Origin of the sequence: Undibacterium sp. Ji50W, from assembly GCF_049340445.1 — a bacterium.
Classification (GTDB): Bacteria; Pseudomonadota; Gammaproteobacteria; order Burkholderiales; family Burkholderiaceae_D; genus Undibacterium.
Genome location: NZ_JBMPOX010000006.1, coordinates 57,672 through 114,784 on the forward strand (window position 1 = coordinate 57,672; position 57,113 = coordinate 114,784).

Annotated in this window: 56 protein-coding genes and 2 pseudogenes (2 of these 58 cut by a window edge); 19 read left to right on the forward strand and 39 right to left on the reverse strand. The window is 52.3% G+C overall.

All coding sequences use genetic code 11. The features are described 5' to 3' along the window. The 5 genes from ACO0K9_RS11410 to ACO0K9_RS11430 form a co-directional block, all read right to left on the reverse strand. Positions 1-351, reverse strand: partial view of a competence/damage-inducible protein A gene (locus tag ACO0K9_RS11410; protein ID WP_422984884.1) — the start only. Its footprint begins 456 nt before the window's first position; only the first 351 of its 807 coding nucleotides appear in the window; the start codon lies at positions 349-351; its stop codon lies beyond the left edge, outside the window. Positions 352-419: 68 nt separating this feature from the next. Continuing rightward, on the reverse strand, positions 420-1,238 hold the full coding sequence (locus tag ACO0K9_RS11415) for an EI24 domain-containing protein (RefSeq protein WP_422984886.1): 819 nt from the start codon (positions 1,236-1,238) through the stop codon (positions 420-422). After that, positions 1,235-2,215: a sterol desaturase family protein gene (locus ACO0K9_RS11420; protein ID WP_422984888.1), complete on the reverse strand. Its 981-nt coding sequence runs from the start codon at positions 2,213-2,215 to the stop codon at positions 1,235-1,237. The genes ACO0K9_RS11415 and ACO0K9_RS11420 overlap by 4 nt, the downstream gene beginning before the upstream one ends. After that, entirely contained in the window at positions 2,215-3,000 is a 786-nt protein-coding gene (locus tag ACO0K9_RS11425) for a polysaccharide deacetylase family protein (RefSeq protein ID WP_422985264.1), read from the reverse strand. Before ACO0K9_RS11425 ends, ACO0K9_RS11420 begins: the two co-directional genes overlap by 1 nt. Positions 3,001-3,034: 34 nt before the next feature. Beyond that, the gene (locus tag ACO0K9_RS11430; protein ID WP_422984890.1) at positions 3,035-4,009 is read right to left on the reverse strand and encodes a cytochrome D1 domain-containing protein; all 975 of its coding nucleotides are present in this window, start codon (positions 4,007-4,009) and stop codon (positions 3,035-3,037) included. A gap of 521 nt (positions 4,010-4,530) precedes the next feature. On the opposite strand from ACO0K9_RS11430, the gene ACO0K9_RS11435 reads away from it, so the two are divergent. Further along, positions 4,531-4,887 carry an FKBP-type peptidyl-prolyl cis-trans isomerase gene (locus ACO0K9_RS11435; protein ID WP_422984892.1) on the forward strand — a complete coding sequence of 119 codons (357 nt, stop codon included), beginning with the start codon at positions 4,531-4,533 and terminating at the stop codon, positions 4,885-4,887. 28 nt (positions 4,888-4,915) lie between these two features. Next, positions 4,916-5,356 (forward strand): fosfomycin resistance glutathione transferase, encoded by a 441-nt coding sequence (locus tag ACO0K9_RS11440; RefSeq protein WP_422984894.1) that lies wholly within the window; start codon positions 4,916-4,918, stop codon positions 5,354-5,356. A gap of 85 nt (positions 5,357-5,441) precedes the next feature. Here the strand turns inward: ACO0K9_RS11440 and orn are convergent, their stop codons facing one another. Next, complete coding sequence (gene orn, locus ACO0K9_RS11445; protein WP_422984896.1) at positions 5,442-6,029, reverse strand: oligoribonuclease; 588 nt, start codon at positions 6,027-6,029, stop codon at positions 5,442-5,444. A gap of 42 nt (positions 6,030-6,071) precedes the next feature. Between orn and ACO0K9_RS11450 the strand changes: the two genes are divergently transcribed. From ACO0K9_RS11450 to rsgA (ACO0K9_RS11470), 5 genes and pseudogenes are all read left to right on the forward strand, one after another. Beyond that, positions 6,072-7,331, forward strand: a complete 1,260-nt coding sequence (locus tag ACO0K9_RS11450; protein WP_422984898.1) for a M48 family metallopeptidase — start codon at positions 6,072-6,074, stop codon at positions 7,329-7,331. Positions 7,332-7,341: 10 nt separating this feature from the next. Further along, positions 7,342-7,692: a 4a-hydroxytetrahydrobiopterin dehydratase gene (locus ACO0K9_RS11455; RefSeq protein ID WP_422984900.1), complete on the forward strand. Its 351-nt coding sequence runs from the start codon at positions 7,342-7,344 to the stop codon at positions 7,690-7,692. Beyond that, entirely contained in the window at positions 7,692-8,597 is a 906-nt protein-coding gene (gene rsgA / locus ACO0K9_RS11460) for a ribosome small subunit-dependent GTPase A (RefSeq protein WP_422984902.1), read from the forward strand. The genes ACO0K9_RS11455 and rsgA (ACO0K9_RS11460) overlap by 1 nt, the downstream gene beginning before the upstream one ends. A gap of 191 nt (positions 8,598-8,788) precedes the next feature. After that, positions 8,789-9,553, forward strand: coding sequence for a substrate-binding periplasmic protein (locus tag ACO0K9_RS11465; protein ID WP_422984904.1), 765 nt, complete (start codon positions 8,789-8,791; stop codon positions 9,551-9,553). 28 nt (positions 9,554-9,581) lie between these two features. After that, a pseudogene (gene rsgA / locus ACO0K9_RS11470) lies at positions 9,582-9,887 on the forward strand (GTPase RsgA); the annotation flags it as partial. 146 nt (positions 9,888-10,033) lie between these two features. On the opposite strand, the gene ACO0K9_RS11475 reads toward rsgA (ACO0K9_RS11470), so the two are convergent. Together ACO0K9_RS11475 and ACO0K9_RS11480 are read right to left on the reverse strand one after the other, a co-directional pair. Then, positions 10,034-10,981: a hypothetical protein gene (locus ACO0K9_RS11475; RefSeq protein ID WP_422984906.1), complete on the reverse strand. Its 948-nt coding sequence runs from the start codon at positions 10,979-10,981 to the stop codon at positions 10,034-10,036. Positions 10,982-11,070: 89 nt separating this feature from the next. Further along, positions 11,071-11,226, reverse strand: a complete 156-nt coding sequence (locus tag ACO0K9_RS11480; protein WP_422984908.1) for a hypothetical protein — start codon at positions 11,224-11,226, stop codon at positions 11,071-11,073. 72 nt (positions 11,227-11,298) lie between these two features. Here ACO0K9_RS11480 and ACO0K9_RS11485 point away from each other — a divergent pair, with 72 nt between their 5' ends. Both ACO0K9_RS11485 and ACO0K9_RS11490 read left to right on the forward strand, forming a co-directional pair. Next, positions 11,299-13,014 (forward strand): S41 family peptidase, encoded by a 1,716-nt coding sequence (locus tag ACO0K9_RS11485; protein WP_422984910.1) that lies wholly within the window; start codon positions 11,299-11,301, stop codon positions 13,012-13,014. A 249-nt stretch (positions 13,015-13,263) separates the two neighbouring features. Next, on the forward strand, positions 13,264-13,608 hold the full coding sequence (locus ACO0K9_RS11490) for a hypothetical protein (protein ID WP_422984912.1): 345 nt from the start codon (positions 13,264-13,266) through the stop codon (positions 13,606-13,608). Between the two features lie 397 nt (positions 13,609-14,005). Here the strand turns inward: ACO0K9_RS11490 and ACO0K9_RS11495 are convergent, their stop codons facing one another. Genes ACO0K9_RS11495 through ACO0K9_RS11520 form a run of 6 tightly spaced genes read right to left on the reverse strand, consistent with a single transcriptional unit; the run spans position 14,006 to position 18,994 of the window. Further along, positions 14,006-14,707, reverse strand: coding sequence for an SIR2 family NAD-dependent protein deacylase (locus tag ACO0K9_RS11495; protein ID WP_422984914.1), 702 nt, complete (start codon positions 14,705-14,707; stop codon positions 14,006-14,008). Positions 14,708-14,729: 22 nt separating this feature from the next. Next, complete coding sequence (locus ACO0K9_RS11500; protein WP_422984916.1) at positions 14,730-15,053, reverse strand: hypothetical protein; 324 nt, start codon at positions 15,051-15,053, stop codon at positions 14,730-14,732. Between the two features lie 26 nt (positions 15,054-15,079). Then, positions 15,080-16,222, reverse strand: coding sequence for an alginate O-acetyltransferase AlgX-related protein (locus ACO0K9_RS11505; RefSeq protein WP_422984918.1), 1,143 nt, complete (start codon positions 16,220-16,222; stop codon positions 15,080-15,082). A gap of 9 nt (positions 16,223-16,231) precedes the next feature. Continuing rightward, positions 16,232-17,629: an MBOAT family O-acyltransferase gene (locus ACO0K9_RS11510; protein ID WP_422984920.1), complete on the reverse strand. Its 1,398-nt coding sequence runs from the start codon at positions 17,627-17,629 to the stop codon at positions 16,232-16,234. A gap of 25 nt (positions 17,630-17,654) precedes the next feature. Beyond that, positions 17,655-18,311 (reverse strand): cell division protein FtsQ, encoded by a 657-nt coding sequence (locus tag ACO0K9_RS11515; protein ID WP_422984922.1) that lies wholly within the window; start codon positions 18,309-18,311, stop codon positions 17,655-17,657. Positions 18,312-18,334: 23 nt separating this feature from the next. Then, positions 18,335-18,994: an SGNH/GDSL hydrolase family protein gene (locus ACO0K9_RS11520; protein WP_422984924.1), complete on the reverse strand. Its 660-nt coding sequence runs from the start codon at positions 18,992-18,994 to the stop codon at positions 18,335-18,337. Between the two features lie 554 nt (positions 18,995-19,548). On the opposite strand from ACO0K9_RS11520, the gene argF reads away from it, so the two are divergent. From argF to ACO0K9_RS11540, 4 genes are all read left to right on the forward strand, one after another. After that, on the forward strand, positions 19,549-20,463 hold the full coding sequence (argF, locus tag ACO0K9_RS11525; RefSeq protein ID WP_422984926.1) for an ornithine carbamoyltransferase: 915 nt from the start codon (positions 19,549-19,551) through the stop codon (positions 20,461-20,463). A gap of 444 nt (positions 20,464-20,907) precedes the next feature. Then, complete coding sequence (locus tag ACO0K9_RS11530; protein ID WP_422984928.1) at positions 20,908-22,140, forward strand: argininosuccinate synthase; 1,233 nt, start codon at positions 20,908-20,910, stop codon at positions 22,138-22,140. Positions 22,141-22,211: 71 nt separating this feature from the next. Then, positions 22,212-22,526: a pyrimidine/purine nucleoside phosphorylase gene (locus ACO0K9_RS11535; protein WP_422984930.1), complete on the forward strand. Its 315-nt coding sequence runs from the start codon at positions 22,212-22,214 to the stop codon at positions 22,524-22,526. Between the two features lie 231 nt (positions 22,527-22,757). After that, positions 22,758-23,237, forward strand: a complete 480-nt coding sequence (locus ACO0K9_RS11540; protein WP_422984932.1) for a hypothetical protein — start codon at positions 22,758-22,760, stop codon at positions 23,235-23,237. Positions 23,238-23,370: 133 nt separating this feature from the next. Here the strand turns inward: ACO0K9_RS11540 and ACO0K9_RS11545 are convergent, their stop codons facing one another. Both ACO0K9_RS11545 and ACO0K9_RS11550 read right to left on the reverse strand, forming a co-directional pair. Then, entirely contained in the window at positions 23,371-23,886 is a 516-nt protein-coding gene (locus tag ACO0K9_RS11545; RefSeq protein ID WP_422984934.1) for a GFA family protein, read from the reverse strand. 67 nt (positions 23,887-23,953) lie between these two features. Further along, entirely contained in the window at positions 23,954-24,109 is a 156-nt protein-coding gene (locus tag ACO0K9_RS11550; protein ID WP_422984936.1) for a DUF3096 domain-containing protein, read from the reverse strand. Here ACO0K9_RS11550 and ACO0K9_RS11555 point away from each other — a divergent pair. After that, on the forward strand, positions 24,108-24,353 hold the full coding sequence (locus tag ACO0K9_RS11555; protein ID WP_422984938.1) for a hypothetical protein: 246 nt from the start codon (positions 24,108-24,110) through the stop codon (positions 24,351-24,353). The two genes, ACO0K9_RS11550 and ACO0K9_RS11555, sit on opposite strands and share 2 nt — an antisense overlap. Here the strand turns inward: ACO0K9_RS11555 and ACO0K9_RS11560 are convergent. The 6 genes from ACO0K9_RS11560 to ACO0K9_RS11585 all read right to left on the reverse strand — a co-directional run bounded on the left by ACO0K9_RS11560 (position 24,347) and on the right by ACO0K9_RS11585 (position 32,311). Continuing rightward, the gene (locus ACO0K9_RS11560; RefSeq protein WP_422984940.1) at positions 24,347-25,615 is read right to left on the reverse strand and encodes an SGNH/GDSL hydrolase family protein; all 1,269 of its coding nucleotides are present in this window, start codon (positions 25,613-25,615) and stop codon (positions 24,347-24,349) included. The two genes, ACO0K9_RS11555 and ACO0K9_RS11560, sit on opposite strands and share 7 nt — an antisense overlap. Before the next feature lie 37 nt (positions 25,616-25,652). Beyond that, positions 25,653-26,948 (reverse strand): glucarate dehydratase family protein, encoded by a 1,296-nt coding sequence (locus ACO0K9_RS11565; protein ID WP_422984942.1) that lies wholly within the window; start codon positions 26,946-26,948, stop codon positions 25,653-25,655. 97 nt (positions 26,949-27,045) lie between these two features. Continuing rightward, positions 27,046-29,934 carry a glycosyl hydrolase 115 family protein gene (locus ACO0K9_RS11570; protein ID WP_422984944.1) on the reverse strand — a complete coding sequence of 963 codons (2,889 nt, stop codon included), beginning with the start codon at positions 29,932-29,934 and terminating at the stop codon, positions 27,046-27,048. A 658-nt stretch (positions 29,935-30,592) separates the two neighbouring features. Continuing rightward, positions 30,593-30,994: a hypothetical protein gene (locus ACO0K9_RS11575; RefSeq protein WP_422984946.1), complete on the reverse strand. Its 402-nt coding sequence runs from the start codon at positions 30,992-30,994 to the stop codon at positions 30,593-30,595. A 180-nt stretch (positions 30,995-31,174) separates the two neighbouring features. Next, entirely contained in the window at positions 31,175-31,900 is a 726-nt protein-coding gene (gene ubiG / locus ACO0K9_RS11580) for a bifunctional 2-polyprenyl-6-hydroxyphenol methylase/3-demethylubiquinol 3-O-methyltransferase UbiG (protein WP_422984948.1), read from the reverse strand. Positions 31,901-31,933: 33 nt separating this feature from the next. Then, positions 31,934-32,311, reverse strand: a complete 378-nt coding sequence (locus ACO0K9_RS11585) for a thiol-disulfide oxidoreductase DCC family protein (RefSeq protein WP_422984950.1) — start codon at positions 32,309-32,311, stop codon at positions 31,934-31,936. 131 nt (positions 32,312-32,442) lie between these two features. On the opposite strand from ACO0K9_RS11585, the gene ACO0K9_RS11590 reads away from it, so the two are divergent. Both ACO0K9_RS11590 and ACO0K9_RS11595 read left to right on the forward strand, forming a co-directional pair. Beyond that, the gene (locus tag ACO0K9_RS11590) at positions 32,443-32,763 is read left to right on the forward strand and encodes a metalloregulator ArsR/SmtB family transcription factor (protein WP_422984952.1); all 321 of its coding nucleotides are present in this window, start codon (positions 32,443-32,445) and stop codon (positions 32,761-32,763) included. A 187-nt stretch (positions 32,764-32,950) separates the two neighbouring features. After that, positions 32,951-33,664, forward strand: a complete 714-nt coding sequence (locus tag ACO0K9_RS11595; protein WP_422984954.1) for an FRG domain-containing protein — start codon at positions 32,951-32,953, stop codon at positions 33,662-33,664. Between the two features lie 51 nt (positions 33,665-33,715). On the opposite strand, the pseudogene ACO0K9_RS11600 reads toward ACO0K9_RS11595, so the two are convergent. The 14 genes and pseudogenes from ACO0K9_RS11600 to ACO0K9_RS11665 all read right to left on the reverse strand — a co-directional run. After that, positions 33,716-33,927: pseudogene (locus ACO0K9_RS11600) on the reverse strand (galactose-1-epimerase); the annotation flags it as partial. A gap of 15 nt (positions 33,928-33,942) precedes the next feature. Next, positions 33,943-34,383, reverse strand: a complete 441-nt coding sequence (locus tag ACO0K9_RS11605) for a hypothetical protein (protein WP_422984956.1) — start codon at positions 34,381-34,383, stop codon at positions 33,943-33,945. A gap of 216 nt (positions 34,384-34,599) precedes the next feature. Continuing rightward, entirely contained in the window at positions 34,600-35,136 is a 537-nt protein-coding gene (locus ACO0K9_RS11610; RefSeq protein WP_422984958.1) for a demethoxyubiquinone hydroxylase family protein, read from the reverse strand. A 244-nt stretch (positions 35,137-35,380) separates the two neighbouring features. Further along, positions 35,381-36,430 (reverse strand): aldose epimerase family protein, encoded by a 1,050-nt coding sequence (locus tag ACO0K9_RS11615; protein ID WP_422984960.1) that lies wholly within the window; start codon positions 36,428-36,430, stop codon positions 35,381-35,383. Then, on the reverse strand, positions 36,420-37,667 hold the full coding sequence (locus ACO0K9_RS11620) for a XylR family transcriptional regulator (RefSeq protein WP_422984962.1): 1,248 nt from the start codon (positions 37,665-37,667) through the stop codon (positions 36,420-36,422). Before ACO0K9_RS11620 ends, ACO0K9_RS11615 begins: the two co-directional genes overlap by 11 nt. Before the next feature lie 189 nt (positions 37,668-37,856). Continuing rightward, positions 37,857-40,274 (reverse strand): glycoside hydrolase family 3 N-terminal domain-containing protein, encoded by a 2,418-nt coding sequence (locus ACO0K9_RS11625; RefSeq protein ID WP_422984964.1) that lies wholly within the window; start codon positions 40,272-40,274, stop codon positions 37,857-37,859. A 279-nt stretch (positions 40,275-40,553) separates the two neighbouring features. Next, positions 40,554-41,696 carry a sugar ABC transporter permease gene (locus tag ACO0K9_RS11630; protein WP_422984966.1) on the reverse strand — a complete coding sequence of 381 codons (1,143 nt, stop codon included), beginning with the start codon at positions 41,694-41,696 and terminating at the stop codon, positions 40,554-40,556. A gap of 42 nt (positions 41,697-41,738) precedes the next feature. Further along, complete coding sequence (gene xylG / locus ACO0K9_RS11635) at positions 41,739-43,346, reverse strand: D-xylose ABC transporter ATP-binding protein (RefSeq protein WP_422984968.1); 1,608 nt, start codon at positions 43,344-43,346, stop codon at positions 41,739-41,741. Positions 43,347-43,480: 134 nt separating this feature from the next. Continuing rightward, a complete protein-coding gene (xylF, locus tag ACO0K9_RS11640; RefSeq protein WP_422984970.1) occupies positions 43,481-44,494 on the reverse strand; it encodes a D-xylose ABC transporter substrate-binding protein in 1,014 nt (337 codons plus the stop codon). A gap of 208 nt (positions 44,495-44,702) precedes the next feature. Further along, positions 44,703-46,484 (reverse strand): IlvD/Edd family dehydratase, encoded by a 1,782-nt coding sequence (locus ACO0K9_RS11645; protein WP_422984972.1) that lies wholly within the window; start codon positions 46,482-46,484, stop codon positions 44,703-44,705. Beyond that, positions 46,477-47,406, reverse strand: coding sequence for an SMP-30/gluconolactonase/LRE family protein (locus ACO0K9_RS11650; protein ID WP_422984974.1), 930 nt, complete (start codon positions 47,404-47,406; stop codon positions 46,477-46,479). Before ACO0K9_RS11650 ends, ACO0K9_RS11645 begins: the two co-directional genes overlap by 8 nt. After that, a complete protein-coding gene (locus ACO0K9_RS11655; RefSeq protein WP_422985266.1) occupies positions 47,403-48,170 on the reverse strand; it encodes an SDR family NAD(P)-dependent oxidoreductase in 768 nt (255 codons plus the stop codon). Before ACO0K9_RS11655 ends, ACO0K9_RS11650 begins: the two co-directional genes overlap by 4 nt. Before the next feature lie 80 nt (positions 48,171-48,250). Continuing rightward, positions 48,251-49,477 carry a fumarylacetoacetate hydrolase family protein gene (locus ACO0K9_RS11660; RefSeq protein WP_422984976.1) on the reverse strand — a complete coding sequence of 409 codons (1,227 nt, stop codon included), beginning with the start codon at positions 49,475-49,477 and terminating at the stop codon, positions 48,251-48,253. Positions 49,478-49,852: 375 nt separating this feature from the next. Continuing rightward, positions 49,853-50,515, reverse strand: coding sequence for a TetR/AcrR family transcriptional regulator (locus ACO0K9_RS11665; RefSeq protein ID WP_422984978.1), 663 nt, complete (start codon positions 50,513-50,515; stop codon positions 49,853-49,855). Between the two features lie 225 nt (positions 50,516-50,740). On the opposite strand from ACO0K9_RS11665, the gene ACO0K9_RS11670 reads away from it, so the two are divergent. Beyond that, positions 50,741-51,928: a TCR/Tet family MFS transporter gene (locus ACO0K9_RS11670; RefSeq protein WP_422984980.1), complete on the forward strand. Its 1,188-nt coding sequence runs from the start codon at positions 50,741-50,743 to the stop codon at positions 51,926-51,928. 122 nt (positions 51,929-52,050) lie between these two features. On the opposite strand, the gene ACO0K9_RS11675 is transcribed toward ACO0K9_RS11670, so the two are convergent. Beyond that, on the reverse strand, positions 52,051-53,145 hold the full coding sequence (locus ACO0K9_RS11675) for an endo-1,4-beta-xylanase (RefSeq protein WP_422984982.1): 1,095 nt from the start codon (positions 53,143-53,145) through the stop codon (positions 52,051-52,053). 541 nt (positions 53,146-53,686) lie between these two features. Between ACO0K9_RS11675 and ACO0K9_RS11680 the strand changes: the two genes are divergently transcribed. Further along, positions 53,687-54,469 carry a substrate-binding periplasmic protein gene (locus ACO0K9_RS11680; protein ID WP_422984984.1) on the forward strand — a complete coding sequence of 261 codons (783 nt, stop codon included), beginning with the start codon at positions 53,687-53,689 and terminating at the stop codon, positions 54,467-54,469. A gap of 263 nt (positions 54,470-54,732) precedes the next feature. Continuing rightward, positions 54,733-55,620: a hypothetical protein gene (locus ACO0K9_RS11685; RefSeq protein WP_422984986.1), complete on the forward strand. Its 888-nt coding sequence runs from the start codon at positions 54,733-54,735 to the stop codon at positions 55,618-55,620. Positions 55,621-55,847: 227 nt separating this feature from the next. Here the strand turns inward: ACO0K9_RS11685 and ACO0K9_RS11690 are convergent, their stop codons facing one another. Then, the gene (locus tag ACO0K9_RS11690; protein WP_422984988.1) at positions 55,848-56,063 is read right to left on the reverse strand and encodes a VF530 family DNA-binding protein; all 216 of its coding nucleotides are present in this window, start codon (positions 56,061-56,063) and stop codon (positions 55,848-55,850) included. Positions 56,064-56,195: 132 nt separating this feature from the next. Beyond that, positions 56,196-57,113, reverse strand: the 3' portion of a protein-coding gene (locus tag ACO0K9_RS11695) for a Gfo/Idh/MocA family oxidoreductase (protein ID WP_422984990.1). It continues 54 nt past the right edge of the window; 918 of the gene's 972 nt are visible here — the last part of the coding sequence; its start codon lies beyond the right edge, outside the window; its stop codon occupies positions 56,196-56,198.

A 57,113-nucleotide genomic window follows, 5' to 3' on the forward strand; every position in this document is an offset into this window, starting at 1 on the left:
ATTCAGGTCGGCGACTTCGCCTTTTTCTTTGGCGATGTCGATAATGCGTTCCTGTATCAGGAGCTTGGCTTCGGGGTGCAGGACTATCGGTAAATCCAGCGCAGCCGCTGCACACTGACGCGTATGGTCATCTGGTGTGGCACCGATGCCACCGGTGGAAAACACGATGTCACCGCTGGCAAAACTGCGTTTCAGGGTGGCAGTAATGCGCTCGCGGTTGTCGCCTATGTATTCTACCCAGTCCAGTTGCATGCCGCGTGCCTTGAGCAGGGCAATGACCTTGGACATATGCTTGTCTTCGCGTTTGCCGGATAAAATTTCATCCCCGACTATGATCAAACCTATCGCCACAATCCACTCCCCCTGTTATACATGAAGCCTCTATTGTGCGCCAATTTCGATTTGACCGTAACAGTCTGCTATGTCGCGGGCTGTTCCTGTTGTTGGCGTTGTACCTGCAGCGCATCCAGGCAATAATGCTGAAACCATAAACCGGTGAAGACAAACACCAGCACGTAAATCCAGATTGCCACTGCCGCGATGACCGGCAAAAACAACACTGACAAAACGCCACCCAGCCACAGCAAACCCGGCCCCGCACCAAACAGGCCAGCGACAATACCTATCGCCAGCAATGAAGGACGATGCTGTTTCAACAGTGCATCCCTTTCATCGATATCGGCATGCAGTGCCAGGGCATCGTACACCATGACGCGGTAGGTCAGCCAGCCCCACAAAAATGGTTGCAGGATAAGGCTGACTGGCGGTATCAGGGTCAGCGGCAAGGTTAGCAGCCAGATCAGGGCAAAAATGCCGAACGATGAAAATGAATGCAGTAAACTGCCCAACAGGCTGCCGCCGTTTTTTTGTTCCAGCGTCGGGTAATGCCGGCTGCCCACATGCTGGCTGATGGCGGGCATGGCAAACAGGGCGATGCAGACCAGGGAAGTGAAAACCATCAGCGGCAGTAAGACCCACATCGCCACCAGTGGCACCACCATGGTCTTGAAGGCGATCAGGCCCAGCATATTGAGTACACTGCCAGCAGCCTGGAAAGCATTATGCTCACCAAACCAGGCCTGCAGAAAATCCATCAGGCTTTGCATGCCCCACCACATGGCTGCGCCCCACAGCAGCAAGGCTGCAATAAACGGGATAAAGGTCAGCAAGAGCATGCGGTAATGCAATTGCCCTGCCACTGCCCTGCCCCAGGCACGCATGATGGATGCCATGTTCATTGTTTTTGCTCCTTGTCAAACCCTGTCATACGCTTTAAACCCAGCCACTGTTGTGACCAGAAACCTTCGCCGTAGTTGCGGCTATTGCCTTCTGGTGCTGGCAACTGGTCGCGGATGCCGGTCATGGAAAATTCCTTGCTGAACAGGGCCGTGCGAAACAAGACATCCCAGACCGGGAACAATACCGAAAAATTATGCCCGCCCAGCGTCCCCTTGCCACGGGTTTCATGGCCTATACCTATGGCATGGTGGGTACGGTGATAACGCGGCGATACCAGCAGGTATTCACCGATGCGGCCAAAATGGATGCGCACATTGGCATGCTGCAGGCTTTGCAGCATCTGCGATGCCATCACCAGCAGGACATATTGGCCAGGTTCAACGCCGATGACCAGGGCGATCACGCCCATATAGATATCGCGGATGAAATCGTCCAGCAGGTGGTTGCGGTTGTCGCTCCACAAATTCATGTCACGCTGGCTGTGGTGCAGGCTGTGCAAGGCCCACGACCAGTTGAACTGATGTTCGGCACGGTGATACCAGTAATCAAAGAAATCGAGTACGAACAGGTACACAAAAAACAGCAAGACCGGATATTGCAACATGCCCGGCCAGATGTTTTCCAGATTGAAGGGATTCACACCTTGCAGATGCAGCATCGCAGTAGCGCTGTCGAGTAAGGGGTCCAGCACGAAAAAAATCAGGATAGAAAACGCCCCCAGCCGGTGCAAGGCGGTATAGATGAAATCATTCCAGCGGGCATAGCGGTTCTTGATTTCATGCACGGGTATCCATGATTCCAGCGGGCGCAGCACGATAAACAATATAATCAGTTGCAAGACACCGAGGATGAACCATTCGACACCCTCGAAAGAATCTTCAACAAACTCGCCCAGGCCCAGATAAAACATCAGGGGCTGCACTATCGTTTCAAAAATCCAGGCTTGCAGATTTGTGAACAGATCGGAAATAGTCATTATTTTTTCGGTTGATTTAAATTACGGTAAGCAGGATGCTCACGTAGGGTAGCAAAACAAAAGGCTTTTTGCTCAAGCCCGTTAATCAGCGGTTCCAGGTTTTCTGGCGCCCAGGGCTGTTTGCGTGACCAAATGCCCATGTGTGCGACAAAAATATCGCCATCCCTGAGTTGGTCCAGCGCCCGCTTGAGCAGCATGGGGTTGCTATATTTCTCACTTGACAGTTCGTCCCCGGAAAAACCAGCCGGTGCCCAGCCCACATGCTGGTAGCCGCAAGCCTGGCCGGCTTTGAGCAGCACGGGGGTCAGCTTGCCACCGGGCGCACGCCATAAGGGATCAAGCTTTTTGCCGGTCAGTGCTAAAAAACGCTGATCGACACGGCGTAGTTCCTGGCAATAGTCTTGTGCCGTCCATTGCAGGGTCTGCCCGGCCTGTACACCAAATTGCGGTTTGACGGCGATGCGCCCATCGGGCAGATCACCGACCACGTAGACATGGTCGAAAGTATGGGTGCCAAAGGCATGGCCTTCTTCTGCCAGGCTTTTCCAGAACGGTGACCAGCTCATGTCGAGGGAGTAATCGCCCTGTACGGTTTTTTCATTCGCCAAAAAAAATGTCGCCTTGATGTGATGGCGACGCAGGGTAGCAGCAATCAGCTCCGCCTGCGACTGGCTGCCGGTATCAAAGGTCAGGTAGATCGTACCCTTGCAGTTGCCTGCATTGGAGGCAGTGGCAGCATTGGTGGCTGAAGCTGCATTAGTGACAACCGCGGGCAAGGCCAGCATGGCCACCAGGGCCAGGTTCGTGCGCAGCGACAATTTACATATTGCCGGAACGGTTGGCAAAGTACACACCATGTGGGGAACGCCCTACCGGTATCATCTTGATCACCTTGCGGGATGGAATATCAATCACGGCCACCTTTTTGATCCAGCGCAGTGTGGTCCACAGGGTTTTGCCGTCATCGCTGACTTCCATGCAATCCGGTCCGCCCGGTACTTGTATGTTGCCGACCATTTCCAGGGTCTGCTGGTCAAGGATATTGATTTCGTTGGATGTGCGGTTAGAGACAAAGGTATGACGCTTGTCACCCAGGGCGCGGAAATTATGCGTGCCCTCGCCTGCCTTGATTTTCTTGACGGTTTTTTGGGTGCGCCAGTCGATGACTTCGACATAATTGCTGCCCATGATACCGACCAACAGGTATTTATCATCCGGCGTCATGGATATACCCGCTGGCAATTTGCCTACCGGGATAGTCCATTTGACTTTCTGGGTTGCCAGATCAATGGCCGACACCTGGTCGCTGCCCTGCTGGGTAATAAAGACGGTGGTGCTGGCGGCATCAAATGCCATGTGGCTGGGCAACTTGCCCAGAGGCACGCGCTGCACCAGTTTCATGTCCTGGCCATCGTATTTATAAAAATCGACACGGTCCAGACGCAAGGAATTCGACACAAACCATTTCTGGTCAGGTGAAAAGCCGATCTGATAAGGGTCGGCAATGTCTTTCATGCGGCGTTGTATCTGCCCGGTTTTAGGGTCAAGAAATACCAGCTCATTCCCGACTGCATTCGCCACGATCAGGGACTTGTTGTCCGGCGTGGCCATCAGATGATGCGGTTCCTTGCCTACAGGAAAGGTGCTGATTTCTTTATAGCTTGTCTGGTCAAGCAGGCTCACCGTCGCGTCACGTGAATTCAATACCACGACGACATTGGCCTGGACTGAGGATGCTGCAACACTGGAAAGTAAAGAAAACGCCAGAGACGACCACAAAAAACGACTACGCATGAAAGAAGACACCGCAAAAATTAAATTGAACAGGCATTTTACAGCGCTTGACATTAAGGAAAGGGCTTTCCTTTCATTGTTTTTCAGATTTTTCGCTAATTTTGCGTAAAATCAAGCTGCGCCTAGTTGCCGCAAAGAAAAACTGACCAAAACCTAGTAAAAATCAATAGTAAGGGCAGGTATTGAGGACCAGTAGTAAAAAGCAGTAAGCAGTAGTAACAACACCCAACAATTGTATCGCCAGCCACCATGCAAGAAACTTTTGCTCTACAATTGCGCCAGCTTTTTTTGATGAAGGAATTACCTGGCTTGTGGCGCAGTTGTGCCCCATCTATCGCAGCAAACTATTTCTATGCGACAATAGTTTTCGCCTGAAATGACGGTAGCACGCTGCAGCCAGCCAGCACATTCCAGACCAAAAAAACAGGGTAGCAGAAAAAACCCATTCAGCCTGCACCTGAAAACCTAAAATAACAGGCGTTTTAATACGCATAACTACCACGTCTCACCGAGGAAAAACAATGAGCACAATCACAACAGTCAGCGGCCTGCAATATGAAGACAAAGTCGTCGGCGAAGGCGCAGAAGCGCAAGCCGGTCAACATGTCGATGTCCATTACACAGGCTGGTTGCAAAACCCTGATGGCAGCGCAGGTAAAAAATTCGATTCCAGCAAAGACCGCGGCCAACCGTTTTCTTTCCCGCTGGGCGCTGGCCATGTGATCAAAGGCTGGGATGAAGGCGTGCAAGGCATGAAAGTCGGCGGCACCCGCCTGCTGACCATCCCTTCCAGCCTCGGTTATGGCCCACGCGGTGCCGGCGGTGTCATCCCTGGCGGCGCGACGTTGATATTTGAAGTTGATTTGCTGGGCGTTTAATTACCCTGCATCTCCCTGCCCTGACAGCATGACCAATATTGACAAACCCGAACCCAGACCTGGTGTTTCGGGTTTGAACCACCTGACGCTGTCAATATCGAGCCTGGAACGTTCATTTACTTTTTATGTGGACGTTTTAGGCTTAAAACCTGTCGCCAGATGGCAAAACGGTGCCTATCTGCTGGCCGGTGACGACTGGATTTGCCTGTCTGTCGACAGCGACTGCCGCACGCACATCCCCGCTGAATATACCCATACTGCGTTTTCTGTCAGCCCTGAGGCCTATACCACTTTTGCGCAAAAGGCAGGCGCTGGCGAGTTGCAGCCTTGGAAAATCAATAAGAGCGAAGGCGATTCACTGTATTTGCTAGACCCGGACGGTCATAAGCTGGAACTGCATGTGGGCGATTTAGAATCCCGGTTGGCTAGCTTAAGAAACAAGCCTTATGCGGGTTTGATCCTGTATTAACCAGACCCTTATTATCGAATAAGCACCAAGCAAGCAAAAGCCAGGACATGCCTGGCTCTTTTGCAACAAGTTTGGTGAATACAGCTTATTCTTTAATGAAATGCTCGCGGTAGTATTTCAGCTCTTCGATGGATTCCAGGATATCGGCCAGGGCGGTATGCTTTTGGTGCTTTTTGAAGCCGGATGCCAGTTCTGGCTTCCAGCGGCGGCACAATTCTTTCAGGGTCGATACATCCAGGTTACGGTAGTGGAAGAAGGCTTCCAGCTTGGGCATGCCGCGTGCCATGAAGCGGCGGTCCTGGCAGATGGTATTGCCGCACATGGGTGACTTGCCTGCAGGTACAAAGGCTTTCAGGAAGGCGATCAGGGCGGCTTCGGCATCGGCTTCGGTGACGGTAGAGGCTTTTACACGGTCGATCAGGCCAGAGCGGCCATGGGTGCCCTTGTTCCAGTTATCCATCTTGTCCAGGGTTTCATCGGACTGGTGGATGGCAAATACCGGGCCTTCGGCCAAAACATTCAATTGCGAATCAGTTACCACTATGGCCACCTCGATGATACGATCAGTGTCCGGGTCGAGGCCGGTCATTTCCATGTCCAGCCAGATCAGGTTTAACTCGTTAGGGCGGGCCGGAATAGTGGTGTTTGTTTGAATGTCGGTCGCTTGTGACATAATTCTTCCTTAGCTATTACTTATCGAATGTCACATTTTCCCATGATTTCAGTCGTTTTTTCGGTTTTATTCGTTTCCTTCCTGCTATTGACGCTGGTTTTTCAGTTCTGGCTGGCTTCCCGCCATATCCGCCACATCCTGCGCAACCGTGCCGCCGTGCCTGCACAGTTCGCTGAAAAGATCAGTCTGGCGTCGCATCAAAAAGCAGCCGACTACACCATTGCCAAGACCAAGATGGGCATCGTGATGCAGATGGTGAATGCATCGGTGCTGATCGGTTTTACCCTGTTTGGCGGGCTGCAATGGCTGTCGGTGACCCTGGTCAAGCTGACGGGACCGGGCATGCTGTACCAGATCAGCCTGCTGATTGCGTTTACCCTCATCAGCGGCATCATCGAATTCCCTTTCAGTTATTACTCACAATTTGTGCTGGAAGAACGCTTTGGTTTCAATAAAATGACCCTGGGCCTGTTTTTTAAAGACATGCTGACCAATACCCTGGTGAGTGCAGCCTTGGGCTTGCCGTTGATCTGGGTGATTTTGAGCCTGATGGAAAAAGCCGGCAGCATGTGGTGGCTGTATGCCTGGGTGTTCTTTATCGGCTTCCAGTTGCTGGTGATGCTGATCTTCCCTATTGTGATTGCGCCGCTGTATAACAAGTTCTGGCCGCTGGACAATGAAGAAGTGCGTGAACGCATAGAAAACCTCAGCAAGCGCGTCAGCTTTGCCCTGAAAGGCATCTTTGTCATGGATGGCTCGAAACGCTCTGGCCACGGCAATGCGTATTTTTCCGGCTTTGGTGGCGCCAAGCGCATCGTGTTTTATGACACCCTGCTGGAACGCCTGGCTCCGAATGAAATTGAAGCCGTCCTCGCGCATGAGCTGGGCCATTTCAAGCTCAAACACATCGTCAAGCGCATGGTCGTCATATTTGCGCTGTCGCTGGTGTTTCTGGCGATACTGGGCTTTTTGAAAGACCAGGTCTGGTTTTACACTGGCCTGGGTGTCGACCCCATGCTGCTGGCCCGCAATGATGCGATGGCGCTGATCCTGTTTATGCTCAGCCTGCCGGTATTTACCTTTGTATTTTCACCGCTGAGTTCCATCACCTCACGCAAGCACGAATTCGAAGCTGATGCCTTTGCCGCCAAACATACCAATGCCAGTGACCTGGTCACCGCCCTGGTCAAGATGTATGACGACAATTCATCGACACTGACGCCTGATCCTTTGCATTCGGCGTTTTATGACTCACATCCTTCTGCCTCGGTGCGCATCAAGCACCTGCTGGCGGCACAATAACGGAGACACCATGATCAAGAACACAGATTTGCTGGCGAAAAAATCCCAGCATACCGAAACCGCGCTGGCTGCAGTCAGCCTGCCTGCCTATCTGGCAGCCACACCCGGCTGGACCCAGGACGGCCCGCGCATCGTCAAGACCTACCAGTTCAAGAATTATTACGAAACCCTGTCCTTCATCAATGCGATTGCCTATGTCATCCATGCGGAAGACCATCACCCGGAAATGGTCGTTACCTTTAACCGCTGCGTCATCAAGTTTGACACGCATACTGTGAATGATGGCAAGGGTGGCATTTCAGAAAATGACTTTATCTGCGCCGCCAAGATCGACGCGATTTTTGAGCAAAGCTTTTCCTGATGGCACGTGCACAAGCCCTGGTCATTGCCGCGCATGGCCGTCATTATCTGGTACAAGCCGAGATCGATGGCCAGCAACACAAGCTGCATTGCGTCACCCGTGGTAAAAAAAGTGATGTTTCGGTAGGCGACGTCGTTGAATATGCACTGACCTCCAAAAACCAGGGCGTGATCGAAGCCATCACCGAGCGCAAGACTTTGCTGTACCGGTCTGACCAGTACAAATCCAAAATGCTGGCGGCTAACCTGACGCAATTGCTGATCGTGGTCGCCACCGAACCCAGCTTTACCGATGACCTGGTATCGCGCGCGCTGGTAGCGGCAGAATCATCCGGCATCAAACCACACCTGATCCTGAATAAGGTCGACGTCACCGCATCCCTGCCCAAGGCACGCGAACGCGTCGGCCTGTATGCTGGCCTGGGTTACCCTGTGCATGAAGTATCGGCCAAGACCGACCCCGAAGGCACGCGCCTGTTGATGCACAAACTGATGCAGGGACAAAGCACCATCCTCATCGGCCAGTCTGGCATGGGTAAATCATCGCTGATCAATTTGCTGATCCCCGATGCAGAAATCGCCACCCGCGAAATCTCTGCCGCACTCGATACAGGCAAGCACACCACCACCTTCACCCGCCTGTATCACATGGATGAGCATTCCTACGTCATCGATTCACCCGGCTTCCAGGAATTTGGTCTGCACCACCTCAGCGAAGGCATGCTGGAACGCGCCTTCCCCGAATTCTTGCCCCACCTGGGCCAATGCAAGTTCTACAACTGCCACCACCACACCGAACCCGGCTGCGCCATCCTGGCAGCCATCAAGGACGGCAGCATCTCGACCATGCGGCACGATATGTTTGAACAACTGGTGCATGAATCGAAGCAGACGGTGGGGTATTAACAAGCAACTTGCTTCTTGAGTAGAATGAAATGCCATTGACGCAAACAAATACCAAAAATTCATCTATGCTGGCTACAGCCAGGGCATTGTGGGTATTCCACTTGGTTTGACCATCTATTTCGGTAAAGGTTATACTTGCTTCGAAGCGCGTCAAAAGTTCACTCCAACGAAGCTAGCAACAAGAGAGCAAAATGGATTCTTTAAAACGACGTTTTTTATTCATTTTCCTTTCTGTGGCATTGAGTGCAACGACGTCAGCTGCAGAGCCTACGTTGACCATGCTCGTCGGCACAAGTAATGCACCTAAGATGTTTTTGAATGATGCTGAGAAGCCTGTTGGCTATTTCACCGAGCTTGCACAGTTAATTGGGAGACGCGCAGGCTACAAGGTTGTGATCGTTGCGGTTCCTTGGGCACGGGCAGTGCAAATGGCGGAGCGAGGCGAAGGTGTTATTTGTAGTTTATCCAAGACACCTGAGCGTGAAATGCTTTTTAGTTACTCAAATACCGTTCTTCTCGATCGTGTGGTAATCGTCACCTTAAAGAAAAGAAACATAGTCGCAGCGAGTTTGGCCGATTTGAAAGGTATGACCATTGGTGTAAACCGAGGGTCAAAATACGGTGCAAAGTATATTGAAGAACTTCCGATGGTAAATCTGGATGAAGATAACAGTGGCGTTTCCCGTTTGCGTAAGCTTGTATTAGGTCGAATTGATGCTGCAATTATTCCAGGTGGTGTTGCAGCCGTGACTTTTAATGCAAAAATGGCAGGAATAGACTTTAATGACTTAACTGTACAGAAGACACCTTTAGCGATAGATAAAAATTATTTTGGAATTTCTAAATCACGTCCAGACGCGAGTGATGTGTTAGGGCATCTTAATGCTGCAATTGATGCATCCATCGCAGACGGAAGCATCGAGGCAATAATGAATAATTATGGTGGTATGCCTTAACTGTAACGGCTCGCGTTTGAAACCGGTCGCGCTCGACACAGGCAAGCACACCACCACCTTCACCCGCCTGCACCACATGGATGAGCATTCCTGCGCGATCGACTCACCCGGCTTCCAGGAATTTGGTCTGCACCACCTCAGCGAAGGCATGCTGGAACGCGCCTTTCCCGAATTCTTGCCCCACCTGGGCAAGTGCAAGTTCTACAACTGCCACCACCACACCGAACCTGGCTGCGCTATCCTGGCAGCCATCAAGGACGGCATCATCTCCACCATGCGGCACGATATGTTTGAACAACTGGTGCATGAATCGAAGCAGACGGTGGGGTATTAGCGAGCTGTAGCAATACGCCCATTGGGTGTGGCAGTGAAAAGAATACAATTGATGCCATGTACCGACAATTACTTTGACAAACGCCGGCAACGCTGAACGGCAAGCAAACACGTTTCACTTCCAGTTCAACGCGTACAACACACCAGTCATTTTTTTTGCTCCATCGCCTTCTTGAATTCAAGGCCCCAATTCATTATTTCTTCCTGCAATTCGACTTCTTTATGGATGAAGTCTTGCACTTTCTTTTTGTGGGCATTAAGCGCGGCAAGATCATCGACATAGTCAAAAACTATTTCGCCGTCCTGGATATGCCATTTTTCTCTTTTTAAAAGTAAGCTGCGCATACTATCCATTTCAGCCACTATTTCATCCCTTATCTTTTTTTCCTGGGCAACACGAGTAGAGGTTCTTCTTACCAACTCATCCCAAAAAGCACGGGCTTTTATTTTTTTATCGTCCGCTAGAACGTCTGCTTGTCCCCATTTGCGGTTATCGTCAAGCATCCATATAAATTTGCGTTCACAATCCCGGAAAATACTTTTTCCTTTTTCGACGATTTCATTCGTCTCCAGCAATTCTTTATCCTTGCTGAGGCGCTCTGGATCAGCGATAGCACTCCATCGTGCATCGTCAAGGTCGTTCAAAAAGCGGCGTTGAATTTCAAAAGAGGTATCGAATATGCCATAAAGGTATTGCTGGAATACTGCATCTTGCTCCCGGCTTTTTAGTGCTTCATTGTGTTTTTTCTCTAATGCAGCTGCTTTTTTTTGCGCCTCGATTGCCAAAGCTTCCGATGCTGCACGGCTATCCATACCTAGCATTTCACCAAAAATAATAGCCAACGAAACAGATAAGAAGACGGCAATCAAAAAAATCCCTATTCTCTTTTTGTATATCAAGATGATCATTATCAGCACGGACCCCAGCAGGATTTCACCCAAATAATCACGCTCAGGAGAAAATGGCGAGACACGCGCCTCAATAAAACCATAGTAGAAATCAGCGGTCACTCCAAAAAGGCAGATAAAAACCAAAGAGACGAACCATACCCTATCCACTTTTTTCATATAGGCGGTTTTACGGTCTTCTTCCATGCTAGGTATCTTTCGTGATGAGATTTCAAGTCAGCAGTTTGCACAAATGCCAGATCGCTGGCAAGTGATCATCATCGTTGACGCAGCAATCACATACCAGGGAAAAGTTTTCCAACCGCTAGCAAAGCAGCCAGCCAGGGCATCGGCAACATAAAACTTCCCCTCGCGACCATGCCTGCCTGACAGGTTTGGACGGCTGGTTCAAGTTTCAGCCCAAACATTATTTCAACAACGTTCTTTTTCATCCTGTACCTCGTTTCAGGCATTTTGTCGCATTACTTCATTTTCAATAAATCATTTCATTTACAATGGAATCCATGACAACATTCTTTGAAAGCAAAGTGATGCACGTGTTTGCGAAAAAAATCCTGGGCTGCCTCATCGTCGCCAGCTTGAACATGATTCCTTCATCCCCTAGCCTGGCACAGACACAAGCAGACAATGCAGCCATGAAGAAAGCGCAGGAATACTACAAAGCAGGTGATGTCGCCCGGCTTGATAAACGTTATGCAGACGCCGTGCAAATGCTGCTCAAGGCGTATGAACTAATCCCTGAATCGTCTGATTTACCGTACAACATCGCCTGCCTGCATGCCCTGCGCGGGGCGAAAGAGGATGCCTTCAAATGGCTGGATGTGGCCATTGGGGCTGGTTACCTGAATGTTGATCACATGCTCAAGGATAGCGATTTTGACAGTTTGCATGACGACCCCCGCTGGCAAAAATCAGTCGACAAGACCAGGCAAGAAGCCGCCCGGCAAGCCCGCCTTTGGTCATCACCCGTGTGGGATAGCGCTTATGTTGAACAATTGAGTGAAGACGAGAGAGTAGCTGGTCTGTCCAAATTCTGGTCTGAAGTAAAATACAATTTCGTCTACACCGACAAGTTGCTGGATCTGGACTGGGATGTCGTCTATCTGCGCTATCTGCCCAAAGTGCGTGCGGCAAAAAGCACGGCTGAGTACTACAAGATTCTGATGGAAATGTGCGCCTTGCTGCAAGACGGACATACCAATGTCATGGCACCAGCCATCTTATACAATGATGTGTGGGGCACCGTACCGCTACGGGCTGCATTGATGGAAGACAAGGTCATTATCACGGACGTGCTTGATCCTGCATTGCGCGAACGCGGCATCTTGCCCGGCCATCAGATACTGCTTGCGGATGGCCAGGACATCAAGACCTATGTCCAGAAAACCGTCGCGCCTTATAACAGTGCATCAACCCCGCAAGACATGGATAACCGGCTTTACAATTATTTGTTGCTGCTTGGTGACCTGGATACGCCGGTAAAAATTCTTGTCGCAGACCCGCAGGGCAAGACCCTTTCCATCGACATCAAGCGCATCAATACCGCAACCCGGCAAAAACTTGCCACACCCAGACCAGCATTCAACTGGCGTATGCTAGCTAATAATGTTGCCTACGTTGAGCTCAATTCTTTTGGTGACAATACTGCTGCCAAAGAATACATCAAAGCCTATGCAGAAATTGCCAAGGCAAAGGCCATCATCTTCGACGTGAGGAAAAACGGTGGTGGCGATACCAACGTAGGCTATAGCGTTTTGCGAACCCTGGGGACACCTGCCTTTGACGGCAGCCATGCCGCCACCCGTGACTACAAGCCAGCCTTGCGCGCCTGGGGAAAAAAGCAAGCCATGCATGACTTTGCCGACAACAAAAACCAAGCTGATCCAGCACGCGCCTATCGCGGCACAGTCATGGTCCTGACCAGTGCCGCGACCTATTCCGCCGCCGAAGATTTTGCCGTTGCCTTTGACAGCATGAAGCGTGGCCTGATCATCGGTGAACCCACCGGTGGCAGCACAGGACAACCATTAATGATCAGCATGCCCGGCGGTGGCAGTGCCCGCATTTGTACCAAAAAAGACACCTATATCGATGGCAAAGCGTTTGTCGGGGTGGGCGTACAACCCGGCAAGTTGATACACACAAAAATAGATGACTTCAGAGCGGGCAAAGATACACAACTCAATGCGGCACTGGCAGAGATTGAAAAAATCAAGTGATGCACGAGGGATACTCTCGGCAGCAGATGAATGCTGGCGGGAGGACTGCAAGCGACTCTTGACACTGAAATATTAAGCCAAAGGCAGATCTCGATGCACGGCATTACCCGTCATGATATATACGTGTTTTTGATACTTTGCCTGACTAGCCCACTTTGGATTCCATGCGGACTAATCAGCTTGGTGCTGCTCGGCATCTGTTGGTTGCTAGTTCAGGTCTCCTTCCTGTCAATAGCAATAATAGTTGTTATGGCAATCAGCTATCCTTTTCTAATAGTCGCCCAGATAAGCAGCTATGCCATCCTCTACTTATTGCGTGAACGCCCACAATCAGACGCCACAGGTTTTAGCTTCTATCGACGTTTTCAAAAGAAGACCGTTCTATGGAATAGTATCATTGTTATTCGCGAAGTATGGGTGCCGTCCGGTGGGTCTGCATTTCAATTTCATTTCCACGAAGGACAGCAATTGCAAATAACCTCCACTAAGGAAACAAGGCAACTGATCACCCAGGCAAAGGAGATAGGGATTCCGATTGAGGAAGATGCTAAATGCAAACACATGAATAGTACAGAGCATACAAACGTCAACTGAAGGGAGTCTACCTCAGACTAACTGAATATGTCATTCCTGATCAGCTATACTTAACTTTAGTTTTTCGGGAAGCATTCCTTTGCAGCATGGATCAACTGCCTATTATCTTTTTCCCCGGTATCAATGGCGATGCCCGTATATTTGCTGGGCAGTGCCAGTCGCGTGGGTGCGAATAGCTCTGCGTATTCGCACGCATGTTGAACGTCAAAATGCCGATAAGCATTTCAAAACCATGTCTGACACGTTCACATTTATTAACCATGTTTCGTCAGGAGTGACAGGGCATTGTCCTTCAAGGGCGCAGATGACTGCTGCTGTCATGCGTGCGAATACGCGGAGCTATTCGCACCTACGCGGGCTTATTTTAGCCTATGGTCACTTAGCCTCAGTCACTCAGTCAGCACTCACCTAGCCACCGCTCGCACAGGTGTGGAATAATATTGGTCGCGCGACCGCGCGCGAATGTGAAGCCGAAAGGCAAGGACTCCATTTCCAGCGCGACCAGCACCTTCTCAGCCCTGCCACGCGCGGACTTGACCAATGAAGCGGCCGGGAAGACGGTCAAGGATGTTCCCACGACCAGCACTTTGGCCGCAGTGGCAATGTGCTGTCTGGCTTCGGCCATGTATTCGACCTCTTCACCAAACCAGACTATATCAGGGCGAAGCTGGGTGCCGTCTTCACATAGCTGCCCCATGGTGATCGGTGCTTCACCGATACGATAGCGCCTGCGGACATCAGATGTGCCACGGGCATAAGCCAGTTCACCGTGTACGTGGATAACCTGGGTAGAACCTGCGCGTTCATGCAGGTCATCGACATTTTGGGTGATGACGACGACTTCATACGCCGACTGCAACTTGGCCAGCGCAATGTGTGACTCATTGGGTTCGGCGCGGGCGGCCAGTGCCCGTCGCTCATTATAAAATTCCAGCACAAGTTCAGGATGGGCTGCCCAACCGGCTGGGCTGGCGACCTCTTCCCATGCGTAGGATTTCCACAATCCATTTGCATCACGAAAAGTCGGCAAGCCGCTTTCGGCACTGATGCCGGAACCGGATAAAACGACGATTTTGTTGGTTTGTATTTCAGGTTTCATACTGCTGGCTTCAATTGAAACATCAAAGAAGCATCAGCCTACCATCAACTGTGCGGACGATGTCAACGCTGTCTTCATCGTAGTCTTGTCTGCACGTATATATCGTACTGTCATCTGGTTTGATGGATATGGCTATCACCTGCATATCATCGCCACTGACCTGGCTTGCCATGGCTTCCACTTTTGGGATGTCTGCCTGAAGCGCGAGGAAGATAGTATCGACCTTTGATAACCGCAATACACGATCGCCCCCTTCCATATATTGAACCCAGATCAGCACGCGACCTATCTGAAATTCATCCCCGTCCGGGTAAGAGTCTAAAGGCTCACTGAGCACACTATTCATTAGCATTCTGAAAATCACCCTCTACATCAAGTCTTTGGACCTAACGACGCCAGCCATTTTTTTTCTGATACAGACAATGGCTTGGGCAGCATGCGTTCTGGCACTTCCCAGACGACGACCTTGGGGGCCTGGGTTTTGAATTCGTTGCTGTTCAGGTAGGCATAGGCAGCACCGTCGAAATCACCGCCATCCTTGGCCAGGTTGGCGACTGGTGAACCCAGGTGCTGGCTGAGGAAGGGCGAGAAATTCGAAGCACGGCTGAAGGACGTGCCCACCAGTGCCACAGTTGGCAAACCAGCGTCGCCAAACAGGTCATCACTGGCCACGGCAACGGGTGCCACTTTGCTGATCTGCGTGACTTCGGTTGCCGGACGCATCCAGGTCGGCAGGCCTTCGAGGTTGGAGACGCGCATCAGGTCGCCTGAACGTTCCACCCTGGATGATTGTATGGCATTGGGGTCACGCGCATCTTTGGGTTTATCGGTCAGATTCAGCGCCTGCAGATACTCTGCCAGGGCTTTGGCGGCAGCGTTGGAGCCGTGCTCGTTCCAGTGTGAATCGCTGCGGTAATAGCGTTCTTCTGCCGTGGCAGCCAGTGCAGGGGTAAAGTCCAGTGCATCGACCTTGCTGTCACCCAGGATTTTTACCCAGTCGTCCACGCGGGTGGCAAAGCTGGCAGGACGATGCAGGCCGCACAAATGGTCGTGTTCGATACGGGTCTTGTCGGGTACCACGGCAACCACCAGTTTGATGCCGCGTTTTTGCAAATCACTGGCGGTCTGGGTGATGATCCTGGCCCTGGCAGCGGCATTGTCGGCAGCATTGGCGAAGGGGGTCAGTTCATCCGTCAAAAACAACCAGTCGGCACAGCCCTTGCGCACCGATACACCAGTATCACCAGCCAGCAGCCAGGTCACGCCACGCTCGATTTTTGCAAATGGTTTGCTGAGCATGAAGTAGTTATTCAATTGCGCAGAAAACTGGCGGGTTGCGTCACCGTCCAGCAGGCGCTTGGGATTATCTATGCCTGCCCATCTTTCAGTAGGCACCGCATTCAGCGAAGTCTGGGTCACAATCAGGCCACCCAGCATGATGGCGGCAAAGGCTGTCACCGGCAAGAAACGGGTCCAGCCAGCCTTTTTGGGATCAAAGTTAAAACATTCACTCATGATCGTCTCCTAAAACTGGAAATACAGAAAGGGAATGGCCTTTTGTCCGGCCAGCACCACAACGGCATAGGCAAAGGTCAGCACTGGCCAGGTCATGCTCCAGCCGACAAAACCCAGGCCGCCGCGTTTGCCAGCTAGTGTGGCGGGATAGACGACGCAGATCAGGCCCAAAACAAAGGTCAGCACGATACTGGGGCGCAATGCGAGGGCAATGGCGTCACCCATGGCGACGCCATGCAGGCCAAACTGACCGGCCAACAAATCCATCGCAGTCGCAAAACTGTCGGACCGGAACACGGTCCAGGCCAGCATCACGACCAGCAAGGTCAGTGTGCGGGACAGGTAATTGGGCATGGATAAACCGCGTTGAGTAAACATGCGGTCACAACACAAAGCCGAGCCGTGGATGATGCCCCAGATCAGGTAATTCCAGTTTTCACCACCGTGCCACAAGCCGCCTATGGCCATCGTCAGCATCAGGTTGACATAGGTACGACCTGCGCCATGACGATTGCCGCCCAGGCTGATGTACAGGTAATCCCGCAGCCAGGATGACAGCGTCATGTGCCAGCGCCGCCAGAAATCCTGTATCGACACGGACAGATAGGGGTTGTTGAAGTTTTCCTGGAAATCGAAACCCAGCATCAGGCCCAGGCCGATGGCCATGGCGCTGTAACCGGCAAAGTCAAAATACAGTTGCAGGGTGTAGGCAGCGCAGCCGGTCCAGGCATCTACCAGCGATGGGTTTTTAAGGCCGAATGCCAGTGTCACGATGGGTGACAGGGTGTCGGCGATCAAGACCTTCATCGAAAAACCGACCATGAAGCGGCGCACACCAGCGGCAAATTTGTCGATGGAAAATACACGTTCGCGCAATTCGGTATCGATGACCTTGTAACGCACGATGGGGCCAGCGATCAGATGCGGGAACATCGCCATATAGGCGCTGAAAGAAATAATGCTGTATTGCGCCGGCACGGTTTTGCGGCGTACATCGACGATATATGAAATCGCATGCAAGACCGTGAAGGACAGGCCTATTGGCAGCATCAGGTTTTCCCACGGGATGGTGGGCATGTCACGACCGGTCAAAATGGTATTGAGCGAATACACCAGCATATTGGTGTACTTGTACCAGACCAGCGAAGCCAGATTCAGCACGATGGCAGCGACCATGATGCGGGTCTTGCTGCGTTCATTGCTGCTCTTGTCGATCAATATGGCTGCAGCCCAGGCCAGCACGGTCAGGACAATGATCAGTACCAGGAACTTTGGCGTCCACCAGGCGTAAAACAGCCAGCTCCCCACCAGCAAGGTGTGATTGCGAAACCGCTGAGGAGTGACCAGGTAGAGGGCAAAGAACAGGGGCAGGAAGAGAGTCAGGAACTCTAGAGACGCAAATACCATGGATCGTACCCGTGCTTAGCGTGGATCAGGAAGTACTGTCACGGACGAAGAAGGTCTGACGTCCTTTTTTGCCCGGCATCACAACGACGCTATAACGTTCACCGGCCTGCAACTGGCCCAGGTCTACTGTCTTGCCTTCTGCTTTCGCATCACACATGGCTTGCGCTTTCAGGCTGATAGGATTCACCAGGCGGCGTTGCACAGTAGCCGGTTTAACGGCATCCAGTATCGGTGTATTTTTGACTGCCACATTCAGGCCAGCGACAGCGCAACTGGTATCCAGGTTCAGCAAAGCGAGTGAAGAACGGCTGGCATTGAAATCTGTCGGTGACTCTTTGATGATGACGGTTTCTATGCCTGTGCCTTTGTTGACAATGGCAATGGTGACAAATTCACCCGGCTTGGCCACGACTTCCACCGCTGTTTTTGCAGCGCCGACCTGTACATTGGCCGCCAGCTTGGCACCGGCCTTGACCGGATAAAAACGGGACACCCTGCCGTCGCCATGGGCTGCCAGCGCCACTTTCGCAGCGCCATTCACCACACTGGCCTTGTCTTCGCTGGCGTTGAGGAAACGCACAAAGGAAGAATCCTGGGCAGGACCGGTTTCATATAAAGGATTGTCGGCATGTGCCGCCATCGCCAACATAGAGCCCAGACAGGCAACGATCAGTTTTTTCATGATTAAGGGTGATCCGGTTTAATTTATTTTTTAATGTTTTGCAAAACGGCTGGCGAAGAAATCGCATTGCCTATCGCCGTACCCCAGGCTTTGTAACCAGCCAAATCAAAATGCTGGCCATCAGACGAAGCCCATTCACCCGGCTTGGACATGTTCAGGGAATCGACATAAGTACAAGGCGCAACGATTTCAGACAGGTAGCCAGACATTTCCTTGGCACGTGCAAAAGTCTTGTTGAACTTGCCGCCTTCAGTGCCCCATGCCGGGCCAACCCAGACGCAGCTCACGGCATTGTTTTTGACACCCTTGGTCAGGCGCGTCACTTGTTGCCAGATCCAGGTCTTAGGCAGCTCTGGCGCGGCATACGATGCCATGGTGTCGCCATTGACGACCACCACCAGATTCGGTTTATAGGTTTTAACCAGTTCATTGAAAGGACGGGTCATTGCGTCCTGGCCGGTTTTCACTTCTACCGGGCCATCCTTGATACGGCTTGCCCCGCCGCATGGTGATTGACTTTTTACCATCCAGTCACCGGCGGCGACGCCGCAGGCACCGAAGGAATACACGACAGCGCCCTTGCTCATCAGATCATCATGCAAAGTCGTGATCAGATAATCGGGGGTCGACATATGGCTATCGCCAATAATCAGGACAGTGAGTCCGGCTAAGAGTGCGCTCATAATTTATCTACTTTTGTTGATTTATTGAATAACAAGTGCTTGTCATACTTGCCTCACTTGCGGGAGCAATTGGAGGTCGCTGTAACAACAAACGCCATCGGTTGCAGTTTCTGGAATCGTTAAATCCTGTTAAATTCGAAATCCATTTTTCTGCGTTTTCTGCAATATATTTGAGTTTAAACAAATCAATCAGCAATGCCAGCTAGTTGACGAAAATTCACAAATTGTGAACTGCATCAAAACGGGAAATGCAATAATTGTTACATATTGAAATTTTTTGGACGGGAAGAAACGCGGAAAAAAGGCGGCAAGCTGGTGGCGAATCATTGTAGGTATGGCAAGGTTTTCAACCCCGAATTCAAAAACCTGCGTAGAATGGGTTGGGTGGTGTTGACCTGACTTGTTCACCTATCTTTTGGCAAGAAAAAAAGATAGGCCAACACCCCCTGGATTTGTCTCTACCCAGAATTTAATATGGGAAAGGCGAATTAATCCCTTATAATGAAGCAGTTATGACAAGCGGCGGCAAGCTTAACTTGCTGCCCGTTTTATTTATGGCTATCAAACATTTCCTGCAGTTCTCCGATTTTTCGCTGTCCGAATTTGAATACGTGATGCAGCGTGCGCGCATCATCAAGCAGCGTTTCAAGGCTTACCAGACCTATCACCCTTTGCTGGATAGAACCCTGGTGATGGTGTTCGAAAAAAATTCCACCCGTACCCGCCTGTCTTTTGAAGCCGGCATGCACCAGCTGGGTGGTGCCGCGATTTACCTGAACACCCGCGACAGCCAGTTGGGCCGTGGCGAACCGGTAGAAGACGCAGGCCAGGTCATGTCCCGCATGTGCGACATCATCATGATCCGCACCTTTGAACAAGAAATGATAGAGCGCTTCGCCGCCAACTCGCGCGTGCCCGTCATCAATGGCCTGACCAATCAGCACCACCCCTGCCAGGTACTGGCCGATGTGTTTACGTATATTGAACACCGTGGTTCCATCACCGGCAAAAAGGTGGCGTGGATAGGCGACGCAAACAATATGCTGTATTCGTGGCTGCAGGCGGCACAGGTATTCAACTTCCGCCTGCATATTTCCACGCCCAAGGGCTATGACATGGACCTGTCGCAAGTCACCGCCGACAAGTCGCAGTACACGATATTTGACAGCCCGTCTGACGCCTGCGCCGGGGTTGACCTGGTGAATACCGATGTCTGGACCAGCATGGGTTATGAAGATGAAAACCAGGCCCGCCTGAAAGCCTTTGATGGCTGGATCGTCGACGAAGCCAAAATGGCCCGCGCCCATCCTGACGCCCTGTTCATGCACTGCCTGCCGGCGCATCGTGGCGAAGAAGTGTCCGCCGGTGTGATCGACGGCCCGCAGTCAGTCGTGTGGGACGAAGCCGAAAACCGCCTGCACGTGCAAAAAGCCTTGCTGGAATTTTTGGTGGTGGGCGAGATTCGCTGATCTTGTTTCAAGCAAGGTAAATTTTGGAAAAGACCTCTCAACACAGAGGCGCGGAGACACGAAGTAAGCACAGAGAAAACCGAAGAAAATCTTGTTATGCTCATCTGATATGGGCCAAAGGAATTGCGACCTGGACAAGGTTTTTATCCAAGCCCAGGTGGCAAAAAACAGGTATCTGTGATTTTGTTGGGCTGATAAAACGTAGCCCAACCTACAAGTTAAGTATTTATATAGCTGCAAATTAATTTAAAGAAACCAGCAGACTCATGCTGACCAAGAATCAACCTGGATTTTCTCCATGTTTTTCCTCTGTGGTGCAGCAGGGAATTCGAATGGCATGCCATTCGCCTGCGGAACGAAGACTTTTTGCAAGAAGTCTTTCCTTCCTCTGTGGTGATCTTTTCGGTTTTAAGTCTTATGTTTTAATTTTTTCGAAAGCACATCATGAGCGATATTAAAAAAGTCGTCCTCGCCTATTCGGGCGGTCTGGATACCTCTGTCATTTTGAAATGGCTGCAAGATAATTATCAGTGCGAAATCGTCACCTTTACCGCCGACTTGGGCCAGGGTGAAGAGCTGGAACCGGCGCGTGCCAAGGCCATCAAGTTCGGCATCAAACCTGAAAATATCTACATCGATGATGTGCGTGAAGAATTCGTGCGCGATTTCGTGTTCCCTATGTTCCGCGCCAATACGATTTATGAAGGTGAATACCTGCTGGGTACGTCCATTGCCCGCCCACTGATCGCCAAACGCCTGATCGAAATCGCCAAGGAAACCGGCGCTGATGCCATTTCCCACGGCGCGACCGGCAAAGGCAATGACCAGGTGCGTTTTGAACTGGGTGCGTATGCCCTGATGCCAGGCGTCAAGATCATCGCCCCATGGCGTGAATGGGATTTGCTGTCGCGCGAAAAACTGATGAAATATGCAGAAGACGCAGGCATAGACATCGACCAGAAACATAAAAACGGCGGCGCGCCCTACTCCATGGATGCCAACCTGCTGCACATCAGCTTTGAAGGCCGTCACCTGGAAAACCCAAGTGCCGAAGCCGAAGAATCCATGTGGCGCTGGACAGTCAGTCCAGAAGCAGCACCCGACCAGGCAGAATACCTGGATATAGAATTTGAACGCGGTGACATCGTCGCACTGAACGGCGTACGCATGTCGCCAGCAACGGTGCTGACAGAACTCAATCGCCTGGGTGGCAAGCACGGCATAGGTCGTCTTGACCTGGTTGAAAACCGCTATGTCGGCATGAAATCACGCGGCTGCTATGAAACCCCGGGTGGCACCATCATGCTGCGCGCCCATCGCGCGATAGAATCCATCACCCTGGACCGTGAAGTCGCCCATCTGAAAGATGACCTGATGCCACGTTACGCCAGCATGATCTATAACGGCTACTGGTGGGCACCAGAGCGCGTCGCGCTGCAAACACTGATCGACCATACCCAGCACACCGTCAACGGCTGGGTACGCCTGAAACTGTACAAGGGCAATGTCATCACCGTGTCGCGCGATTCCAAAACCGATTCGCTGTTCGACATGAACATCGCAACCTTTGATGAAGATGGCGGTGCCTACAACCAGGCAGACGCTGGCGGCTTCATCAAACTGAATGCATTGCGCATGCGTATTGCTGCCAATGCCCGCGCAAAACGCGGTCAGTAATCATTTAGACTTTTATCTATTCCAGACCCGCTCATTGATTTGTGCGGGTCTTTTTTTTGGAGCTATCCTGCATGTCTACCCAATTTGATCAAGTCAACGTCGTCAAAAAAGCCAATCTGTATTTCGACGGCAAATGCGTATCCCACACAGTACTGTTTGCTGACGGCAGCAAAAAAACCATAGGCGTGATCTTCCCATCCAGTCTGGTATTCAACACCGGTGCCGCCGAAATCATGGAACTGAACGCCGGCAAATGCCGCATCCGCCTCAAGGGTGAAACAGAATGGGCTACCTACGAAGGCGGTCAGCAATTCAATGTCCCGGCCAATTCCAGTTTTGAAATCGAGACCATTGATACGCTGGATTATGTTTGTCACTTTGTGTGAGCTGGCAACGCTGAAACAGAAGTTTAATATCTTATAAAAGCGATGCAAATAGTGAACTACATATTCGCATTTAAATGCTGCCATGCGTTCGCATTCATTCTTTCCAGAGGAGGTAAGGATTTTGTTGTGCCAATCAGTGAAGCTATCATCCTCGGGCGTGCGGCAGTCGGCCAATAGCGGCCCGTCGCGAAATTGCCCGCAAGCGGTCATCCAAGTGAGTTAAGGTTAAACATGGCAGAGGAAAAAACACTAGGCGAAATTCTTACCGAGATTAAAGCGGAAAAGGGCGAAGCCCCGCGAACAGAACCATTAGAATTATGGTCGCCTGACGTAGCGATTATGCTGAGTTTCTTACTCACTCCGATCTTTGGCACTTTTATACACATGGAAAACTGGTCAGCTCTACGTGAATCAGGCCGCGCGCGCAAAGCCCGCATATTCCTTATCATTTGCGCCACAGCAGTAGTGAGCAGCGTCATCTTTACGGAGCTCTATCACAACAATGCTTACTACGCCATCTCAAGCTTGGGAATGCTCCTGGTTTGGTACGTTGCAGATGCACGAGCTCAAGTGAAGTACTTTAAGGAACGTGTTGGTAATAATTTTCGCCGCAAATCCTGGTTGCGTGCAATTGCTGTCGCAATGTCGGCCTACATCGCAATGGGGGTCGTCGTCTTGGTTCTGAATGAGTCAGTCTTTCATATCGGGTAGCTATATATAAAAAGTTCTGGCTGACGCCTTCCTGGTTTTTTCGAGCTGCGAAATTGCCGGGTACAATGTCAGGTAAATTCCGCTTGGGGTCACTTTAACAATAAAAAGCCTGCTGACGCAGGCTTTTTCACATTCATAATTTCTTGCGCGCCGCCTGGTAAGCCTCAATCTGCGGCAACAATGCTGCCCGCCGTGCCAGACTGCTGGCGGACCAGTGCTGTGCACGGTCATAGTATTCGGCAAACACTGGTATATCCTCGCCCAGGTTGACCCAGGGCTGTTTGGATTGGGTAAAGATATGCATATCTGGTGGTAAATGATCGGGCTGGTCCAGCGTGCCGACACGCACAAACTTCATCAATGGGCCAGCACCGGCATAATTGCTCCAGACGGCAATGCTGCAACGTGGGCAACGGGCGATTAGTTGCCCGGCACCGCTGTTTGATGGGGTATCGACCATGTCTGGCTCACCACTCAGGTTGTGCACTTGGTCAGCTTCTATCATGGCATTGAGGGCAAATGCCGCCCCGCTTTCGCGCTGGCACCAGCGGCAATGGCAGCAATGCACCACCAGCGGTGTTGTCTGCATGCGGTAGCGGATGTGGCCGCAATCACAGCCGCCTTCCAGAGGAAATACCGATGTCGTCATGATGTCCATCCCGCATAGGAAATGAAGGATGAAATAGCATTAGCGCACTATTCCACCCCTGTGTTCATCAAAAAATACTGAAACGCCCCAGACCCAGTATGCCAACCAGGCCCACCACGATCAGGTACAAAGCCACAATAAAACTCACCAGCTTGGGTTTAACCAGGATACAGAGACCAGCTACCAGAGCCAGGACAGGCATGAGGGAAAGATGAATATTCATGAATAATCAGTCAAAAAAAATAAAGAAAAGTGATGGGCTGAATGTGGGATTCAACGTGGGGCTCTATAGCCACCCGTCCATGTTAACGCGACTTGATTATTTTTGCTTAAAAACTTGCTTGGCATCCATCAACAGCTTCTTCAGGATGGCAGAATCAAACCAGCGCAGCACAACTGAGAAGCTTTCGGTTGTGCCGCGCAGGTTTGACCAGATGGATAAGATGCCAGACAGCCGGGCTTATTGACGAATCACACACTTCTGCAATGCCGGCAAGGGAATGGCATTGACCATGGCACGAAAGCCTGCTGTAGACGGATGCAGGAAATCGCCCGTGTCATACTCCTTGCGCATGCGTTCTACCTGTGCCGGGTCGCGGATGGCGGCATCGAAATCCGCCACGGCATCAAACACCCCGGACGTACGTATCCAGCTATTGATGGCCTGGCGGTCTTCTTCGTTGGAGGCATTCGGGCGGTAATAATCGCTGCCCATATACGGCGTAATGGTAGCACCGATGACACAGATGCCGTGTGCATGAGCACGTTCCACCATTTGAATATGGGCGGTCAGCAAGTCTTCGATGATTTTTTTGCGTGCTTCCGGTACATCATCGCCATTACGGTGCTGGCCACCCAGATCATTGACACCTATCATGACGATGGCATGCGTGACGCCGCTGCGAGCAATCACGTCGCGTTCAAAACGGGATGCCAGATTGGGGCCGGTGCCGTCGCGCAGCATGCGCCCACCGCCGATGCCGGCATTGATCACGCCCATGGCAGGCGCGCCTTCTTTTATCAGACGGGCAGACAACTGGTCGGGCCAGCGATCATTGCCATCGGTGGTGGAGCCAGCACCATCCGTAATCGAATCGCCTATCGCCACCACGGCACCGACACTGCGCGGTGCCTGCACTTCGACATCGGCGATCTGATACCAGTGCACGACCTTGCCGGCATCAGTCCAGGCGGATTCAAGGATACGGTTACCCTTGATATAAAAACTGTTGGTGCGTGAACCGGGGTGGCTGGTCTGGCGCACAGGCTCGCCCTTGAAATACATGGAAATAGCCAGGTCAGATGCAGCGGCATGCGGCAAGTTCACCGGGTCACTATAGTATTCGGCACCGGCCGGTATCATGACGCTGTTGCGACCGGCAAACTTCAATTGTTGAAGGCTGGCAGCCTCTACATCGGTCTTGCCTGCGGCAACGGCGCGGGCCAGGCTGGCAGCTTCGATAAACAGCGGTGTCGTGCCATACACATTAGTGAAGCGCACACGCACGCGGCTACCGCCCAGCGTGACACGCACAATCTGGCGCAGGCTGGATTCGCGCCACCGTTCGGCGGGCAGCATATTGTCTTGTTCCGGCACTTGCTGGGCCGTACCCCAGGATGCCACCCAGTGCACATCTGCCGCCGCTGCGCTGCAGGAAATGGCCGTGACAGCCAGGGGCAAGGCGATTGCCAGCAGCGAGGCTGACCATAATTTTTTTGCTAGTCTCATGTATTCTCTCTTTTTTATTGGCACTACCGATGCGGCATCAAAACCGTGGACAGACGCCTTTGAAATCCGGATCATATTTGCGCATCTGCCCCAGGTCGTCACGATTGCGTATGCCGCATTCCAGATATTGCTGATGCAGTACCGCCAGTTTGACCTGGTCAATTTCCACGCCCAGGCCAGGAGTGGTCGGCACCGGCACCGCACCATCGACAAAGCGCACTCGCCCGCCCTTGATGACATCTTCTTCCTGCCACGGGTAATGGGTATCGCACGCATAGGTCAGGCCAGGGATGACGGCTGCCACATGGGTCATGGCCATCAGGCTGATGCCAAGGTGGGAATTGGAATGCATGGACATGCCCATGCCAAACACCTCGCACATGCGCGCCAGCGACACGGTGGCCCGCAGGCCGCCCCAGTAATGGTGGTCGGACAGCAGGATTTCGACTGCATGGGTTGAGGCATTGCGCTTGAACTCTTCCATGGTCGTGACCACCATATTGGTGGCCAGCGGCGCATCGCAATGCCTTGCCAGTTCGGCCATGCCGATTTGACCTGGCGTCGGGTCTTCATAATATTCCAGCAGGTCGTCGAGTTCTTTGGCCGCCGCGATACTGGTTTCCAGCGACCAGTTGGCGTTCGGGTCCAGGCGCAATGGCAGTGCCGGGAAAGCGTCCCGCAATGCCTTGATGGCAGCGATTTCTTGTGCCGGTTCCATCACGCCACCTTTCAGCTTGATGCTTTTAAAGCCGTATTGCGCGATCATGGTCTGCGCCTGCCGGACAATCTGCGCCGGCGTCAACGCTTCGCCCCAGGCATCGGCCGGATAGGGGTTGTCTACGTGTTTGGCATATTTGTAGAACAGATAGGCGCTGTAAGGCACAGCATCGCGCACAGTGCCGCCCAGCAGGTCACAAACCGGCAAACCCAGAATCTGCCCCTGCAAATCCAGCATGGCCACTTCCAGCGCGCTGATGACCTTGTCGGCATTCTTGTTGGTATGCGAGCCTGGTGCCAGTTCTATCTGCACCCCCGCCCCACCGCCGGTGGACAGGATGTTCTTGCGCACGCGCTGTTCCATGGCATTCAGGTCAAACGGGGTCAGGTCTGCCAGCAAGGTTTTGGCTTGTTCCAGCACTTTCAGCATGGGTTGGTCGCCATAGGTTTCGGCAATACCAACGCGACCATCGGCAGTTTCAATTTCTATAATGCTGCGCAATGCCCATGGTTCATGAATGCCGCTGGCATTGAGCAAAGGCGGGTCGCGAAACGCGATAGGTGTCACACGCACCTGGCGTATCATCATTGTGGCATTACGAATAGATTGATTCATTATTTTACCCATGCATAAAAATGGTTTTCAAGTAATCCTGCAATAAGCTCTTGGCGCTTATTTTTTGTGCTTTTTTTTGGTGCTTATTTCTTCGCACTTATTTCCTGACGCTCTCTTGCGGCCCCAGGTAGCTGGCAAACAAGCCGCCGGTATTCACGACTATGCGTTCCAGCGTGACACCTGCGTCTATGCTGTAAATACGTATGCGATGCGCGCCAGCCTTGGCGATGTGGTGGCGGCTGCTAATTTTACGCATCTCATCCTTCACCGACTCTTCCCAGGCCTTTAAACTCATGTCTTTGACTATATTGAAAACCTGTGGTTTTTCATCATCAACGGCGATGGCAAAGCGCAGGCCTGGCCCTTCGGCAAAGGGCAGCGTAGGGGCAAAAATCGTGTCGATGCTGACATCACCGGTCGAATACAGATAAGCCGTGTATTCCAGATAAGGGGCCTGGGTCAGGTCAGTAAAATGCCTGTCGTTGCGTGGGAATACCGCCATGGAAGACAAGTTCCGCCCGTGTTCCGGGATTTTTTGCCAGGAAAACTGGCCCGCGTTCCTGCTATTGTTATAGTGTTCTGCCTCTATCGTCACATTGCCGTCTGACTCGACAAAGCCTTTGAAATCTTCTGGCAGTGGCGCGACATTCAGGGCCGATACTTTAATGCTGGCACCACCCCAGCCTGTGCCTTTGATGTCAATCACGCCTTCAGCCTTGCCTGTGGGTAGCTTGCTCCAGTCTATCGACACCTTGATGCTTTGGCTGCCGACCACCTGGCCGCTGCTATCGCTAAGGCTGATCCAGGGTGCGCTGGCCTTGGCGGTGAACTTGAATGCCTTGGTCCCTTTATTAAAAACAGTGATGGTGCGCTGCTGCTTTCCAAAAGGATCAAAGCGTGCCAGTTGGTAATTGCCCTGGTGCGGCCAGACGGAGGCAGCATTCTGTGGCCAGGCAGGCTCAATGTCTTCCACCGCCACGCCCATATCCGCACCATTGTGTGGCTGCAAGTCATACAGCAAGGGCATGGTGTTGGCGGCGGGCTGGTCCCAGTGGATATAGCCGATATGGGTCTGGTCCATGAAGTGCTGCCACTTGCCCCGGCTGAGTTCGGTGTCGTACTGGCGCTGCAAATCGGCGTCAGCTTTAAACAGGGCGCGCGCCTGTTCTGCATAATCGTTGGCATTGGCCCGGCCCTGTCTGGCATACAGGCGGTTCTTGCCCACCATGTTGTACATCTCGGTGACGATGGCACTGGCTTTGACCGGGTGCAGCACCAACTGGAAAAACGCATCCTTGTAGTCTGCCGGCATCTTTGCGTACAGTGCTTCTGCCTTGTTGCGTAAATCCTTAATCTCTGCCGTCACGCGGTCAGCTTCATCGTAATGCAACTGGCTGTAGGTGGTGGCATCTTGCAGCTCTGGCTTGCGGCGATAATTATGGCGGGAATAGCCGGTCATCAGAGCGGCGATTTCTTCGGCATGTTCTGCGCCAAATTCACGTTCTGCCCATAGCTTGCCGAATTCTGGCAGGCGTTCTTTCGGCCATTTTTCCGGGTTCCAGGCCATGCGCAAGAAAAACTCTATGGGGTATTCCATAGGTTTCAAATCGCCGACATTAACTATCCATACCTGCCTGGCATCAAAGTTATAGGCCAGATCCATTTGTTCCCATACCTTGGCAATGGAATTGGTATTGATCCAGCGGTAAGAACGTGGCCCGCCTACATAATCAAAGTGGTAGTAGACACCGGCACCGCCAGCGCGCTTGCGTTCTTCCGGCTTGGGCAGGCGACGGATATTGCCCCAGTTATCATCGCACCACAGCAAGGTCACATCGTCCGGCACACGCATACCTTTTTCATAGTAAGCCTGCACTTCTTTATACAGCGCCCAGACCTGCGGCACTTCTGCGGCTGGTTTGGCGTGTACCTTGCTGATGATTTGGCGCTGGTCCTTGACGATGTTTTCCAGCAGCGAGATATTTTCGCTTTCTGACATCGGTTCATCGCCATCACCACGCATGCCGACGGTGATCAGGCTTTCCTGGTTCTTGTTGCGGGTAACGCCACCTTCCCAGAAAGGATAGAGTTTGGCTTTATTGCTCTGGTAATCCCACTTGCCATTTTCTGCCGTCCATTCCTTATGGGCACGCATCATGGGTTCGTGATGCGAGGTACCCATGATGATGCCGACTTCATCCGCCAAAAAGCGATTCTGTTCATCATCGACATTAAAGGCATTGTTCCACATGGCTGGCCACAGATAATTGGCCTTCAGGCGCAACAGCAATTCAAACACCTTGCCATAAAACTGCTGATTGTAATTGCCGTAATTCTTGGCGACCCAGTTGCTCAATGCCGGGGCTTCATCATTCAAAAAAATACCGCGATATTTAATCTTGGGAATTTCCTGCACCAGGGTGTTCTTCTGGACGGCGATGCTGCTCTTCTTTTTCAAAGGCACATCTGCCCACCAATACCAGGGTGACACGCCTATCTGTTCAGACAGGTCATACACACCATATACGCCACCACGTTTATTGCTGCCGATAATCACCAGCGCCTGCGCCACATCCGGCAGCGGATTTTGTACCGTCACCAGTTGATAGGCATCCCATTGATTCACAATGCCGCTGACATCAATCTTGTGCGCCGCAATCAGTTGATCAACCAGCTTGCTTTGGCCTATGGTGCCGACGATGACAGCCTGCCCCTTCAAGGCCAGCGCATCATTGGTAATGACAGGCTTTTTGCCGCTAATGCTTTCTATGTCTTTTTGCAGATTGCCGACTGCCCTTTGAACGCTCGCAAAATCCCCCTTGTCAACATACAGGCTGGCCGCGCTGTTGGCATCAACCAGCACCAGGTCACCCGCTTGCGCCGTTGGATTGATATAGCTTTTTTCACCCAGGGCAAAACAGCTATTGCAGGCCAGCATAAAAAAAGCGGCTGCAGCAAACACCAGCCTTGATATTTTTTTGTTCATATCGGTTTTAGTCCATGTTCATCTGCATGAAAATCGGCGCGAAAAATGCTGCACAAAGCAGCCATATCACTGGCACCCAGCTAGGTAAATTGAGTTTTGAAAGCAGATGAAATGAACACAAACCGGCAAGCTGACCCCGTGGCGGCATGCCTTGTCGTTCATTTTTGGCAATTTTGTCTCAATTTTATTTTAATTTTTCGCTACAAACCACAGCGGCTATCCGTTGTAACAGACTATACGGCAAGTCTGCCTACCAACGAATGCCATGAATTTGTGCAGGATAAAGAATGCCCTCAGTCGCGCTGTTAGGCAATTATGAAACTCACCAATCATGGGCATGATTACGCGCAGCAACTACCGAAGCCACCAGGTTGATGGGGTGGATGGCAGGCTCAGCTAAGGCATGGTGGAGAAATGGGTGGCATTGTGTGGAGAAAAACCGTTCCAAGCTCCATCCCCTTCAAGGAGATGATGTCGGGGTTTCACGAAGCGTGCCTTGTACAGACAGAATCCAGGCAGTGGGCAGCTTGGGATGTACCGTTAATTGACCGAAACCCATCCCCACCCTAACCCTCCCCCTTGAAAGGGAGGGGATCTATCAGTCATTTTCTGTCAAGCACATTATTCCGGACAACAGTGGAACGGCGTAGCGGCCTGCCTATTTTGCCGGAAGAATACCAACCAATATCTGACGCACCGCACCATGGGCCATCACCACGTCAGGCGAATCATGCAGCAGCGCGTTGTACCTGGCACGAAATTCCATATCGCCCTTTTCATTCGGGCCTATCAGCTCTTCTATGGCGGTACGAAATGCAAAGGCTTCGGCCACGCTGATGTCTTTTGCGTCGTCAATACGTTCATCCATCTCCGTCATCAGGCTGGACAATTTCTGTATCCAGGCAAAATGCGGGTGATTCACCACCAGATGCAAATGCTCCAGCGGGCTACCCACCGCACCAAAATATTGCGTTTCGACGTCAATCAAACGCTTATGCAAATCACGCAGCGCCCGGCCCAGGCCGGTCAGTTGCGTGCGTTGAGACAGTTCCGAATTCATTGCGGGTATCCTTTCAAGTAGGAAGCCATGGCTATCAAGCAGTCACCATCACCTCATGAAGAATATGCTGCCACTTGGCATCAAATCAACCCTGCACACGATGTGGATTTTCTCGCATTTTGCTGGACTTTGCTGAGTCATGCCTGTACGTGTTGCATAACTATTCACGCTTGCTCAATTTCATAGTTTCTGTTGTTTTTGCATGGCCAGCAAGTAGCCTATACCCATAAAACCATGTAGACGGAAGCCTTGAGTTAAGGGATTGTAGCCCAGACCGCGTTTGTCTTGCAGCACCAGGCCAGCGCCATTTGCCATGGACAGCAACTCTGCCGGTTTGATAAAGCGCCCATATTGATGTGTGCCTTGCGGCAGGATGCGCATGATGTATTCAACCGCCACAATAGCCAATGCGTAGCTCAGCAGATTGCGATTAATGGTGGAAAAGAATACCCAACCGCCTGGCTTGACCATGTCTGCACATGCCTGAATGACGGCTGCTGGAGATGGCACGTGCTCCAGCATTTCCATGCAGGTGACGACATCATATTGTCCTGCATGCTGCTGCGCCCAGGTTTCTGCACTACTTTTGGCGTAGTACACATCCACACCCTGGGCTTGGGCATGCCATTGAGCGATCTGCAAAGGCTTGTCGGCCAGGTCTATGCCTGTCACCTTCGCTCCTCTACGCGCCATGGATTCCGCTAATATGCCACCGCCGCAGCCCACGTCCAGCGCCTGCTTTCCGGCAAGCGACACCAGGCTATCTATCCACTCCAACCTGTGCGGATTAATTCTGTGCAAGGGCTTGAACTCTGAATGTTCATCCCACCAGCGATTGGCCAACTTATTGAAGCGGGCCAGTTCGGCTGGATCGGCATTATTTTCTGAGGTTTGTTTAGCGTTCACGGTGTTCTCGATGATGAAATGATTTCTGCTGGTTTACCAGTGACCACGCCTGCGATTCCAGCGGTACAGGTATTTGGCAATGAGGTTATACAATGGGCGGCTTAGAAAACTCATCCGTAACGTCAACCAGGCCAGCCAGCGTCGGCCTTTTGTCTTTGACCACAGGACTGCCAATGCCTGCTCACCAACCAGGATGTCACCGTTGGCATGCCGAACATGCAAACGCTCACGAACGGCTTCCAGTTCACCGTTTATTTCAGCCACGGCATCAGGCTGGCTATGCACATCTACCCAATTGACATTGCATGCCTGCATGCGTTGACGCTGGTCACGGATGCCGGCGTCACATACTGGACAGGCACTGTTGTAGTACACCGTCGTAATGCCTGTCTGGCTTTTGTCAGATTCCATGATGTTCGATCTATCGTCAGAGTTCATGGGGCAAGAATATACCATATTTAGCTAAATGTCTAATTAACTAAATAACTTCAATGCAATGCTATAAAATGCTATGATGAATAATTAAGATTATTTAATTGCGTATGGAAAAAATTTTTGAAGCACTTGCATCAACGCCACGCCGGAAAATTCTGGCTTATTTATCGGAGACAGAATTGTCTGCTGGTGAAATTGCTGCGCGCTTTGAAATGACCAAACCATCCCTATCAAAGCATTTACGCATACTGGAATCAGCAGGTCTGATCGCCAGCGACAAACGCGGGCAATTTGTTTTCTACCGTCTGCAAGGCGACAACCTGGCAAACACCCTGGCCTCTTTTATGCAGGCAGTGTGTCCGATATCCAAAGGTCTGAAAAAAGAAAGCGAAGCGCTGGCTGTAAAAAAGTTAGGGAGAAATAAGTAGAATTAAAAAAAACCTATTCGCTATAATTGCATACAAATTTAAGGAAACTCTGATTAAGTACATTCCCCCCGCTGCAACCCGCTGCGCGGCAAGGATTGGCAGGGAATCCGCATGGTATCAAAGGTCATGCCGATTTCGCCTTTGACCCACTGTAACCCCAGATGAACCATTTATTAAAAGGTTAGAGATGAATGAGTGGATTGATTTATACAAAGAAATTTTGGAAAAGATCAGGGAATCTGGAGGAGATATTCTTTTCTTTCGAGGGCACTGTGACACAAATTGGAAACTGATGCCTACCTTAGGAAGATTCTCCAATCCAAATATCAGTCAGTTGGAGGAGGTCACATATTTCGATTTTCAAACCAGAGCTGGCTCATTGCTTTCAGAACATAATTCAAGCTGGAACAATGCTTTTGCAATGCAACATCACGGTCTTCCTACACGTTTACTAGATTGGTCAGAAAATTTTTCAACAGCCCTATATTTTGCATTGAAAAATGCCTCACAGGAGTGTTGCATTTGGATACTCAACCCTTTTGAATTGAATCGAGTGCAAAAAAATAACGCAGAACTGTTCAGGCCAACCGATCTTGAAGGAACATATGACGAATATTTCATTTCCAAAGAGAAGCATATGAATGAAAAGGTTCTTGCCATATCGCCATTAAGACATCATCCACGCGTTTTTAATCAACGTGCAGGTTTTACGATACATAACGAACTCAATGCCCCGCTTGAAGATATATTTCCTAAAGTCGTGAAAAAAATAGTGATCCCACGGAGTGCTCAAGAAGGTGCCAGTCAATTTTTAAAGCTTGCTGGAGTTTCGGAATTTACCTTATTCCCCGATCTCGATGGTTTAGCACGTGAATTGAATAGTGAGCATTTTTCAAGATAATTTACAAGGATAGGTAATTTCGATCATAGAAATCCTTATCGTTCAAGCTTATCAACTCTGCAAAGAAATCCTATACACCTGCCCGGGCCGCAAGATGACGGCTTCGGCATAGGGGCCGTTGATCTGGTTAGGGTAGGCTTGTGCTTCCAGGCAGAACCATCATGCCTTGCATAGTCGCGGGCGTCGCGGCCTGATATGCCATTCAGGAAATTCCCACTATAGAACTGCAAGCCAGCCTGATCGGTGTCGACAAAATGTTTGCGGCATAATACGTAATCTCATAGCCCATCTGGTAACATTTGCAGACCGATGTTCTTTACTACCCAGCTGGATTCATTTACTTCAGCCTCCGATGGTTCATCGACAGACGTGTGCGACGCGAGAACGAAGTCTTTCCCGTTGCTCAATACCCAGATTTGACACCAGGATATCCCCGAAAAACTTGCGAGAATGGATCCATATGTTCCAATGTTACATTGACCAGTCGAGCGGCCTCGTATTTGAACGTCTGCGTTCTTTTTCACGATACGTTCAGCGAAGGTCACGAGTTGCTCTGGTATGGGGTTTGGTATAGCGCCACCGCGATATTCCGCTTGGATGGAAATTTGTAGCGCACCAGGACTTTCAGAATCTTCTTTGATGAACGTAGCAGGACCATCTGCATTTTCACTCGAGTGATCGCCCCAGCCTGGCGGCAACTCAACAACTAATCGTAACATTCAGTCCCCTTTCGTTGCCGCATATTGTTGATTTTTGAAACCGGCGAGTTTCGAAAAAACCAAAAATAACTTAGCGATACTCATGATTCACCTTAACGAAGGTATATTCTAAAACGCTATGTAACACAGGCGTTTCTCAACGGTATCAACCAACCGATAACAGGGACATTGTTTATTGGCTGAAATACCTCGGGTGCTGCCAATACCAAATATTATTTATCGCATCCCAATTCTAATAACGCCTTCGGTAAATGTGCTAATCATGAAGCGAAACGGAATATAAAGAATATTGCTACCGCCTTCCGTGTGTCCAATATCGCGATGGTTCTTCTCGTCTTCTAAAATTGATTTCACTGCTTCGTAGGCATCCCAGTCCCGCCTCTGATTCAAATAGACTAGTTGCTCGTTCAAGTGATTTATCACGACTGATTCTACGGCCCAAGTACAAGCCATAATTCCCGTCTTACCAAACAAAGCGGAAATCAGTCCCATTGCCCAGCCGCCCAATCCACACAGCCAATAACTTTTACACTTAACACTATTTCTTTTTTGAATTTCAGTCCAAAAGGTATTTAGATGACGCTTCTCATCGGCCATGAAATTTTCAAGGATGGGAACATAACTACGTCCAAATAGCTTCGACACCAATATTTGTGATCGATAAATATTGATTGCGCCGAATTCGCCAGCGTGATTAACCTTTAAGATCTTACTCGCTGTATCAAGTGTCCCCGTGCATTCCTGATATTTCATCTATCGCGCTTCTTATAATGCTTTACCCAGCAGAATAGCAATTTACCTTGCCGTTTGCAAATGGCATCATCTGGCTGCTTATGAGCATTAAATCGAATATCAGGTAAGTGCCAAGTTCAGCCAATTCAACTTATCAATTTCAGGCCAATCCAACCAAGCCTTGTTTCAAGAAGGATATGCCACCGCTTGCCATCAAATCAACCCTGTACATGATGTGGGTTTTCGTCCCGCAATCAACCCAAACTCAACTCTGCAAAGAAACCCTATACACCGTCGTCTGCCGGTACACCTGTCCGGGCCGCAAGATGACGGCTTCGGCATAGGGGCCGTTGATCTGGTTAGGGTAGGCTTGTGCTTCCAGGCAAAAGCCATCATGTCTGGCATAGTCATGTGCATCGCGGCCAGCGACGCCGTTCAGGAAATTACCACTATAGAATTGTAGTCCGGCCTGGTCGGTGGCGACGGACAACTTGCGGCCTGAGCCTGGGTCGTACACACTGGCGACTTCGCGTAGTGGGCCTGGCCGGCCATTCAGTCCTTCTTGCACGCAATAGCAATGATTAAAACCGCCAGCTATCAAGATCTGTTGATCGGGCCAGTTCAGTCTGGGGCCTATGGGTGCCGGTTGACGAAAATCGAAGGCGCTGCCTGCTACCGAAGCCAGTTCGATGGGGATCGACGCCTCGTCGATTTTCAGATAATGCGATGCATCAATGCTGAGCAAATGGTCTTTGATGTCTGAGGTACCGGCGTTCAAATTGAAGTAAGGGTGCGATGTCAGGTTGATCGGTGTTGGTGCATCGGATTGTGCTTCATAGTCTATCGTCAGACGTCCTTCGTCATCAAGACGATATATCACCTGCACCTTGAGGTTGCCGGGAAAGCCGCCTTCACCATCCGGCGAAGTCAGCGACATGCGCAGGCTGCCTTCTTCTTCTGTTGCCAGCCAGCGTGCGGTGTGAAAGCCGGTGCTGCCGCCGTGCAGGTTATTGCCGCCGTCATTGCATTCCACGGCGTAGCTGCGGCCATCCAGCTTAAACTGCCCGGCAGCAATGCGATTGGCCCAGCGACCGATGATGGCACCAAAATAAAATGGATTTTCCACGTAGCTGCTGGCTTCGGCATAGGCCAGCAAGACATCGCCGACGCGTCCGTAACGGTCTGGTGCCAGCCAGGACACCAGCGATGCACCGCGATCGCTGATCATCAGTTGCATGTCACGCGCATTGCGCAGGGTGTAAATATTTTCATCTGCGGTTGTGGCCGTGCAGGATACTGTTTTTTTATTCGTCATCACTTTGCTCGGCAAGTTGAGTGTTGGGATGTGGCGGCGGCAAGCCTGCGGCATTGCCATCCGTCTGTAATACGCTTTCCTGATATTTGCGCGGGGTGCAGCCAAGTTCCCGTTTGAACACGGCATGCATGTACTGTATGGTGGTAAAGCCGCAACTGACAGCGACATCGGCAATACTGCTTTGCCCCAGTGTCAGCATGGTCTTGGCTGCTTCCAGCTTGAAATGCAGGATTTCATCATGGACACTGCGCCCCAGTTCCTGCCGAAAATACGATTCCAGCGACGAGCGGGAGATGCCGACATAATCAGCCACCTGTTCTGTCTTGATACCCTGGCACGCATACTGGCGGATGAAATGGCGCGCCTGCATCACGTGCGGATGCTTGGGTGTCTCATAGCGTGATGATGTCAGCACATTGATGCCGACCGGCGGCACCAGGATTCTGGTAGTGGACAGGCGTGCGCCGTTCAGCATCTGATGCAGCAAATGGGCCGCAGTACGTCCCATTTCTTCCGTCCCCTGCATGACCGAACTGAGTGGGATGCGGGTCAGCATGCGGGCCAGCGGATCATTGTCTATACCTATCAGGGCGACCTGCTCGGGCACGGCGATGCCGGCAATCAGGCAAGCCTGCAATAACTGCCGGGCGCGGGCATCGGTCACGGCAATGATGCCGACTGGCTTGGGCAAACCTTCCAGCCATTTGATCAGTTGTTCTACCGCCTCATCCCAGGAGGGTGCACTGGTGATCTGGCCACGATAAATTTCTGCCGTCAGGCGGTCGCGTTTCATCAACTGGCGGAAGGCGTTTTCGCGTTCTTGCGCCCAGCGGTTTTCTGGTGCTTCCGGCAGGCTAAAAAAAGCAAAGCGTGGCAAGCCAGCCTCAATCAAATGGTCATACGCCAGTTTGATGAGCTTGAAATTGTCAGTCGCCACATACGGCACGGCCTTGGGGTAATGCGCTTCGTTCTCGTACGATCCGCCGATGGCCACCACCGGTACGCGGCTATGCGACAGGGCCTCGCAGACCACAGGGTCATCAAAATCGGCGATGATGCCGTCGCCCTGCCAGCTTTCTATGCCATGCAGGCGGGCGCGGAAATCCTCTTCCAGAAACAGATCCCAGGATACCCGGGTCGAGCTTAGATAAGAGGCAACGCCAGCGATGATTTCCCTGTCATAAATTTTGTTTGCATTGAACAATAAAGCAATTCTATGCGAGTTAGGCATCTTCATATTCGGTCAACTCCTTGGGGGGATGGCTTGCTCACCATACTTTTTATATTGTACTGCCTTCCCTTTTTATTCCTTCCCATTTCGGGAAATCCAGGAAAATGCCCTTACAGGCACCGACAGTACCCCCCTATTCAAGATTGATCGTTGTGGCACAAAAGTAAACACGTTCTAAGGCAAACCAAGGCAAACCTAAGCAACCGTCAGCTTGACTGATTTCAGATCAGCGCTGCTGGAACCGGCATGAATAGTGAAGCTGCCCGGTTCCACCACGCGTTTCATGTCCATGTTATAGAACCACAGGTCCGACGGTTTGATATCAAAAGACAAAGTACGTTTTTCACCCGGATTCAAGCTGACCCGTTTAAATGCCTTCAATTCCAGCACCGGCCTGGTGACAGAGCTGAAATCATCGCGGATATAGATTTGCACGACCTCATCACCCTTGACGGCACCGGTATTGGTGACATCGACTTCCACTTTGGTGCTGTCGCCGACGCCCATCGTTGCCCTTGTCAGGCGTGGTTCTGAAATGCTGAACGAGGTATAGCTGAGGCCAAAGCCGAATGGATACAAGGGCTTGGTCGATGCATCCAGATAGCCGCGGCGGGCCGATGGCTTGTAGTTGTAATAAATCGGCAGTTGACCGACATTGCGGGCAATCGACACCGGCAATTTGCCACCAGGGTTGACGCGACCAAATAAAATATCTGCTGCTGCAAAGCCGGTTTCCTGCCCCATGTACCAGCCTTCGACCAGCGCATCTGCGCGTTCAGCCAGCAGATTGACAGATAGCGGACGACCATTCAGCAAGAACACGACGGTTGGTTTGCCCAGATCAAAAATCGCCTTGGCCAGGTCATTTTGCTGGCCCATCAAATCCAGGCTGGCGCGGTCACCCAGATGGTTATCGGCCCAGGCTTCACGGCTGGTTTGTTCATTGTCACCCAATACCATGATGATGGTATCGGCCAATTTGGCGGCTTCGACCGCTTCTGCAATCAGTTTGACATTCACTGCCGGTGGTGTGAATTTGACTTCATCATGTCCCCAGACATGGCCGCCTTCGGTAATGCGCACACCTTCGGCATAGCTGAGTTCAAAACCCTGGGCCCGGCTTTCGGCCTGCAAGCCTTCATAAATGGAAACCACATGGCGCGGGACATCCGAATACCCGCCGATAGGGCAATCCTTGGCGTGCGTACCCAGCAACAAGACTTTGCCGACCTTTTTGCCATTCAGCGGCAGCAGGCCCTTGTCATTTTTAAGCAGGACGACAGAACGGGTGGCCGCTTCACGCGCCAGTGCCACCGCATCTTGCGTGGCTGTCAGTTTATCGGCGATGCTGGCATCGACATACGGGTTTTCAAACAAGCCGGCTAGGAACTTGAGTTCCAATACGCGGCGCACGCAGCGATTGATTTCTTCTTCAGAAACGCGTTTTTCTTTGACCAGTTCTGCCAGGGTGCGGTAGCCCAGGCCATCCGGCGTTTCGATATCGACACCGGCCTTGATGGCGCGCAGCGCGGCTTCTTTGGGATTGGGCACCAGCTTATGCCTGGTCACCAGTTCATTGATGCCAAAGTAATCGGACACCAGTGCGCCTTTAAAGCCCCACTCTTCGCGCAAGACCTTGGTCAGCAACCAGCGATTGGCATGCGAGGGAACGCCGCCGATTTCATTGTAGGATGGCATGACGGCGCTGATATTGGTTTCCCGCACCAGTTTTTCAAAGGGCGGGAAAAATTCTTCGCGCAAGGTACGTTCACTGACCTCGGCCGGGCCGATGTTGGTACCGTTTTCTGGCTGACCGTGGCCTGTCATGTGCTTGAGCGTGGCAAATACCTTGTCTTTTGCCAGCTTTTTGTCTTTGCCCATGAAGCCGATCACTGCTGCCTTGCCCATCTCGCCACACAGGTGCGGGTCTTCGCCATAGGTTTCTTCTATGCGGCCCCAGCGCGGTTCACGTGCGACGTCGACCACGGGTGCCAGGGCAAAATTGGCACCGCGTGCACGCATCTCACGCGCAGCCACGCTGAATATTCTGGTTGCCATGTCCGGATCAAACGAGGATGCCAGTCCTATCGCCTGGGGGAAGCAGGTGGCGTCACGCGCCACATAGCCATGCAGGGCTTCTTCATGCATCAGCAGCGGGATGCCCAGGCGTGTTTGTTCGACTGCCCATTTTTGCACGGCATTGACATAGGTAGCCGTTTGAAAGGCATTGCGGTTTGACACTGAACCGTCATCGCCTGCACCGGTCGCCTTGGCGATGCCCTGATGGTCGGACGGGCGTGCCATCATACCCAAACCATTCGGATAGACTTTGGCTGCCTTGTCTACTGAAAAATCACCATTGGTTTCCTGTATCAGTTTTTTGTCTTGCCACACGCATTGCATCTGCATGATTTTTTCATCCAGGGTCATGCGGCCCAGCAAATCGTCTACCCGAGCGGCCAGCGGTGCTGCAGCGTCTTTATAAACCGCTTTGCCACCGGCTTTTGCGGCAGCGGCCCAGGCGAGGGACGGTGAAAGTAAAGAAGGTGACAGCACCGCCCAGCCAGCCAGACCGGATGCGGAGGACAAAAATTGCCTGCGTTGATTACTCATTGATGTGGTCTCCATATGCTATTTTTAGCATTTATTTTTTGAAATATCGGGTCATGACGCATGCCTTCTGACACCCTCAGATGCCCAGAGTGACGAACATGTCATGCCTACCATACTATCTTGCATGTAAAAGAATACAGACACAATTATGAAACTCACCAAGCATCATCATGATTACCGATGGGCGGTTTAGCTTCTGTCCTGAAAAAAAGGCGGCTTCATGGAAGCCGCCTTGCAAGGCAAGCATAGCTTGCCGGACCCGGAAGGGAACTTGAAAAACTATCGCTTGGCCGAACGGGTGCTCACATCCACCCACACCGCCAGCGTCAAAATGCAGCCTTTGACGATCATTTGCCAGTAGGTATCCACGTCCAGCATGGACATACCGTTATCCAGACTGGCCATAACCAGCGCACCGATCAGGGCGCCATAGACCGTGCCAGAACCACCACGCATGGACGTGCCGCCGATAAAGCAGGCAGCAATCGCATCCAGCTCGCCCGAGTTACCGGCAGAGGGTGAACCTGCGGCCAGGCGGGCTGTATTGATCAGGCCAGCCAGCGCGCACATCAAACCCATGATGCCGAATATCCACAGCTTGATGGCATTCACATTGATGCCCGACAGACGGGTGGCTTCCATATTGCTGCCCACTGCATAAATCCTGCGGCCAAACACGGTTTGCGTCGTCATGTAGCTGAAGATGCCCAGCAACACCAGCAGCAACAGCACCGGCAAAGGGATGCCTTCATAGCTGTTGAAGGTCAGCACAAAGGCCAGCAGCACCGCCGCGATGGCCGCGATTTTGATGCCATCACGCCACAGCGGCGCGACCTCCAGGCCGTGCTGTGCACGTTTGCTGCGCTGTTGCCAGGTCAAAAATACTGCCAGCGCGAACAGGGCTATGCCCAGCAAGACACCCGTAGTCACCGACAGATAACCCTGGCCCAGATACACCATGTCAGCAGATACCGGTGCGACCGTCGTGCCACCCGTCACGCCCAGCACGATGCCGCGATAAGCCAGCATGCCGCCCAGACCAACAATGAAGGACGGTATCTTCATGTAGGCAGTCAGGTAGCCATTGAACAGCCCTATCAGCAAACCCATGGCCAGCACCAGCATGAGGTTGACAGGCAGCGGCAAGTGATGGGTCACATCCAGCACCGCAGCCACACCGCCCAGCAAACCCAGCAGGGAACCAACGGACAAATCAATTTCGCCAGCGATAATCACCAGCGCCATGCCGCAGGCAACGATGCCGGTAATCGACATTTGCCGCATCAGGTTGGACAGATTGCGTGGGGTGATGAAACCCCCTTCGGTTTTCCAGCTAAAGAAAGCCCAGATCAAGGCAATGGCAATCAGCAGGGCCAGCATTTTGTATTGTGTGAACAGCTGTTTGATATTCAGGTTTTTCATATTAATTTTTACCGATAGCGATGAATGGCATCAGATGGGTGGTCATGGCGCAGTACTGAATTGTGTTTGTGCGTGTGTTTGTACGTGTGCTGGTGTCGGTGCTTGCGTCTGTGTTTCATCCAGGGCATGGCTTTGATCCAGCGCTGCCGCCAACAGGGTTTCCTGTGTCAAATCCTTATTGATGAAGTTGCCGCGCAGCTTGCCTTCGCCTATCACCAGCACGCGGTCAGAAATACCCAGCACTTCAGCCAGCTCAGATGACACCATGATGATGGACATGCCCTGCTTCACCAGTTCAAACATCAGTTTATAAATTTCATACTTGGCACCCACATCGACACCACGTGTCGGTTCATCGAGTATCAAAATCTTCGGCTTGGTCAGCAACATCTTCGACAGCACTGCTTTTTGCTGGTTACCGCCAGACAGGCTGGTGATGGGCAAAAACGGGCTGGCTGTCTTCAGGGTCATGCTGGCGATTTCTGTACGTATGGTCTTGAGCTCGGCTTCCTTGTCGATGCGGCTCATACGGGCAAATTCATGCAAGACGCTCAGGCTCATGTTCTGGCCCACATCCAGATCTGGCACAATGCCGTGCTGCTTGCGGTCTTCCGGCACCATGGCCAGGCCAGCGCGGATGGACTTCAGCGGGCTGCTGCTATCCAGCTTGCTGCCATTCAGCCAGACTTCGGCTTGGTATTCACCAGGATAAGCACCAAACAGGGCCGACACCAGTTCGGTACGGCCAGCGCCGACCAGGCCGGCGATTCCCAGAATTTCACCCTGGCGTAGCGTAAACGAGATGTTATCGACACGCTTGCGCTGCGGGTTTTCTGTGTCATAGCAGGTCACATTGCGTGCTTCAAACACCACTTCACCGATGGTATGGTCTTGTCTTGGATACAGCTGGTTCATTTCACGCCCCACCATCTGGGCGATAATGCGTTCTGCGCTCATGTCGGCCATCGGTGTCGTCGCAATATGCTGGCCATCGCGTATCACCACGATGGTGTCGCAGATGGCTTCGACTTCATCCAGCTTGTGCGAGATATAAATACAGGTCACACCCTTGGCCTTCAGGGCCCGGATGATATCCAGCAAGACTGTGATTTCTGATGCGGTCAAAGAAGAGGAAGGCTCATCCAGTATCAGCAGTTTGGCCTGCTTGTTGAGTGCCTTGGCAATTTCTATCAATTGCTGGTGGCCACCGCCATAATTCTTGACTGGCAGTACCACATTGACTTCAGGTATATTCAGTTCACGCAGCAATTCTTCAGCACGCTTGTTCATAGCAGCATAATCCATGCGGCCACCGGGCAAGGTGATTTCATTCCCCAAAAACATGTTTTCAGCAACAGACAATTCAGGTACCAGCATCAATTCCTGATGGATGATGATGATGCCGGCTGATTCGGTATCGCGGATGGACTGCGCCTTCAGCGGCTTGCCTTCCCACAGGATTTCACCATCCCAGGTGCCATGCGGATAGACGCCGGACAAGACTTTCATCAGGGTGGATTTGCCAGCCCCGTTTTCACCACACAGGCCTATGCATTCACCAGCCTTGATCTTGATATCGATACCGTTTAAGGCACGGACACCGCCAAATTCTTTGACGATGTCTTTCATTTCGAGCAAATATTCAGACATGCTATTTTTCCCGGCAAATCCTGGAACAAACCATCAGCCACATCAACCACGTATGTAGGCAAACCAGGCAGGCGAAGCCGGTGATGACCTTCAGCGCAGGCTGGTGGCCATGACCGTGACGACTGCGATCACTATCAGTTAGCGGATAACTGTGCCTTGGTATAGAAACCTTCTTCCACCAGCAAGTTCACATTTGCCTTGGTCAGCGGGATAGGTTTCAGCAGCAGTGTATTGACTTTTTTGAGGCCATTATCGTACTGGGAATTGTAGGCAGGCTTTTCATTGCGTACCAGTTGCACGGCCAGTTTGGCAGCTTCAGAAGCGATCAGTTTCAGGGGTTTGTAGACGGTCATGGCCTGGGTACCCGCCATGACGCGTTTAACCGCTGCCAGGTCGGCATCTTGCCCGGACACTGGCACCTTGCCGCTGAGTTTTTGTGAAGCCAGCGCCTGTATGGCACCGCCGGCAGTACCATCATTGGAAGCAACGATGGCATCGATCTTGTTGTTGTTTGCTGTCAGTGCGTTTTCGACGATGGACATGGCTTCAGAAGCGCTCCAGTCTTTCACCCACTGTTTGCCGACGACTTTGATATCGCCTTTATCGATCAGCGGCTGCAAGACTTTCATCTGCCCTTCGCGCAACATCTTGGCGTTATTGTCGGTCGGCGCACCACCCAGCAAATAGTAATTGCCTTTCGGTTTCAGGTGCACCAGGCCTTCGGCCTGCATTTCACCGACTTTGGCATTATCGAAAGAGATATAGGCGTCGATATCCGCATTCAGGATCAGGCGGTCATACGACACCACCTTGATATTGGCTTTCTTGGCTTCACGGATGGCGTTATTCAATACCGTGGCGTTGTAGGGCACAATCACCAGCACATCGACACCACGCGAGATCAGGTTTTCTATCTGGGAAATCTGGCGCTGTTCGCTGGCGTCGGCGGATTGCACAAACACCTTGGCACCGAGTTTTTCTGCTTCTGCGTTAAAAAAATCCCGGTCCCTGCCCCAGCGCTCTACCCGCAGATCGTCGATGGAAAAACCGATTTTCGGGTTCTTCGCATCAGCGTACGCGCTGCCAGCCATACTGCTACCCATGGCCAGCATCACACTGAGGATAGCCGCTTTTACTTTTGTATTCATTGTCTTGTCTCCTGTTGGATTAAAGCATGGGTATCGGCATTGCCCTCCCACTTATTATTGCTTTAAATTTTTGTATCTTGAGTAGTGTTGCTTCCGGTTGTTGACTGCTTTTTACTTATAAACTTACTTGTAAAACTGACGGGACTTTTGCAAAATTGTCCCAGCAAGGCACGCAATGGAGCTGGGGTGGTTTTGCATAAGTCCTCACTTAATGATTATGGCGTGGCAGCGTGTTGCCTATGCCAATATAGGGTACAGCCAACTCCATGCAAGCACCTGTTTCCAGCTGCCCTACAGTCGAGCGATAAATCTCTTGCCACGGCGTCTGGCTGGCCGGATAGGCCGGTATGCCCTGTGCCTTGCGGCTTTCCAGTTCTTCTGGCGTGATCAGCATGTCGCAGCGACCGGTGTTCAGGTTGATGCGTATGGTGTCGCCGGTACGGATATAGGCCAGGCCACCACCGACCGCGCTTTCAGGCGAGGCATTCAGGATGGATGGGCTGTCCGAAGTGCCGGATTGCCGGCCATCACCCAAAGTAGGCAGATTCAATATACCCCGCTTTAACAGGGCATCGGGCGGCTGCATGTTGACCACTTCCGCCGAGCCGGGCCAGCCGACCGGGCCGGCACCGCGTATCACCAGAATGCTGTCTTCATCGATATTCAGCGACGGGTCATTGATGCGGGCGTGATAATCACCAGAACCATCAAATACCACGGCCTTGCATTCAAAGATGTTTTCTGCCCCGGCCTTGCTCAGGTAACGGGCGCGGAATGCTGGCGAAATCACGCTGGTCTTCATGATGGCAAAGTCAAACAGATTGCCCTTCAGGACCATGAAACCGGCCTGCTGCTTCAGTGGTGCAGTATATGGGTAGATGACTTCGCGGTCGTTGGTTTGCCTGCCATCCAGGTTGCATTCCATCGTCTTGCCAGTTACGGTAGGACGGTCAGCGCGCAGTTTTCCTGCTTGCAGCAATTCCCACATGATGGCAGGTACGCCACCGGCGCGGTGGAAACGTTCACCCAAAAACTTGCCGGCTGGCTGCATGTTCAATATCAGCGGGATGTCATGGCCATGCGCCATCCAGTCATCCGAATGCAGTTCTACATGGGCATGCCTGGCCATGGCCATGATATGCGGCTGGGCGTTGGTGGAACCGCCTATTGCAGCATTGACCACGATGGCGTCGAGGAAGGCATCGCGCGTCAAAATACTGGATGGACGAATATCCTGATACGCCATTTCAACAATGCGACGGCCTGTTTCATAAGCGATCTGGCCGCGTTCACGATAAGGTGCGGGGATGGCCGAACAACCGGTCAGCGACATGCCCAGTGCTTCTGCCAGGGCGTTCATGGTTGATGCGGTGCCCATGGTATTGCAATGGCCTGCTGATGGTGCTGATGCAGCAGCTATCTGCAAGAATTTTTCTTCATCGATATCACCTGCCGCCAGTTGCCTGCGGCCTTTCCAGATGGCGGCACCGGAACCTACCAGTTCACCATCCATCCAGCCGTCCAGCATGGGGCCGCCAGACAAGACAATAGCCGGGATATCCACCGTTGACGCGGCCATGATCTGGGCCGGCGTAGTCTTGTCGCAGCCAGTGGTCAACACCACGGCATCGATAGGATAGGCATGCAGGATTTCAACCAGACCCATATAAGCCAGGTTACGGTCTATTGCTGCGGTTGGCCGGCGGCAGTTTTCAAAAATCGGGTGTAGCGGAAATTCCATCGCAATGCCACCTGCGTCCCGGATGCCATCCCGCACCCGCTTCGCCAGTTCCAGATGGATGCGGTTGCAGGGGCTGATGTCGCTGCCGCTCTGGGCGATGCCGATGATGGGGCGGCCAGAACGCAATTCTTCCGGGGTGATGCCATAGTTCATGAAGCGCTCCAGGTACAACGCTGTCATGTCGATGTGATCGGGATTATCAAACCAGTCTTGTGAGCGGAAACGGCGTACCTTGTTGTCGTCAAACATCATGATGCATACTCACTGAACTGATATCACTGAACTGATATTGCGGCAGACCGGGCACGTCCACACGGAAAGAAAACAGGCCGCCTGCCAGGGGTTGCTGTGCGCGTTTTTCTGCCGACATGCCTTTCCAGGCAGTGGTCACAAAGACGGTACGCAAATCGGCACCGCCGAAACAGACTTTGGTGATATTTGAACACGGAAAGCTGATGACCTGGACGATCTCACCAGCGGGGGAATACCGTTCCACCCGGTTACCAGCAAAAATGGCCACCCACAGAAAACCCTCTGCATCGACCACGGTGCCATCCGGGTGGCCACCGTTGGTGATATCGGCAAACACACGCTTGCCAGACAGCTTGCCATCGGGTGTCACATCAAAGGCATATATCTTTTTACCCAAGGTGTCGGTGTGGTAAAACAGCTTGCCGTCCGGGCTCATGCAGGGGCCATTGGTGATGACGTAATCATGATCCATGGCTTGCAAATTGGCCAGCGCGTTTGAGCCATACTTCAGACGATACAGCGAGCCGCTGGGTGCTTTTTCACCATCATCCATGGAACCAAACCACAGGCTGCCCTGGCTATCGATATAGCCATCATTAAGGCGATTGCCGGGTTGATCGGTTTCCACTTCCAGCATGGTGCTGAAACTGCCGGTGCTGCTGGAAAAGCGCACCAGTTTGCCGGGCAAGCCGCAGATGAAATCACCGTTCTCACCCTTATTCGACATGATGGGCAGGATAAAACCAATCTGATCCGGTGCATCCCAGCTCTGGCGGGCTGAACCGTCTTCTGCACAGCGATGGATTTTACGGCTTTTGATGTCCACAAAATACAGCGCTTTTTCGCCCGCGTGCCATACCGGGCCTTCGCCCAGGTGCGTAGCCACTTCCCAAATGCAGTGAGACTGATCCAATATCATGCGCCGTACCATCCTGCGTCCACAAAATAATCACGTCCTGAACAACGCGCGGCGTTGTCAGAGGCCAAAAACAAAGTCAGGGCAGCGACGTCTTCGGTTTCCACCCTTTCGTGCAGGCATTGGGCTGCCAGAATCTGCGCTTCTTCTTCCGGTGTGTGCCACAGCGCCATCTGGCGCGGGGTACGTACTGAACCGGGGATGATGCAGTTGACACGTATGCCGTCTGGCCCCAAATCACGGGCCAGACCACGGGTCAGGCCCTCTATCGCTGCTTTGGCTGTCATATACAGGCTAAGATTGCCCAGGGCAAGATGCCAGGATATGGAACCAAAGTTAAGGATAACACCTCCACCCATGGCTTTCATACCGGGGGCTACGGCCTGGGCACAAAAAAACTGGTGGCGCAAATTGACGGCAAAACTGTCATCCCAATAGGTGGGCGTCACATTCTGAACCTGATGCCGGTCATCATTGGCGGCATTGTTGATCAAAATCTCGACGCCACCGTATTCGCGTTCGATGCTGGCGAATACCTTGGCCACTGCATCCAGGTCAGTCAGGTCGCAATGCATGAATTTAGGCGGCCTGGCCGACTGCTGCAGGCTTTTTTCCAGTGCCTGCGACGCTTCGTCGGCAATATCCAGAAAAAACACTTGCGCGCCCTGCTTGCAAAAGGCATCTACAACGGCTGCACCGATGCCAGTGCCGCCACCTGTCACGACTACTCTTTTCCCGGCTAAATTCGGGTAACTTGCATAAATCATCGCTTTTCTTTCATGGTGCGATTTGGAATGATGGCTATCCACCGGAATCTGTTTGCTCAAACTGTTATCCACACTTTCGCTCATACCGCACCTGAAGCAGGCTGCACACCAGAACCATGGGTCAGGCCATGGGCAATTCCACGCAAGGCCAGGTTGCGATACAGGGCGCGTACCCCAAAGCTCCAGGGGGCAATCGCGTCACTATACTGTACATGGTTCACCAAAGCACCTAAAGCCGGACAGGCAATACTGACCCTGTCACCGGTATGGTGGGTAAATCCGCCGCCAGCGGCGTCCCTGTCCTTGATGGGCGAGAACATGGTGCCCAGGAACAGCATGAAACCATCCGGGTACTGGTGGGTGTTGCTACAGACCTGGCTGACCAGATCCAGCGGATCACGGCTGATTTCGCGCATCATGCTGACGCCATCCAGCCTGAAATCATCGTCCTGCCCTTCGATCAGCAACCTGACTTCGGCCTGGCGTATGGTATCGATGGTGAAGTGGCTGTCAAACAGGCGGATAAACGGCCCTATCGCGCAAGAACCATTATTGTCCTTGGCCTTGCCCAGCAATAAGGCGCTGCGCCCTTCTATATCACGTAAATTGACATCATTACCCAGGGTGGCTCCAACCACTTGCGCACGGCTGTTGACGGCCAGGACGATTTCAGGCTCCGGGTTATTCCATTTGGAATCGGGATGTATGCCAACATCGGCACCAAAGCCGACGGCCGACATGGGCTGGGATTTGGAAAATACTTCTGCATCAGGACCAATACCGACTTCCATGTATTGCGACCAGGCACCACGGCTGATCAAATCCTGCTTCAGCTTTTCGGCCACTTCAGAACCGGGGCGTATGCGTGACAAATCCGTGCCTATGCTGGCTTGCATGGCGGCGCGCAAGCGGTCTGCTGCCGAAGCATCACCTGCGGCCTGTTCTTCAATCACCCTTTCCAGCAGGCTGACGGCAAACGTCACGCCGCAGGCCTTGATGGCTTGCAGATCACAGGGGGCGAGCAAATAGGGGGATGTGGAATCTGGCTGGCGCTGCAGGGTTTGATCAATCAGGGTCTGCACATCACCCAGCGACTCACCTTTGACGGCCAGGACAAATTCCAGCAAATGATCTTTTTCCAGCAGATCGGCGACGGTCTGTACCTGGGCTGTGATATCGAACACTTCGCCCTGGCGCACGACGACCACGCAAGGCCCGTTGATCTTGCCGCCACGCCATACGCGGCCCAGCAGCACAGCTTGTTTATATTCATGCGGCAAATAGGATATGCCGGACGTGTTTTTCATCATAGTCTCCGTATAGCGATTTTTTTGGATCACCGTACTCTTCGCTTTAGAGTTTCCGGCCGGGTCTGCCCCAGGCCGGAATGCTGTTTGCTTCTATCTGCATGAAGCAAGCAGCCGGTGTCCTTGATCATTATTGATACGCTGGTATGTATACTCGCTGGTATCGGGATCATTCACAATTATGAAACTCACCAATGTGAATCATGATTACGTGCAAGCAAGCCCGGGGGCAAACCCTGAGAGGCCACCTGGGCCGGGCTGAAAATGAAGGGGGAAAAGCACGGGCACCTCCTGGCTTTTTCATTGGCTTTTCCATTGGCTTTTTCACCGGCTGGTGTAAAACGCGGCTTTAATCTTCAGGATGAAGATGATCACTCAGGCGTAAGGCGTACCTGCCATGGCAGCCTGTATACCTGTGCTGCCCTTGTCTACCAGCGCCAGAAAGATGGCTTTCGCTTCGTCTGCATCCTGCTTTTGACGAAAGCACAGGTGTGCCTGGATCAGGGCCACTGTCCAGGTCGCCAGCAGCAGACCGGCGGCCAGCTCAGCATCCGGGTCGCCTGGTTCTCGCTTGACGGATTCGGCCAGGGCCACCGCAATCACTTGCGCAATCTCGTCTCGTATCGCCCTGGCACGTGCCTTGAGGGTTTCGCTGCCTTCTATCGTCTCTATGAAGCCCTGGCTAGCGGCAGAGATAAAGCCGCGCGCTCCCGCAGCAAACCGGACGTAAGGACGCTCTTCTGCAACCAGCCTGTGCGCCAGCAGGCGCAAGGTCTCCAGCGGCGAGATGTGGGGATCACGCTGGCGCAAAGCTTCGCGCAGCAGCTCGCGCCCCTCTTCATCACGGTCAAAAAACATGTCTTCTTTACGCGGAAAGTGATTGAACACCGTCATCCGCCCGACATCGGCCGCTGCCGCTATGTCATCCACCGTCACATGATCAAAGCCCCGCTCCTGAAAGAGCAGAGTGGCAGCATTGGAAATGCCCTGACGCATGGCCAGGCGCTTGCGGGATCGAAGATCAGATGGGATTGACATGCAGCGCATGATAGCATATCTTACATATACTCAGTACATTTATAGATTAAGTACATTATTAAACATATGATTAAGAAATATGACCAAGAACATTGATATCGTTATTGAAATAACCAGACCATCCGGACTGCCGTCCGCCACTTATCTGATGTGTGGAGGCGGTCGCATCCCCCTACCGGATCGCCTGTGGGCACCTGCCGCATCACGCCACGCGGGAGAACAACTATGAACAAGGCACTGACCGTCATCTTCGCTGCCATTGGTCTTGATGCTGTAGGGATAGGCCTGATCTTTCCCATCCTGCCGCGACTGCTGGCAGACGTCACGCATGGTGACAATGTAGCGTCCTATATCGGCATCATGACTGCGCTGTATGCGGTGATGCAGTTCATCTTCGCGCCCGTCCTTGGCGCATTGAGTGATCGTCTTGGCCGCCGGCCCGTGCTGCTGATCTCGCTCGCCGGGGCGGCCATCAACTATGTGGTGATGGCCTTTGCGCCACAACTCTGGATGCTGCTGCTTGGCCGCGCCATTGCCGGCCTGACCAGTGCCAATATGTCTGTCGCCATGGCTTATATCACCGACATTTCGCCTGAAGACCAGCGGGCGCGACGCTTTGGCCTGTTCAATGCCGTGTTTGGTGCTGGCTTCATCATCGGCCCGGTACTGGGTGGTGTGCTGGGTGATTACTGGCTGCGGCTGCCCTTCATCGCTGCGGCGCTGCTGAATGCGGGCAATCTGTTGCTGGCATTGTTTGTCTTGCCAGAGTCACGCACGCCAAGTCGTGAAAATCATGAAAAGCTGGACCTGACAGCACTGAATCCGCTGCGGCCATTACGCTCGGTATTTGCCATGAAAAACCTGATGCCGGTCATCATCATCTTTTTCCTCTTGAGTGCCACGGGTGAAGTGTATGGTACCTGCTGGGCGCTCTGGGGCAATGATGTGTTTCGCTGGAACGGTCTGTGGATAGGCCTGTCGCTGGGCACCTACGGTGTGTGCCAGTCACTGGCGCAGGCTTTCCTGCCTGGCCCTGCCGTCAAACTGCTGGGTGAACGCGGCACCATCCTGACCGGTATCGCAGGCACATGCATCGCCCTGGTCGTGATGGCGTTTGCCAGACAAGGCTGGATGGTGTTTGCGGTCATGCCGGTGTTTGTACTTGGCGGTATCGGCGTCCCGGCATTGCAGTCCCTTGCTACCCGCCTTGTCGACGAAAACCAGCAGGGCCAGTTTCAGGGCGTGCTGGCATCGGTCGTCAGCCTGGCATCAATCATCGCCCCGCTGGCATTCTCGACCTTTTACTTCGTCGTCCGCGAGCAATGGCCAGGGGCAATCTGGCTATCTGTGGTGGTAGTCTATGCGATCGCCGTGCCGCTTGTGCTCAGCTTACGGTTTCGCAAAGGAGACTGAACACGTCGATGTTTCTATTAGGACTTACGCAAAATTGCCCCAGCAAGGCGCGGCGACGAAGACAGTACTTTAGTACGGCGAGGAGTCGCAACGCAGCTGGGGCGGTTTTGCGTAAGTCCTATCTATTTGCCTGTCAGGGCTTCAACTACACCATCAAAGGCTGGCTTGGTAGTGTAATCGTCCTTGAACAACAAAGGCCATTCTGCCCGTTTGTGAAAACCGCTGAGCCAGGTCTCACCATCGATCACACCCCAGAAGGTAATGCCACCACGCTGTGCGGCAGGTACTTCTTCCAGATACGCCGTGACGATTTCCTTGTAGCGGGCTTTTTGCGCCATGGCCACGGCAGGCGTCAGGGATGTAAGATTTTTGTGCTTGTTCACCGCCACATCCAGTTCAGAAATCCTTACCTTCAGGCCACGGTCGGCCACCGCCTTGAAGGATTTGCGGATTTGCGCAATGCTGGGGTAGTCCACATCCACATGCATCTGAAAACCGATGCCATGGATAGGAATCTGCCGCGCCTTGAAATCATCGATCATGCCCAGCATGAAATCGAGCTTGGATGGTACGGATTCGGTATTAAAGTCGTTGTAATACAGATCGGCAGCCGGGTCGGCTGCATGCGCCGCGATGAAGGCTTTTTCTATATATGATTTGCCCATTTTTTGATAAAACAGTGATGGCCGGTAAGCTGCCGGCACTTTTTCATCAATGACTTCATTCGCCACATCCCAACTGGCAACCCGCCCGGCAAAATGCCTGACTATCTGCTCGACATGGTTGTTGAGCATGGCGTCCCAGTCACCGCTATAGTTTTTCATCCATGTTGGCACCTGATAGTCGGGGTGCCATACCAGCGCATGGCCATGCAAGATCATGCCGTGCTCTTTGGCATAATTGGCGAGGGCATCGGCATCATCAAAAGTAAACCGGTTTTCAGCCGGATGCAGGTAACGCATCTTCATGATGTTGGCTGCCACCAGGCTATTGAACTGCCGGTTGATCAAGGCCTGTTGATCCGTCTTCTTGAACAGGCTACGCCTTTCATCGCCAGCACTGACTGCCACCCCGACAGGAAAAACCGCCAGGCTTTTCAATACCACGCCATCAGGCACATCACTGCCCTGCTCCGCAGCAAACACTGCAGTGGCAGTGAGAAACACCATGCCCGCCAGGCTCAAGCCACATACAGCGCGCCCCATCAATTTATGCATACCGATCCTGATCGTAAAGAAACGTAAAAAGCGACGAATTTGTCTTTGCCGCGATTTAAGCATGGCTGAGGGGATAAACACAGAGCATCCATAAAAATCATAAGTGCGATTGGTGTTTATTGCTTTCCTTGATGGAAGTGCGGCAAGGATAGTTTCTTGCGAATCAAAACGCCACGATTTGTGCTTTCAGGCAAGTTGGTGCATATTTTTAGTGAGAAATTAACTTCCGTTCACATGCCAATAGACCTTTATGCCGAAATGGCGCAAGAAGAGGGTTTAGAGTATGGCTCTTTTTAAATATGGCATACCATCACGCCCAAAAACAGAAATATACTGCTATTGAAATTTTTTCAAATCAGAGCCGTTCGATATCGTCAATACGACTACCATCACAGCACTGCTGCACGCGTTTGCAACACATTGCAAGATAAACACCTGATCCGCGACGTATCGCTGTTGCGGTAGTACAATGCAAAAAAACTGCCGCAGGCGAGTGTTTTTGCACTGCGTCATCCAGATCAGGCCAAACTGGGGAGACCACGTGCATCGCCTAGCCGATTTTGCCGGGGAACGACTTCTGCTGCTGCTCGCGGCCCTCATCCTGTTTACCTTCCCCCCAGCCAGCGCGCAAAGCATATTGCGGACTGCCGCGCAAGAATCATCCGAGCCCAAATTCGTCGTCAGGCAAGAAGGCGGAAAAACTGTCATGGGTGGCTTTTGCGTGGATGTCATGCGTGCCATCGAAGCCATAGAACCCGCTCTTAAATTCGTTGGCGACCAAACCCAACTGCCGCTGGCACGCATCTATGGTGGGCCGGACGATGTCATCTGCGGTTTGCTGTACACCAAAGAACGCGCGCTCAAATACGACTATATAAGTACGCCTTTGTTTTCCGTCAATTACCTGCTGGTGGTGCGTGCCGATGACGACGTCAAAGTCAATGACTGGGATGACATCCGCAAGCTGGGCAATGAAGGCCTCATCCTGTCCATGCACAATTTTGCCATCAGCGATATCCTTCGCGGCATGGGTGGCCTGCTGGTGGATTCAAGCGCTGTCTCATCCAAATCGAACCTCAACAAACTGCTGGCCAACCGTGGCCGCTTTTATTGTCATCGTTCCCCCGGCATCGTCACCGAAATCCGCAAAGCTGGCCTGGAAGGCAAGGTCAAGCTGCTGCCCAAGGTCATGCTGAAAGAACAGTTCTACATGCTGGTATCAAAGACCGTCGCTGCCGACGATGCCAGAAAACTGCGCGCCGCCATCGCTCAGCTCGACAGCCTGGGTGTGCTGGTGAAGCTGTTCGAGAAATACCAGGATTAGCCCCCCTCCCCCTTTCCTCTTTCCTCTTTCCCCCATGTAAAAGCCCGCGCTTGACATGTCAACGTATGTCCCACGCATGTAAAAAACAGTTTATTTAACGCCAACAACGGTAAAAACCAGCCTGTTTCCCGTAAAAATATCTGGCACGCAATTTGATAGGTGAAGCTGACAACAGCCGTATTTTGCCCGTGTGCATGCACAGGACGGCCAGGCGCACAGATTTCATCAACCATCAAATAGCGAGGATAAGAATGGAAAGCGTAATGGAACGGGAATTAGAAAGCACGCATGGCAATGGCAATGGCAGCTTCATAGCAGGTTCAGTGCGCCTGCTTGACTATGACATCGGCAACAACAATGTGCTCATCCGTGGCAGCGCGTGTTTCGGCACACCTGGCTTTACCATCGCAGATTTAACACAGGCCATCGCACAAGACCCCCATTTTGCTGCGGCAAAAACAGCCGGCATCCGCCTGGCCAGCAATCCATCCGTCATTGATTTCTGCCTCATCGGCTTTACACCAGAGAGCAAATACCAGGGCATCGTCGACACCGAACTGAGCTGGTTCACCAGCAAGCCGCCCATACTGAATGGCGAATCCGGCCCCTACCCCGTCTACATCCCCTCTGCCATTTCCAACCACCCGGGGATGATGGTGTACTGGCCCATACAAGCCATAGGCGGCACACTGCCCACCACAGAAGGCGGTGCCTGGCCGGTATCACCCGGCAGTTCCATCGGGGGCGACCAGACCGACTTCAACTATACCGGCCTCATCAGCGCCATCTACCATGCGCTGAACGGCAATGTGGCAAACCTGCCCCATCCACCAGCAACACTGCGCAGCATCAGCAATGCCATCATCTACATCCATTGCGATTCCGGCGTCAACCGCACCGGTGCCGCCGCCATCGGCTACCTGATGAGCTATGGCAGCCAGCTCAGTGCCCTGTCCCTGCCATGTACACCCGCCACGCCCTACACCCTGGCACAGGCACAAACCGCCGTCAACCTGGCCCCACCCAGCAACGACACCACCCCACCCGGCGGCAGCGACATCCCCGTCGCCTGCGCCTACTGCAACCTGCTCTGCACCGGCATGATAGACGCCCCACTGATGGAGGAATGTGTGCCGCTGACTTTTGGTTAAAGGGATGAGCACTGATGCTGAGCATCAGGGTGTGATTTGAAATCTGTCCTTCTGTGTTGATGGAATTCTGATAACCGAGAAAACAAACAAGCTGTCTGGCTGGATTGCTTTTGCTGGATTGCTCTGACCGGAATCCAGTGGCATTTGACGTGTACCGCATGCCTTGGCAGGCGCGACTTCTTTGCCATCATCTGAGCAAGCGATGGGTCAGCCTGCAAGCCGTTTTATCACGGCATATCAAGAAACAACTCCTCCACCCTCGCCCGTGCCCACGGGGTTTTGCGTAGAAATTTCAGGCTGGATTTGATGCTGGGGTCGCTGGTGAAGCAGTTGATGTCTATGAGTTGGCCCATTTTTTCCCAGCCATAATGGGCAACGAGTTGTTCCAGGATTTTTTCCAGGGTGATGCCGTTCAGGGTGCGGGGTGGGTGTTGTTCGTTCATTGCTTTATTCCTTGGTGACCCCGGATGATAGCAGGCTGGGGCCTGATACGCAGCACTGCACCCTGTTTCCGCCGGGTGACGACAGCATCGCACCTGGCGGCACCGACATGCCGGCCACCTACCTGTTTCTGTTCACGCTGTCTCTTGGCCGAAGGCTGGTTGCAGCGCTTGTAAGACTTGTTCCCACACGCTGGCCAGCGCCAGCAGGTATTCTGGCTGTTGATGTGCAGTTTGTGCCTGCCCGTGAATTGTCGCCACCATTTGGTTGATCACGGTGCGATTGGCGTGGTCGCGTTGCTGTTGCAGTGCATGGGCATCGATCTGGTTCATGTCGACGGGCAAATAGTTACGCCACTGTTGTATGGGCATGGATACGGGGGATGGAAACCATACGACTGGCCCGTTAGTTTCTGCCAGCAACAGGTTGCCATGGGCGAAGGTGGCACTGCAGCGGTGATTGAGCAAGGTGGCTGAGCCGTCATCGGCGGCGGAAGCGAAATTTTGGCAAAGCAAAGAAATATGGAGTATAGGGCTGACCAGCAGCAGGCTGGCAAACATGGGAGGACTGTCGCCCGTTGCAGGTGGCGCTATGACTTGTATGTCTGCCAGCGAGCCAAGGGCGCGGCCCACTATATCGAGGCTGGAATACAGGGTTCTGAGGTTGACTGCCAGATCAAAATGCAGGGGTGGCCCCATGTGCTTCGCAACGGACAGCCCGTTAAAGAAAGCCTGAGGTGCCAGCAGATCGGCGAAATGGGCATTGACCTGGAACAGGCGTCCGTATTCTTGCGCGACGGCGAATGCTTTGTTCATTTGCGCTGTGCCAATGGGATGTTCACACAGCACATGGATGCCTTTGGACAGCAGCGCCAGGCTTAACTGGTTGCCGGTTTCCCCCGGTACGGCAACACAGGCAATATCGATGCTGCCGTCCGGAATGCTGTCCACATCCGTATAGTGCGGGACTTGTGCCTGATGGGCATAAGCCATCGACCGTGCGCTGCCGGTGGATAGTATGCCTGCCAGCCGGACATTGTCCTGGCTTGCTGC

Coding starts and splice junctions, on each gene's coding strand:
- ACO0K9_RS11590 (WP_422984952.1), top strand. CDS start 32,443: ATGGAAAAAATTTTTGAAGCACTTGCATCAACGCCACGCCGGAAAATT.
- ACO0K9_RS11535 (WP_422984930.1), top strand. CDS start 22,212: ATGTCTACCCAATTTGATCAAGTCAACGTCGTCAAAAAAGCCAATCTG.
- ACO0K9_RS11565 (WP_422984942.1), bottom strand. CDS start 26,948: ATGAATCAATCTATTCGTAATGCCACAATGATGATACGCCAGGTGCGT.
- ACO0K9_RS11655 (WP_422985266.1), bottom strand. CDS start 48,170: ATGATTTATGCAAGTTACCCGAATTTAGCCGGGAAAAGAGTAGTCGTG.
- ACO0K9_RS11510 (WP_422984920.1), bottom strand. CDS start 17,629: ATGGTATTTGCGTCTCTAGAGTTCCTGACTCTCTTCCTGCCCCTGTTC.
- ACO0K9_RS11605 (WP_422984956.1), bottom strand. CDS start 34,383: ATGTTACGATTAGTTGTTGAGTTGCCGCCAGGCTGGGGCGATCACTCG.
- ACO0K9_RS11610 (WP_422984958.1), bottom strand. CDS start 35,136: ATGAAATATCAGGAATGCACGGGGACACTTGATACAGCGAGTAAGATC.
- ACO0K9_RS11505 (WP_422984918.1), bottom strand. CDS start 16,222: ATGAGTGAATGTTTTAACTTTGATCCCAAAAAGGCTGGCTGGACCCGT.
- xylG (WP_422984968.1), bottom strand. CDS start 43,346: ATGTCTGAATATTTGCTCGAAATGAAAGACATCGTCAAAGAATTTGGC.
- ACO0K9_RS11455 (WP_422984900.1), top strand. CDS start 7,342: ATGATCAAGAACACAGATTTGCTGGCGAAAAAATCCCAGCATACCGAA.
- ACO0K9_RS11685 (WP_422984986.1), top strand. CDS start 54,733: ATGGAACGGGAATTAGAAAGCACGCATGGCAATGGCAATGGCAGCTTC.
- ACO0K9_RS11540 (WP_422984932.1), top strand. CDS start 22,758: ATGGCAGAGGAAAAAACACTAGGCGAAATTCTTACCGAGATTAAAGCG.
- ACO0K9_RS11660 (WP_422984976.1), bottom strand. CDS start 49,477: ATGAAAAACACGTCCGGCATATCCTATTTGCCGCATGAATATAAACAA.
- ACO0K9_RS11440 (WP_422984894.1), top strand. CDS start 4,916: ATGACCAATATTGACAAACCCGAACCCAGACCTGGTGTTTCGGGTTTG.
- ACO0K9_RS11595 (WP_422984954.1), top strand. CDS start 32,951: ATGAATGAGTGGATTGATTTATACAAAGAAATTTTGGAAAAGATCAGG.
- ACO0K9_RS11650 (WP_422984974.1), bottom strand. CDS start 47,406: ATGATATTGGATCAGTCTCACTGCATTTGGGAAGTGGCTACGCACCTG.
- ACO0K9_RS11645 (WP_422984972.1), bottom strand. CDS start 46,484: ATGTTTGACGACAACAAGGTACGCCGTTTCCGCTCACAAGACTGGTTT.
- ACO0K9_RS11490 (WP_422984912.1), top strand. CDS start 13,264: ATGGCAATCAGCTATCCTTTTCTAATAGTCGCCCAGATAAGCAGCTAT.
- ACO0K9_RS11430 (WP_422984890.1), bottom strand. CDS start 4,009: ATGCGTAGTCGTTTTTTGTGGTCGTCTCTGGCGTTTTCTTTACTTTCC.
- ACO0K9_RS11575 (WP_422984946.1), bottom strand. CDS start 30,994: ATGAATTCGGAACTGTCTCAACGCACGCAACTGACCGGCCTGGGCCGG.
- ACO0K9_RS11425 (WP_422985264.1), bottom strand. CDS start 3,000: ATGCTGGCCTTGCCCGCGGTTGTCACTAATGCAGCTTCAGCCACCAAT.
- ACO0K9_RS11555 (WP_422984938.1), top strand. CDS start 24,108: ATGAATAATCAGTCAAAAAAAATAAAGAAAAGTGATGGGCTGAATGTG.
- ACO0K9_RS11585 (WP_422984950.1), bottom strand. CDS start 32,311: ATGGAATCTGACAAAAGCCAGACAGGCATTACGACGGTGTACTACAAC.
- ACO0K9_RS11615 (WP_422984960.1), bottom strand. CDS start 36,430: ATGACGAATAAAAAAACAGTATCCTGCACGGCCACAACCGCAGATGAA.
- ACO0K9_RS11500 (WP_422984916.1), bottom strand. CDS start 15,053: ATGAATAGTGTGCTCAGTGAGCCTTTAGACTCTTACCCGGACGGGGAT.
- ACO0K9_RS11690 (WP_422984988.1), bottom strand. CDS start 56,063: ATGAACGAACAACACCCACCCCGCACCCTGAACGGCATCACCCTGGAA.
- ACO0K9_RS11420 (WP_422984888.1), bottom strand. CDS start 2,215: ATGACTATTTCCGATCTGTTCACAAATCTGCAAGCCTGGATTTTTGAA.
- ACO0K9_RS11625 (WP_422984964.1), bottom strand. CDS start 40,274: ATGAGTAATCAACGCAGGCAATTTTTGTCCTCCGCATCCGGTCTGGCT.
- ACO0K9_RS11495 (WP_422984914.1), bottom strand. CDS start 14,707: ATGAAACCTGAAATACAAACCAACAAAATCGTCGTTTTATCCGGTTCC.
- orn (WP_422984896.1), bottom strand. CDS start 6,029: ATGTCACAAGCGACCGACATTCAAACAAACACCACTATTCCGGCCCGC.
- xylF (WP_422984970.1), bottom strand. CDS start 44,494: ATGAATACAAAAGTAAAAGCGGCTATCCTCAGTGTGATGCTGGCCATG.
- ACO0K9_RS11415 (WP_422984886.1), bottom strand. CDS start 1,238: ATGAACATGGCATCCATCATGCGTGCCTGGGGCAGGGCAGTGGCAGGG.
- ACO0K9_RS11675 (WP_422984982.1), bottom strand. CDS start 53,145: ATGCATAAATTGATGGGGCGCGCTGTATGTGGCTTGAGCCTGGCGGGC.
- ACO0K9_RS11550 (WP_422984936.1), bottom strand. CDS start 24,109: ATGAATATTCATCTTTCCCTCATGCCTGTCCTGGCTCTGGTAGCTGGT.
- ACO0K9_RS11530 (WP_422984928.1), top strand. CDS start 20,908: ATGAGCGATATTAAAAAAGTCGTCCTCGCCTATTCGGGCGGTCTGGAT.
- ACO0K9_RS11570 (WP_422984944.1), bottom strand. CDS start 29,934: ATGAACAAAAAAATATCAAGGCTGGTGTTTGCTGCAGCCGCTTTTTTT.
- ACO0K9_RS11435 (WP_422984892.1), top strand. CDS start 4,531: ATGAGCACAATCACAACAGTCAGCGGCCTGCAATATGAAGACAAAGTC.
- ACO0K9_RS11520 (WP_422984924.1), bottom strand. CDS start 18,994: ATGAGCGCACTCTTAGCCGGACTCACTGTCCTGATTATTGGCGATAGC.
- ACO0K9_RS11620 (WP_422984962.1), bottom strand. CDS start 37,667: ATGAAGATGCCTAACTCGCATAGAATTGCTTTATTGTTCAATGCAAAC.
- ACO0K9_RS11450 (WP_422984898.1), top strand. CDS start 6,072: ATGATTTCAGTCGTTTTTTCGGTTTTATTCGTTTCCTTCCTGCTATTG.
- ACO0K9_RS11515 (WP_422984922.1), bottom strand. CDS start 18,311: ATGAAAAAACTGATCGTTGCCTGTCTGGGCTCTATGTTGGCGATGGCG.
- ACO0K9_RS11665 (WP_422984978.1), bottom strand. CDS start 50,515: ATGTCAATCCCATCTGATCTTCGATCCCGCAAGCGCCTGGCCATGCGT.
- ACO0K9_RS11560 (WP_422984940.1), bottom strand. CDS start 25,615: ATGAGACTAGCAAAAAAATTATGGTCAGCCTCGCTGCTGGCAATCGCC.
- rsgA (WP_422984902.1), top strand. CDS start 7,692: ATGGCACGTGCACAAGCCCTGGTCATTGCCGCGCATGGCCGTCATTAT.
- ACO0K9_RS11630 (WP_422984966.1), bottom strand. CDS start 41,696: ATGAAAAACCTGAATATCAAACAGCTGTTCACACAATACAAAATGCTG.
- argF (WP_422984926.1), top strand. CDS start 19,549: ATGGCTATCAAACATTTCCTGCAGTTCTCCGATTTTTCGCTGTCCGAA.
- ACO0K9_RS11485 (WP_422984910.1), top strand. CDS start 11,299: ATGACAACATTCTTTGAAAGCAAAGTGATGCACGTGTTTGCGAAAAAA.
- ACO0K9_RS11480 (WP_422984908.1), bottom strand. CDS start 11,226: ATGAAAAAGAACGTTGTTGAAATAATGTTTGGGCTGAAACTTGAACCA.
- ACO0K9_RS11545 (WP_422984934.1), bottom strand. CDS start 23,886: ATGACGACATCGGTATTTCCTCTGGAAGGCGGCTGTGATTGCGGCCAC.
- ACO0K9_RS11670 (WP_422984980.1), top strand. CDS start 50,741: ATGAACAAGGCACTGACCGTCATCTTCGCTGCCATTGGTCTTGATGCT.
- ACO0K9_RS11465 (WP_422984904.1), top strand. CDS start 8,789: ATGGATTCTTTAAAACGACGTTTTTTATTCATTTTCCTTTCTGTGGCA.
- ACO0K9_RS11475 (WP_422984906.1), bottom strand. CDS start 10,981: ATGGAAGAAGACCGTAAAACCGCCTATATGAAAAAAGTGGATAGGGTA.